The sequence below is a fragment of the Bartonella sp. AU18XJBT genome, assembly GCF_028618595.1.
Lineage (GTDB): Bacteria > Pseudomonadota > Alphaproteobacteria > Rhizobiales > Rhizobiaceae > Bartonella.
Genome location: NZ_JAQITE010000015.1, coordinates 1 through 47,970, shown reverse-complemented (window position 1 = coordinate 47,970; position 47,970 = coordinate 1). Strand labels below are relative to the sequence as shown.

The 47,970-nt window shown below is 38.0% G+C and carries 46 protein-coding genes, 1 tRNA gene and 3 pseudogenes; 24 read left to right on the top strand and 26 right to left on the bottom strand.

The genetic code is table 11. The features are described 5' to 3' along the window. Positions 1-305: 305 nt before the first annotated feature. Positions 306-929, bottom strand: coding sequence for a hypothetical protein (locus PVV60_RS05755; protein WP_273723758.1), 624 nt, complete (start codon positions 927-929; stop codon positions 306-308). Between the two features lie 298 nt (positions 930-1,227). Next, positions 1,228-1,785, bottom strand: coding sequence for a hypothetical protein (locus PVV60_RS05750; RefSeq protein WP_273723757.1), 558 nt, complete (start codon positions 1,783-1,785; stop codon positions 1,228-1,230). A 1,031-nt stretch (positions 1,786-2,816) separates the two neighbouring features. Here PVV60_RS05750 and PVV60_RS05745 point away from each other — a divergent pair. Together PVV60_RS05745 and PVV60_RS05740 are read left to right on the top strand one after the other, a co-directional pair. Continuing rightward, on the top strand, positions 2,817-3,380 hold the full coding sequence (locus PVV60_RS05745) for an NADPH-dependent FMN reductase (RefSeq protein WP_273723756.1): 564 nt from the start codon (positions 2,817-2,819) through the stop codon (positions 3,378-3,380). 18 nt (positions 3,381-3,398) lie between these two features. Continuing rightward, positions 3,399-3,914: a short-chain dehydrogenase gene (locus PVV60_RS05740; RefSeq protein WP_273723755.1), complete on the top strand. Its 516-nt coding sequence runs from the start codon at positions 3,399-3,401 to the stop codon at positions 3,912-3,914. A gap of 1,501 nt (positions 3,915-5,415) precedes the next feature. On the opposite strand, the gene PVV60_RS05735 is transcribed toward PVV60_RS05740, so the two are convergent. The 9 genes from PVV60_RS05735 to PVV60_RS05695 all read right to left on the bottom strand — a co-directional run bounded on the left by PVV60_RS05735 (position 5,416) and on the right by PVV60_RS05695 (position 11,256). After that, the gene (locus tag PVV60_RS05735; protein WP_273723754.1) at positions 5,416-5,967 is read right to left on the bottom strand and encodes a hypothetical protein; all 552 of its coding nucleotides are present in this window, start codon (positions 5,965-5,967) and stop codon (positions 5,416-5,418) included. Between the two features lie 10 nt (positions 5,968-5,977). Next, positions 5,978-6,340, bottom strand: coding sequence for a hypothetical protein (locus PVV60_RS05730; RefSeq protein WP_273723753.1), 363 nt, complete (start codon positions 6,338-6,340; stop codon positions 5,978-5,980). A gap of 89 nt (positions 6,341-6,429) precedes the next feature. After that, entirely contained in the window at positions 6,430-7,578 is a 1,149-nt protein-coding gene (locus PVV60_RS05725; RefSeq protein ID WP_273723752.1) for a DUF6990 domain-containing protein, read from the bottom strand. A 13-nt stretch (positions 7,579-7,591) separates the two neighbouring features. Further along, positions 7,592-7,948 (bottom strand): hypothetical protein, encoded by a 357-nt coding sequence (locus tag PVV60_RS05720; RefSeq protein WP_273723751.1) that lies wholly within the window; start codon positions 7,946-7,948, stop codon positions 7,592-7,594. Positions 7,949-9,020: 1,072 nt separating this feature from the next. Beyond that, complete coding sequence (locus PVV60_RS05715; RefSeq protein ID WP_273723750.1) at positions 9,021-9,353, bottom strand: hypothetical protein; 333 nt, start codon at positions 9,351-9,353, stop codon at positions 9,021-9,023. A gap of 11 nt (positions 9,354-9,364) precedes the next feature. Continuing rightward, positions 9,365-9,562 carry a hypothetical protein gene (locus tag PVV60_RS05710; protein ID WP_273723749.1) on the bottom strand — a complete coding sequence of 66 codons (198 nt, stop codon included), beginning with the start codon at positions 9,560-9,562 and terminating at the stop codon, positions 9,365-9,367. Continuing rightward, positions 9,552-10,139 carry a hypothetical protein gene (locus tag PVV60_RS05705; RefSeq protein ID WP_273723748.1) on the bottom strand — a complete coding sequence of 196 codons (588 nt, stop codon included), beginning with the start codon at positions 10,137-10,139 and terminating at the stop codon, positions 9,552-9,554. The genes PVV60_RS05710 and PVV60_RS05705 overlap by 11 nt, the downstream gene beginning before the upstream one ends. A 46-nt stretch (positions 10,140-10,185) precedes the next feature. Next, complete coding sequence (locus PVV60_RS05700; RefSeq protein ID WP_273723747.1) at positions 10,186-10,578, bottom strand: hypothetical protein; 393 nt, start codon at positions 10,576-10,578, stop codon at positions 10,186-10,188. A 174-nt stretch (positions 10,579-10,752) separates the two neighbouring features. Further along, positions 10,753-11,256 (bottom strand): hypothetical protein, encoded by a 504-nt coding sequence (locus PVV60_RS05695; RefSeq protein ID WP_273723746.1) that lies wholly within the window; start codon positions 11,254-11,256, stop codon positions 10,753-10,755. Between the two features lie 2,210 nt (positions 11,257-13,466). Here PVV60_RS05695 and PVV60_RS05690 point away from each other — a divergent pair. The 4 genes from PVV60_RS05690 to PVV60_RS05675 all read left to right on the top strand — a co-directional run bounded on the left by PVV60_RS05690 (position 13,467) and on the right by PVV60_RS05675 (position 19,071). Continuing rightward, positions 13,467-14,036: a hypothetical protein gene (locus PVV60_RS05690; protein WP_273723745.1), complete on the top strand. Its 570-nt coding sequence runs from the start codon at positions 13,467-13,469 to the stop codon at positions 14,034-14,036. A gap of 1,548 nt (positions 14,037-15,584) precedes the next feature. Then, complete coding sequence (locus PVV60_RS05685) at positions 15,585-16,529, top strand: YopJ/AvrA family T3SS effector serine/threonine acetyltransferase (RefSeq protein ID WP_273723744.1); 945 nt, start codon at positions 15,585-15,587, stop codon at positions 16,527-16,529. Positions 16,530-16,847: 318 nt separating this feature from the next. Beyond that, positions 16,848-17,768, top strand: coding sequence for a YopJ/AvrA family T3SS effector serine/threonine acetyltransferase (locus tag PVV60_RS05680; protein ID WP_273723743.1), 921 nt, complete (start codon positions 16,848-16,850; stop codon positions 17,766-17,768). Positions 17,769-18,141: 373 nt separating this feature from the next. Further along, the gene (locus PVV60_RS05675) at positions 18,142-19,071 is read left to right on the top strand and encodes a YopJ/AvrA family T3SS effector serine/threonine acetyltransferase (RefSeq protein ID WP_273723742.1); all 930 of its coding nucleotides are present in this window, start codon (positions 18,142-18,144) and stop codon (positions 19,069-19,071) included. A 177-nt stretch (positions 19,072-19,248) separates the two neighbouring features. Here PVV60_RS05675 and PVV60_RS05670 read toward each other — a convergent pair whose 3' ends face one another. Together PVV60_RS05670 and PVV60_RS05665 are read right to left on the bottom strand one after the other, a co-directional pair. Beyond that, positions 19,249-19,473 (bottom strand): hypothetical protein, encoded by a 225-nt coding sequence (locus PVV60_RS05670; RefSeq protein WP_273723741.1) that lies wholly within the window; start codon positions 19,471-19,473, stop codon positions 19,249-19,251. After that, positions 19,473-19,655, bottom strand: coding sequence for a hypothetical protein (locus PVV60_RS05665; protein ID WP_273723740.1), 183 nt, complete (start codon positions 19,653-19,655; stop codon positions 19,473-19,475). The genes PVV60_RS05670 and PVV60_RS05665 overlap by 1 nt, the downstream gene beginning before the upstream one ends. Positions 19,656-19,848: 193 nt before the next feature. On the opposite strand from PVV60_RS05665, the gene PVV60_RS05660 reads away from it, so the two are divergent. Genes PVV60_RS05660 through PVV60_RS05645 form a run of 4 tightly spaced genes read left to right on the top strand, consistent with a single transcriptional unit; the run spans position 19,849 to position 21,085 of the window. After that, complete coding sequence (locus tag PVV60_RS05660; RefSeq protein WP_273723739.1) at positions 19,849-20,511, top strand: lysozyme; 663 nt, start codon at positions 19,849-19,851, stop codon at positions 20,509-20,511. Next, complete coding sequence (locus tag PVV60_RS05655; RefSeq protein WP_273723738.1) at positions 20,508-20,744, top strand: hypothetical protein; 237 nt, start codon at positions 20,508-20,510, stop codon at positions 20,742-20,744. Before PVV60_RS05660 ends, PVV60_RS05655 begins: the two co-directional genes overlap by 4 nt. Then, positions 20,668-20,880, top strand: a complete 213-nt coding sequence (locus tag PVV60_RS05650; RefSeq protein ID WP_273723737.1) for a hypothetical protein — start codon at positions 20,668-20,670, stop codon at positions 20,878-20,880. The genes PVV60_RS05655 and PVV60_RS05650 overlap by 77 nt, the downstream gene beginning before the upstream one ends. After that, on the top strand, positions 20,873-21,085 hold the full coding sequence (locus PVV60_RS05645; RefSeq protein WP_273723736.1) for a hypothetical protein: 213 nt from the start codon (positions 20,873-20,875) through the stop codon (positions 21,083-21,085). The genes PVV60_RS05650 and PVV60_RS05645 overlap by 8 nt, the downstream gene beginning before the upstream one ends. 2,012 nt (positions 21,086-23,097) lie before the next feature. On the opposite strand, the pseudogene PVV60_RS05640 reads toward PVV60_RS05645, so the two are convergent. The 3 genes and pseudogenes from PVV60_RS05640 to groES all read right to left on the bottom strand — a co-directional run. After that, positions 23,098-23,342 (bottom strand): annotated as a pseudogene (locus PVV60_RS05640) (TCP-1/cpn60 chaperonin family protein); the annotation flags it as partial. A gap of 63 nt (positions 23,343-23,405) precedes the next feature. After that, positions 23,406-25,049: a chaperonin GroEL gene (gene groL / locus PVV60_RS05635; RefSeq protein ID WP_273723735.1), complete on the bottom strand. Its 1,644-nt coding sequence runs from the start codon at positions 25,047-25,049 to the stop codon at positions 23,406-23,408. Between the two features lie 58 nt (positions 25,050-25,107). Further along, positions 25,108-25,404: a co-chaperone GroES gene (gene groES / locus PVV60_RS05630; protein ID WP_273723734.1), complete on the bottom strand. Its 297-nt coding sequence runs from the start codon at positions 25,402-25,404 to the stop codon at positions 25,108-25,110. A 227-nt stretch (positions 25,405-25,631) separates the two neighbouring features. Between groES and fumC (PVV60_RS05625) the strand changes: the two genes are divergently transcribed. From fumC (PVV60_RS05625) to PVV60_RS05620, 3 genes and pseudogenes are all read left to right on the top strand, one after another. Beyond that, the gene (gene fumC, locus PVV60_RS05625) at positions 25,632-27,020 is read left to right on the top strand and encodes a class II fumarate hydratase (protein WP_273723733.1); all 1,389 of its coding nucleotides are present in this window, start codon (positions 25,632-25,634) and stop codon (positions 27,018-27,020) included. 896 nt (positions 27,021-27,916) lie between these two features. After that, positions 27,917-28,153: pseudogene (gene fumC, locus PVV60_RS10760) on the top strand (class II fumarate hydratase); the annotation flags it as partial. A 666-nt stretch (positions 28,154-28,819) separates the two neighbouring features. Next, on the top strand, positions 28,820-29,710 hold the full coding sequence (locus PVV60_RS05620) for an outer membrane protein (protein ID WP_273723732.1): 891 nt from the start codon (positions 28,820-28,822) through the stop codon (positions 29,708-29,710). A gap of 809 nt (positions 29,711-30,519) precedes the next feature. Here PVV60_RS05620 and PVV60_RS05615 read toward each other — a convergent pair. From PVV60_RS05615 to PVV60_RS05605, 3 genes and pseudogenes are all read right to left on the bottom strand, one after another. Continuing rightward, the gene (locus PVV60_RS05615; protein WP_273723731.1) at positions 30,520-31,716 is read right to left on the bottom strand and encodes an RNA-guided endonuclease TnpB family protein; all 1,197 of its coding nucleotides are present in this window, start codon (positions 31,714-31,716) and stop codon (positions 30,520-30,522) included. A gap of 32 nt (positions 31,717-31,748) precedes the next feature. Then, positions 31,749-32,296 (bottom strand): annotated as a pseudogene (locus tag PVV60_RS05610) (IS607 family transposase). 498 nt (positions 32,297-32,794) lie between these two features. Continuing rightward, positions 32,795-32,879: transfer RNA gene (locus tag PVV60_RS05605), tRNA-Leu, on the bottom strand. Positions 32,880-33,101: 222 nt separating this feature from the next. Between PVV60_RS05605 and PVV60_RS05600 the strand changes: the two genes are divergently transcribed. Next, positions 33,102-33,689: a YqaA family protein gene (locus tag PVV60_RS05600; RefSeq protein WP_273723730.1), complete on the top strand. Its 588-nt coding sequence runs from the start codon at positions 33,102-33,104 to the stop codon at positions 33,687-33,689. 30 nt (positions 33,690-33,719) lie between these two features. Continuing rightward, positions 33,720-34,292, top strand: coding sequence for a disulfide bond formation protein B (locus PVV60_RS05595; protein ID WP_273723729.1), 573 nt, complete (start codon positions 33,720-33,722; stop codon positions 34,290-34,292). Positions 34,293-35,675: 1,383 nt separating this feature from the next. Here the strand turns inward: PVV60_RS05595 and PVV60_RS05590 are convergent. From PVV60_RS05590 to PVV60_RS05580, 3 genes are all read right to left on the bottom strand, one after another. Further along, complete coding sequence (locus PVV60_RS05590) at positions 35,676-35,888, bottom strand: hypothetical protein (RefSeq protein ID WP_273723728.1); 213 nt, start codon at positions 35,886-35,888, stop codon at positions 35,676-35,678. Positions 35,889-36,182: 294 nt separating this feature from the next. Then, positions 36,183-36,365, bottom strand: coding sequence for a hypothetical protein (locus PVV60_RS05585; protein ID WP_273723727.1), 183 nt, complete (start codon positions 36,363-36,365; stop codon positions 36,183-36,185). Then, positions 36,362-36,823 (bottom strand): hypothetical protein, encoded by a 462-nt coding sequence (locus tag PVV60_RS05580; protein WP_273723726.1) that lies wholly within the window; start codon positions 36,821-36,823, stop codon positions 36,362-36,364. Before PVV60_RS05580 ends, PVV60_RS05585 begins: the two co-directional genes overlap by 4 nt. A gap of 1,323 nt (positions 36,824-38,146) precedes the next feature. Here PVV60_RS05580 and PVV60_RS05575 point away from each other — a divergent pair. The 4 genes from PVV60_RS05575 to PVV60_RS10840 all read left to right on the top strand — a co-directional run bounded on the left by PVV60_RS05575 (position 38,147) and on the right by PVV60_RS10840 (position 40,375). Further along, the gene (locus PVV60_RS05575) at positions 38,147-38,956 is read left to right on the top strand and encodes a VIT1/CCC1 transporter family protein (RefSeq protein ID WP_273723725.1); all 810 of its coding nucleotides are present in this window, start codon (positions 38,147-38,149) and stop codon (positions 38,954-38,956) included. A 247-nt stretch (positions 38,957-39,203) separates the two neighbouring features. Next, complete coding sequence (gene dut / locus PVV60_RS05570; protein ID WP_273723724.1) at positions 39,204-39,734, top strand: dUTP diphosphatase; 531 nt, start codon at positions 39,204-39,206, stop codon at positions 39,732-39,734. Between the two features lie 252 nt (positions 39,735-39,986). Further along, positions 39,987-40,187 (top strand): hypothetical protein, encoded by a 201-nt coding sequence (locus tag PVV60_RS10845; protein ID WP_404977298.1) that lies wholly within the window; start codon positions 39,987-39,989, stop codon positions 40,185-40,187. Beyond that, entirely contained in the window at positions 40,184-40,375 is a 192-nt protein-coding gene (locus tag PVV60_RS10840) for a hypothetical protein (RefSeq protein WP_404977297.1), read from the top strand. The genes PVV60_RS10845 and PVV60_RS10840 overlap by 4 nt, the downstream gene beginning before the upstream one ends. A gap of 856 nt (positions 40,376-41,231) precedes the next feature. On the opposite strand, the gene PVV60_RS05560 is transcribed toward PVV60_RS10840, so the two are convergent. After that, a complete protein-coding gene (locus tag PVV60_RS05560) occupies positions 41,232-41,825 on the bottom strand; it encodes a biopolymer transporter ExbD (protein ID WP_273723723.1) in 594 nt (197 codons plus the stop codon). After that, positions 41,822-42,724, bottom strand: a complete 903-nt coding sequence (locus PVV60_RS05555; protein ID WP_273723722.1) for a MotA/TolQ/ExbB proton channel family protein — start codon at positions 42,722-42,724, stop codon at positions 41,822-41,824. Before PVV60_RS05555 ends, PVV60_RS05560 begins: the two co-directional genes overlap by 4 nt. Positions 42,725-43,715: 991 nt before the next feature. Here PVV60_RS05555 and PVV60_RS05550 point away from each other — a divergent pair. Together PVV60_RS05550 and PVV60_RS05545 are read left to right on the top strand one after the other, a co-directional pair. Continuing rightward, entirely contained in the window at positions 43,716-44,042 is a 327-nt protein-coding gene (locus tag PVV60_RS05550; RefSeq protein WP_273723721.1) for a YqjD family protein, read from the top strand. A 3-nt stretch (positions 44,043-44,045) separates the two neighbouring features. Further along, positions 44,046-44,489, top strand: coding sequence for a hypothetical protein (locus PVV60_RS05545; RefSeq protein ID WP_273723720.1), 444 nt, complete (start codon positions 44,046-44,048; stop codon positions 44,487-44,489). A gap of 86 nt (positions 44,490-44,575) precedes the next feature. Here PVV60_RS05545 and PVV60_RS05540 read toward each other — a convergent pair whose 3' ends face one another. Then, positions 44,576-44,809: a hypothetical protein gene (locus tag PVV60_RS05540; protein WP_273723719.1), complete on the bottom strand. Its 234-nt coding sequence runs from the start codon at positions 44,807-44,809 to the stop codon at positions 44,576-44,578. A gap of 348 nt (positions 44,810-45,157) precedes the next feature. Here PVV60_RS05540 and PVV60_RS05535 point away from each other — a divergent pair, with 348 nt between their 5' ends. Next, positions 45,158-45,394: a hypothetical protein gene (locus tag PVV60_RS05535; RefSeq protein WP_273723718.1), complete on the top strand. Its 237-nt coding sequence runs from the start codon at positions 45,158-45,160 to the stop codon at positions 45,392-45,394. Positions 45,395-45,827: 433 nt separating this feature from the next. Next, positions 45,828-45,992, top strand: a complete 165-nt coding sequence (locus tag PVV60_RS05530) for a hypothetical protein (protein ID WP_273723717.1) — start codon at positions 45,828-45,830, stop codon at positions 45,990-45,992. Between the two features lie 704 nt (positions 45,993-46,696). Here PVV60_RS05530 and PVV60_RS05525 read toward each other — a convergent pair. Then, positions 46,697-47,440 (bottom strand): nuclease, encoded by a 744-nt coding sequence (locus tag PVV60_RS05525; RefSeq protein ID WP_273723716.1) that lies wholly within the window; start codon positions 47,438-47,440, stop codon positions 46,697-46,699. Between the two features lie 159 nt (positions 47,441-47,599). Between PVV60_RS05525 and PVV60_RS05520 the strand changes: the two genes are divergently transcribed. Then, a complete protein-coding gene (locus tag PVV60_RS05520) occupies positions 47,600-47,950 on the top strand; it encodes a TrbC/VirB2 family protein (protein ID WP_273723715.1) in 351 nt (116 codons plus the stop codon). Positions 47,951-47,970 lie beyond the last annotated feature (20 nt).

Below are 47,970 nucleotides of genomic sequence, written 5' to 3'. Positions count from 1 at the left end.
GTTCATTATAAAATGCTGAATTTTTCCCCTTCATTGCTCTTCCTTTTTTTTATGAAAAATGCATTTCTTTATCTCATGCTCGCTTTTTTAAGAACCACTAAAAGTGCGATGCATAGCGCTTCCCTTATTTTCAACAAAAAACCCAAACTTTCTAAAAGCGCGGTTGCTCTTCCAAATGATTAAGAGCAGCCTCCTCATTACAAACGAAAATAGGCTATCCCCTTTGCCTGATGATTTTCCAACCATTCAGCCCCTCTTCTCTATGTCACGAGCTTCCAAACATTGCCTCTTCCCCCTCACGATAGCTACAAAAGTGCCTGGTCACTCTCTTTTCTTACGCGTTTTAATACCCGTCTCACTTTACGATACGTTCTCACCTGCTTAAAGACACCATAATAAAGTTCTAAAATCATCATGGGAATAAAAGCAACCACCAATGTCACGCACATAAGCACGAAAACAAATATCATGACAAGAATATCGTCCATTTTCCAGTTCACACTTTCTTTATATCGATCCTTTTGATCGGTTATTTTACCCCGTTGCTGGTTTATTCCTTTCAATTTCCGAATATTTTTTACCAACAAAAACCACAATATGATGCCGAGTATCAATATAACTGGGAACAAGACCAAAACACACACTATAATAACTTTCCAAAACGCATACAGAGAGAGAAAAAGAGGTGTATCCCACCACCCTGTCCGTTCTCCATTGCTACCCAAGGATAGGAGAAAGAAAATCTTGTTCCACAACTCAAGAGAGAAAATGTTGTACTCTTTGCTATCCAAGGATGAGAGAGAGAATCCTGTTCCACAGCTCAAGAAAGAAAATCCTGTTCCATAGCTCAATAATGAGTGAGAGAAAACAAATGACAACACGCTCTCGCATAGAAAAAACACTTTTTTCGAAAAAATGGCGTAGTTCATTATAAAATGCTGAATTTTTCCCCTTCATTGCTCTTCCTTTTTTTTATGAAAAATGCATTTCTTTATCTCATGCTCGCTTTTTTAAGAACCACTAAAAGTGCGATGCATAGCGCTTCCCTTATTTTCAACAAAAAACCCAAACTTTCTAAAAGCGCGGTTGCTCTTCCAAATGATTAAGAGCAGCCTCCTCATTACAAACGAAAATAGGCTCTCCTCTTTGCCTGATGATTTTCCAACCATTCAGCCCCTCTTCTCTATGTCACGAGCTTCCAAACATTGCCTCTTCCCCTCACGATAGCTACAAAAGCGCCTTGTCACTCTCTTTTCTTACCCGTTTTAATACCCGTCTCACTTTACGATACGTTCTCACCTGCTTGAAAACAAAATAGTAAAATTCTAAAATGAGCATGACAACACCCGCAGGAAAAAAGACGTCTAGCAGAAATATCAACCAAAAGTATACGATAAAAAAACGGCTTATTTTTTCTCTATCTTTTTTTGACGGATTATTTTGTTGATCGGTTGTGTGACCCCGTTGCTGGATAACCTCTTTTAACTGCTGAATCTTTTTTTTCAACAAATACGTTAAGATGAGATAAAGCACCAATAAAACAAGCATCAAGGCAACAACACATACCATGATGACTTCACGCAGCACAAAGAGCGCTAAAAGAGTGCTATCCTGCGATACACTCAACGACCACTTGGATTCTAATGGGATCAAAAGAGCTTTATGACCTATCCCAATAAGGATAGAAATAAGAAAAATAATAATATGATCTTTATAAGAACGAGATGATTTTCCAAAAACAACAGAGCACAGTTTGTTATAAAATGTGGAATTTTCCCCCTTCATTTGCTCTTCCTTTTTATACAACTGTTTATCCCTAACTTTATAAGGACACGAACAATCTCTCAAGTAAAATTCCGTCCATTATCGTCAAACAGAATACCGAAGAGAACACTTGTATTGCATATTTATGTTGCCAATAACTTCAATTTTGCCAATTCACGTGCTTGTTTTAAAGAAACGTCTCTCAACACTTCTAAACCAACGCGCCTCCACCCCATTTCATGAACAGCCCCCATGAAGGGGATAATAATAGCGCCCTCATGAATATATCCCCCTTACTATAAACTCTATCACCACCATTGTTTCAATAAAAAGTATAACCCAGCACCATGCCCATACGCCGCCCACTACCCCTTACAACAACCTTATCCACTGCCTCCTACAACAGCCATACTCCCGCTCTGCCCCTACAACAACCTTACCCCCTGCGCCCTACAACAGCCATACCCGCGCCCCCTACAAACAGCCATACCGCACGCGCGCCCTACAACAGCCCTTATCCCTTGAAAAGATAGAAACATTTTTATTCTTTTCTCAATTTTTTTCCGCCCCCTTGTTTTCCGCCCCCCCACTTTAAACATGAAAAAAGTCACTTCCATTGATGTGCAAATGATCACGCAATAAGAGCATTTGAAATGAGAAAATCTTACAACTCTCTTATTCTAATTAAAAAGGATCAATGATCATTCAAAATATATAAATCAAAATATGACGATATCTTCCATTTTTCATTGGGGATCTTGCAAGCCAATCGCTCAGAATATACTCATAAAAGCGCTTCTAACACAGCGAGACAGACACTATTTTAAAGATCACGCGTTTTAATATTAATGAAAGCACTGACATTCGCTTGCAAGTTTGAGGTGTGGTTTTGAGGTGTTGTTTTGTCAACAATCTTGTTAGCATGTATTGATTCTATGACCATGCAGTATCATCACAATTGCTCTTTATGAACAGTATAGCGATATGCGTCATTTTACTTACAATTCTTTATAAGCCTTGCGTAAGACTTATCGTGAAAAAGGAAAAACCTGTTGAATATAGCAATTATTTTGGGGTCTGTGCGTCAACCTTCATTAACACGAACTTTAGCCAGTTATTTAGCAGATTGCCTCATGAAGCGGGGTGCATCACTCCATTGGGTTGATTTGCGTGAACAGCCCTTACCGATGACAGATCCAGATTATCATCAGCAGGTTGAGGCTAATCCAAGTGCTGCAGTTCGCCAGTTTGTAAAAACCATTGCAACGGCTGATGGCGTTATTCTAGCAAGCCCCGTCTATCAAGGGTCTTATTCGGGTGTTTTAAAAAATGCTCTTGATAATTTGAGCTATAATGCCTTTTTAAATAAACCTGTTGGGCTTATCTCTCATGGGAGTACTGCCAAAAAATGCGCACAACCGTGTGAGCATTTATTGCCGGTGGTGCGCACGCTTTATGGTTATGCACTCCAATGTCAAATCGCCTCCTCCACTGAAGATTTTTCCTCCGATGATGAAGGTCGTACTTGGAAAGTTATAAGTAAAGAGGTACAAACACGTTGTGAAAGGCTTGCTGATGAAATGTACACATTTTTAAAGCAACGCGGTGTGATTTAAAGCAATAAGGGAGGGGGCATGAAAAAAAAGAATGCGCACTATCGTTATTTAGTGGTAGGGGGCACAGGGATGCTTTCCCCTTTGTGTCAATCATTAGAGCCACAAGAAGTGATTATTGCTGCACGCTTTCTTTCCCATAAAGTCCAGCTTGAGGCATTGCAAAAACAGCATATGTGTGTACCATTGGATTATGATTGTGCAGCATCAAAGGCACAATTTTTAGAAGCTGTGAAGCAATGGCATGATCTAAAATATTGCATATTATGGATTCATTCACCCGCCCATGCATTTTCTTGCGCATTAATTGAACGATTGGCTCTTTTGCCTAAACCACCATGTATTCTTCATATTTTTGGTTCCAACACGCATGATCAAATGATTATCGATTGCGCACACAAAAACAAGGTTGATTTTATCCCCATTCAATTAGGACAAAAAACAACCCCAAAAGGTTCACGATGGCTAACCCACCAGGAGATAAGCCAACAAGTCCTAGATGCCATAAAAAACCATATGAATAAACAAAACTTATGATCAATACCTATGCTTTGCCAAGAAGCCGTGCCCCCTCCAATCTCTACCTATACTCGAAACACCCTCTTGAATAGCCCATACTCTCTAAAATCATGGGCTTTGAGAACAAACAATCCCCCCTCCTTTACGCCTCTAAACAGCATGCCTATTCAACAGCTCCAGAACCAAACGGTTTCTAACCCTTCTCACACGGGCTTATCCCCCTCTCACAGTTTATGATCTTCACATGTCTTATCCCCCTCTCACACAACTTATAAAGCATAATCTTGTGGGGCGTTATCTTATGGAGCGTTATGGTATAAAACTTAAAACAGCAAATTGTGTTTAGAATTTTTGTCTATTTTAAAACTGATCTTTCTCCTCACACCTCAAAGAACGACAGTTTCTACGGAACAATGGTTTCTACGCAACGTAAGGTTCCCACGAAAATCCTCTCTTGCAACAGTCCAAATTTTAGCGGGTTTGAGTTGACTTCCCGCCCATAGTCTTCCCTTAATACTTATACCAGACAAGCTTTTTTAAAAGAAATTTCAACGCCCTCCTTAAAAAAAACACTTCAACATACTTCGCCCCCCTTCACCCCAACCGCGCCCAAAACCCTCACGGCTTTTCACCAACCACAAATCCTCACCTTTACAGTTCCGCGTTTTTACGATTTTGCAAATTCACAGAAAACAAGCAAACTTCCAATAAACAGCCCCATTGAAACCTATCACTGATCTATCACCGCCCTATCACCAGCCTATTATTTGCCACCAGCCCTTTTCACCAAACGCCCCTATTCCAGCGCATTTCACAATCCAGCCCCTCCATTGGTGCCCTCTTCACCTCAACCGCGCCCAAAACCATCACGGCTTTTCACCAACCACAAATCCCAGCCATTGCAGTTCCACGTTTTTACGATTTTGCAAATTCACAGAAAACAAGCAAACTTCCAATAAACAGCCCCATTGAAACCTATTACAAATCTATCACCAGCCTATTACTTTCCACCAACCCTTTTCACCAAACGCCCCTATTCCAGCGCATTTCACAATCCAGCCCCTCCATTGGCGCCCTCTTCACCCCAACCACGCCCAAAACCCTCACGGCTCTTCACCAACCACACATCTCAGCAATTACAGTTCCACGTTTTTACGATTTTGCAAATTCACAGAAAATCAGCAAACTTCCGATAAACAGCCCCATTGAAGCCTATTACAAATCTATCACTGACCTATTAATGGACAGAAGCAATGGCATGATCTAAAACTCATACCTCCCCCATGACATGAAGGCTACACACGCTTTTTCAGCGCTGCATTTAATTGTTTCGTAACCTTGTAATACGATATCAAACGTTTGATAAAAGAAATATACAGTGCCACAATGGGTATTGTTAAGAACAAATCAAAAACACCCCCCAGCAGAATGATCAAAATCACCGTCCAAGCTACCGCCATTTCGTAATGCATTTTATTCCCCTTCTCTTTATAAATTGATTTGTTTAGTATAAATTGATTTATTGGATTGCTTCAGTCACTTCTTCCAATTGCTGAATTTTCTTTTTCAATCGATGAGTTAAAATTTCACGAAGGATCACACCAACAGGGATCGTTGCAAAAATACATACCGATAAAAAAAACCAGAAAAGCAAGAGAATGGCAAAATATTCAAATCTGCTCTCATCTATCCCTTTAAAGAAAATCACATAGACATAAGCTTTGAAAAACATAATGATGAAAGAGAGGCATGCGTGGAGGATATAATCTTTGCGTGAAAAAGCGAGCCATTTTTTTAACGAATAGAAACTTATCTGTGTTTCTAGTGCTAAGTTTTGCGGCACTCTCTCTTTTTCTTTTCCACTTTTTTCAAAGAAACAAAAATGCTGCGGCTGTTCTTTCATCAAACGTCTTTGTTTCTTCACTCTGTAATAGAGCCTCAAATGCTTGATTAAAGAATAATAAGGCGCCACAATAATCATATTCACAAAAATGGCAAAAACTGTAACTGCATTTAGAAGAAAACATCCAACCGGCAGAAACAAAATAAAAACCGCGGACTCACTCCTCATGCGTATAACCTCATTGATTAATCTCCTGCTGCTTTGTTTCTTCTTTTATTTTTTCCAATTTGCGCTCTTTAACGGAGCGCAGCCCCCACAAAATAGGAAGAGGAGTGAGAAGACAAAACCAAATCAACACTGGTAAGAGAAAAATAAGAGAACCAATCCCTTCCCATTTTATCCATTGCAACGGCTGTACCAGAGATTTTGCACCTGCAGGAACTTCTAAAGCCATCATGATAAGGCATGTGCAAAACATGATGAAAAAGGAACGCCCTATTATTTTACAACTTTCCACCCCTTTACGGCTTTCCACTGAAGACATCGTCAATTTTTTGAATGAAAAGAAAGACTCTCCAAATGTCGCATTTTTCTCCTGCATTGATCCCCTCTGTTTTTACACTTCGCGCTTTTTACGCTCTATTTTTAGGTTTAAGCTCTTTTTAATGTATCTAAACGCTTTATTTTTTCTCAATAATTTTTTTCCTCGACCCTAATTTCTACATCCATATATTCTAACTCCCCATCCTTTATGTAAAGAATATGAGGACGATAATTTTTTCCATCAACTTCACAAATCGCGTCCTTTTCGTAAACGAAATATCCCTGTTGCCTTAATTCTTGTCTTTTTTCCTCGATCAAATTTTCGTAAGAATGTCTTCTTCTATTGCACAAATTGGGATCTGTAGCTCTAAAATATTCATAGCTCTCCACCTCCATGGAAAAATTCTTTGCCGCCTGTTGAAGCAAATCATAACTGGGTTGCTTTGTTTTTTCTACCGCTTGTGCGATTATCATCGCGCGTTCCAGATGCTCCTCTTCGATACTTGTCTCAAAGCCCAGCCTCGTCCCTTCCATAAAGCTTGTGTGATAAGCGTGTAAGGTTTCAACATCACCCAACAATGCCAGAGCTGCAAGATAGCGCAGCGAATAAGAAGTCAACTGAGGGACCACAACTTTGTTTTCCCAAGGCAGGATTCTATATTGAGAGCGAAGCATATTGCCAAGATCAACCTCTGTCATTGCCTTTTCTAAAGCTTTCTCGAGTGCACGGCGTAAACGGCGGGCACTTACCTTTTCTTCAAAAATTTCCAACCCCTTCACATTAAAACTCAATTCGAGAGCAATCAAGCCTCCAGAATTATAAGGGTCTATCGTTTGGCAAGCCGCCGCATGGATACCAGAGCCCACCACAATTGCACAATCAAATTGCGGATACCCCTTCTCAGCATTATAAAGAAACTGCACTTCGCGATCTGGTAAATAATAGGTGGCCAAATGATCCCCTTTTCCTTCAATTTCCACCTTCCACCCCAAACTTTTTAACAGCACCGTTGCACTTTCCATCGTTAAGATTTCCTCATCAGAAAGAGAAAAAGCTTTTTCATCAGATAACGGCTTAATCATCGGCATTTCCCCAAGCTGCTCAAAATAAACAGATTGTTCAAGCACGCGGCTTAATTCTTTTGTCACTTGGCAATACAGTCTCACCCGCTTAAAAGTAGAGTAATACAATGCCCAAATAAACATCGTGACCACAGCAGAAAGCAGTGTGAAAAGCGTCAAGCCCGCACCCCACGAGAATATAACAATAATATCTATCATTTTAATATCTATCATTTTCCCCACCCCTTCACGCGCTGTTTTGTTGAGAAGCGGTTTTGCTCCGCTTCCAGATTTCTTGCTCCAACTTATCGATCTTTTTTTTCAACAAACGCGTAAAAATGATACGGACCACAAAGGCAACAGGAATAAACACAAAAAGAAGCACTGATATAAAAACCAATATTAATGTTAAAATGAACAAGATATAATTCCACCACTCTGTCAAATCCCACTTAAAAAACATAAAAAATGCCACTTTAAAAGCTGCCACAATGAAAGCAATGCAAAAGATGACTTTATAATTTTTGCTTGTCAGAAACGCTTCTTCAAGCGAAAACGACCGTGGTTCTTCGTCCAATGGTGCATTTTTTCCATTGCCCCTCATTTTTTATCCCTCATTTGTTTCAATTTTTAAGCCATTTTCATGAACTGAAGCTTTCGTCCTCACAATGAATGAGGGTTCATCAATATTAAGCGCTTGTATCCCTCATCTTTTATTAAGACAATATCAAGGCTACATTTTTTTCCATTACCTTCAAACATCATGTTTTCATCACGCACAGTGTATCCTCTGCTGTCTTAAGGCTTCTCTTTTCTCGTCGATTAAACTTTCATAAGAATATCTTCTTCTATTGCACAAATTTGGGGCTCTGGCTTTAAAATTCTAAGTGCTTTTTTATTTCCAAGAGATAAGCTTCTTTCCAAAGAAGAAGCCAACTGGTGCTAGAAAATCGTAACGAAGTTGCTTTTTCGCTACCACCACTTGAACCATCTAGCAAAGCCGGCCCCAATAGATTTTTTTGATATTTTTTTCAAAGCCCAGCCTCTTCCCTTCCATAAAGCTTTTGTGAGAAAGCTATCAAGTGTTAACATCAGCTCTCAATACACAAGCCCCAAGGGTGCGCAGCAAAGAAGAAATCAACTGAAGGGGGCTACAATTTCCTTTTTCCAAGGGAGTGCCCCATATTGAAAGGCCCAAGCACGCTGCCAAGATCAACCGCATTCCCAGATCAACCACGTTCATTACCCTTATCTAAAGCGTCCTCAAGTACATGGCATAAACGCTGAGCGCTTACCTTTCCCTCAAAAAGTTTCACCCCCTTTGCCTGAAAATGCACCCCTTTGCTTCAAAACCCCGTTGACAATCTGGCAAAATCCCAAAATGATAAGGATTAATATTTGGCAAGCCGCAGCATGTATACCAGCGCCTCCCACAATGCCAGAATCATATTGCACAAAACCTTTTTATCCAGAGATCTAAGAAACTGCCCTTCCTCACTCTTCCCCCGCACCCGCTCAAGCAAAAATCCCATTCAAGCAAGAGCCCTACTCAAACAAGAACCTCAATGCTTTTCAAAAACACAGCACAAATATAAAGAAGCATAAAACGTGAAATGCACCCCGCGCTCCTTAATGAACATGTCAAAGGCAAGGCTCATAGCAATAAAAGCCTCTCTTCACTTTTTTCCCTCGCTCACTTTTCCCTCATTCACATCATATAATATGACTGGAGCTTTTTTCTGCTCAACCTCTTCTTCCAATTGCCCTATCATTTTCTTCAACTGACGAGTCACGATAAAACGCATAATAAAAACTATTGGTAAGAATAAAAAAGCACAGGCAAGCATCCATGTCAGTGGCTCGAATACGATAAAAGAAACAAAGTCCCTTCCTCTCCATATCTGAACGACAACCGTTATAACTATTGGAGCCGTCACTATAACCGTAGAAATATAGAATATTTTCTTATAGTCTTGCCAAACAAGAGAAAGCTGTTTTGTATCAAACATTCTGCTGCTTTTTATTTTTGAGAAATCTGTTTTAAGGCAATATCGCGTTCATTCAACACGCATTTTAGTTCTTTTTTCACGCGACAATAAAGCCGTGCACGCTTGATAAACAGATAATAAATGACAACGATTGGCACCCATATTAAAATATTTAAAAGCGTAAAAAACAGGAAATAATAGGCTATTAATGTTATAATGCTACTCGTCATTTTGTCCCCCTTCCACATTCTGCATACGCATTGCCTGATCGCGTTGTTGTATCGCTTCTTCCAATTGTTGAAGTGTTTTGTTCAATTTTCTCGTTAATTTTATGCACATCATCCCAATGATCGGAGAAAAGAGAAGAAATCCAAAACATAAAAGACCATAAATAATGCGACCTATTGAAAACCGCGGTATCATAAAGCTGGCCATATCACTCTTCCACCATACCAAATGTACGATAAAGAAAGCAAATTGCAAAATGGTAAAGAGGATAAAAATAAAAAGAATTATTTTACATTCTTTTGAATAAAGAGGCAGAGATTCTTTAAAGTTAAGAAAGCGTATTTTCGCATCAAGGGTATCACACACAAGATTGCGTCTTTTCATTTCTCCCAGATCATTGCGCAACTGTTGTATGGCTTGCTTTTGTTGCGTCGTACTCTTTTTCACGTCTTGAGCGAGTTTAAAAGACTGCTTCATATGCTTGATCAACAGGTAAGGAATCCTGATCATAACCATAACCATTAAAATGGCAATGATAATGAACCCTAAAAAAGCCCAATATTCTATGATGATGCCCACTTTTTCCCCCTATCGCATTGATGTGAAATTATCATTTTTATTCTCTTCAAACAAATGTTTCTAATCTCTTTGCTGTTTTTTTCACGCCATAACAAAGGAAACTATGGAGAATTAAAATAACAGGCAAAGTGATAGCACTACAGACCAAAATAAACAAAAACGGCAACGCAACAATCAATAACAAAGAAAACAACGGATCATTGTGTGAAACAGTCGCATATCGTATAATAAGAGACGAAAAAAGCGTAGCACATATAAAAAGCGCAACTGCAATGAAGGCTATCCAAGAGATTATTTTATAATCTTTTTTTGAGAGAAGCAAAGATTCTTGAAAAGAAAAAACACTGAACTGTGTTGCAAGAACTGTATTCTGTCCTCTGCCCTCTGCCTGATTATGCCTCAAATTCTGTGCTGCACCCTTTTTTAATTTTCTTCGCATCTTACATAACAATACTGCCCGTTTTATCAAAGAATAATAAATGGCCAAGATGATCTTCACGGTAGAAAAGAGTATCATGCTCCACGCAGAATAAATAACGATAACTACCCCTAAGGAGATCAATAATGTAGTTATTAAAAGAGGCATTATAGAAGTGGTCACTTTTCCCCCCTATCATATTTTATTGAGAGATTGGTTGTCTAGCTGTTGCTGCTCTGGCAATGTTTCCCGCAGCTTCATCATTTCCTTCGCATCCCGTTTAAATATGGCGTTAAAAATAGAAAAGAGCGGAAACAACACGAAAAGAAAACCAAAAATTATTTGCGGTAAGAGACATAAAAAAGCCCAAACACCATTCCACCCGAAGTTACGAAGAAATTCGATCGCAGGAACCTTTATAAAACTCTGACTCATTTCTTGAAAATCTTCTTGTTTCATTTGTCCCAGTGCTTTGAACTGTTCTTTGGACATAATGTGAAAAAAATCCAGAGGATTCATATAGGCAGACGCGACAAAAAGCACCAACAAAAGGATAGCCAAACAACAAATGATGATATAATCGCTTGTTGAAAGCATCATCCATTTTTTGAAAGTTGCCGATCGATCCAACACTGGCTGTGATACAAAAGCCTTATCTCCCTTATAGGCAGATTGCTGTTGTGATTTATCTTCAATCATACGGATACTCCCCCACTTTTAAAATTCCCACTTTTCAATATTTGATAGCAAGCCACCAGCGCGGCAAATTCGCTTAGCACTCTTCTCAGAGTAAAGCAAGCACTATATAATCTCCCTTCTAAATATTTTATTCACTTGGCCCTATGCGCATTTATATGTGAGGCGCTTACAAGCCCAAATACCCCTTTCCCTCTCTTTATCGATCACATCCCCCTAAAAGACACCGTTTTAAAAAAAATGCAACAAATATCTAATCTAAAAAACATCCCATGTGAAAAACTGACATACCCACCATAAACGACAGTGTTTTCACCGCTTAAATGAAGCCGAGTATATATGAAGCAAAGGAGGATGATATTCCTTGCTCATCTCAAAGAATGAAGATTTTAAAACCCACCTCGGTTTGTAAACAATCCCCTTGCTCTTAAGTGCACTCTACCTGCTGAGCACTTTATGGGCTCCACTTGCATAAAGCGCTCTACGGATAACTCCTTCCTTAACAAAAGTCCTTCCTTAACATTGGCACCTAATTTTTAACACTTAATGTGTCAAGCATTGTAATACCTCATAAACCTTCCCATCCCCGCCTCAAATGACAGTATTTTATGGCATAACAAGATAAAAAACATTTTCACAAGCGCTTCATGTCTTGATAATCAACACATCCTAAATGCTGTAAGATTCTCTCATTTCAAATCTACTCCCTGTTGAATCAATCAAATTTATTTACTTGTACGTAAAAAGTGGGGGAGCCATGCGGAGTGAAATTGTACAATGAAAATGCCTCTTATAAACCGTCTCAAATGCCAAGAGCTTGTAATACATATTGGGATTGGCAAAGTATGCGATGATACCAGCTTACGCTTTTATAAAGTCTAAAAATGATGATACTCAATAGACTTATATTATCATGGGATTTTATAGTATCATGAAAGCTTTACCATGATACCCTTCTTGAGCCACCATCGTAAAATGGGCTCAAGTACATGTGAGAGATATCTCTTGAAAACAAGCGCGTGAATATGTAACAATAAGTATATTCCGTTTGGAGTATTGTGTATGACATGAGAGGTGTGCTCCCAGAATGTGATAAATAAAAACGCGATAAACAAAAACGTGAAGCAATAGGCACGCCCCATAGACCAAACCAAACAACCGATTATCTAAAATGCGCCTACAGCAACTTTGAAATTTTTCAATTCTCATTTTAAAATTTCTTGATTAAAAAGTCCCTATTTTAAAATTAAAAAAAGAAATGTCTCACACCTCATAGCCCCCACCTTTATAAAAGCATCTCTTAATAAACGCCTCTTTTATCAAGCTACCTGCCGCTTATAAAGCTTCTTTGAATATTGCAGCCCGTCATTTAACCATTTTAAGTGACCACCTCCCTTTTTTATGATGAAATCCATTAAAACAACAAAAACAAAAAATATCCTCCATAAACGATAACTCTAAATTGCTTGACCCTCCACAGTTTATTTTGTTATTTTGAACTGATGAATCATATTTTACTTGAAAAGATAAGGATCTTATGCTATTATAAATGCATTGAAAAGTTTATTTTTTTAAGCTCTGTGTCGCTCAAAAAAAGATAAAATCCTCTATAAAGGATAAAGCTATGTTTAGCAGTCTGATCTACATCAGACATCTTTGGAGAGTGCCCAATAAGAAAACTCCAATATGCCTCCCAATAACAAAGCCTCACGAATGATAAAAAACCACTAAAAACAATGACTTTTCAAAGGTAAAACTGAAAAGTTTCCGTAAAGTGCTCATGAGAAAAAAGGCAAATAATCCTATTAGAAAAGGCTTCCTATTAGAAAGACGACGACATACCCATAAAACATCATTCTTGTTTTTTTATTCACATGTGACAAAAGTTTCTTTCCAACTGTTCCAGAGAAGTTGAGAAATCTTTAAAAAGCAAATAAGCCGCTATCCATGAAAAAATAAGCATGATAGAGGCGAGAAATAAGACTGATAGGGATAAAATAAAAATGGTCAGAAACACCTTAAAGATGATTTTTTCGCCCCACACCATTGCTGCTCTTTGTGCTTAAAGACGCCTTTAGCATCCGTTTCTCCTTTGATCTGCAACGGCTTATATTCTCTTAGTATTTGCTCCCCCCAGTATTTGCTTAAAGTGCTTTTTACATCACTGTCCCCCATCAACAGACAGTTTATTTTTCATTTAAATGGTTAAGTTCATGAAAATACGTAAAAAACGCGATAGACTGAGAAAAAAAGGCAAACTCAGAAAGCCCAATGGCCGTATTTCACGCGCCCAAAGCCCCAGTGAATCTGCGCTTCAATCTGCGATTGAAATGCGTGCAAAACACTTTGGTTTAAGCCTCGAAGAAGCGAAAAATCCGCTTGTCGGAACCTATATTGGGCGTCTTTGTTTGCTTGGCTATAAAGAGGATTCATCAGGCATCAGTAAAGAACAATACGACACAGCACAACGATACTTGCAAATCAGAAACGACTATTTATGTGCAAAAGGCTTACCAAACGGCTATTATGACGGTTTCACGCACAGCACATCAGATGAGAAAGCAAAAAAGCAATGGGTTCAAAGAGCAACGAATTGCTATAAAGATATGCAAGAAGCGATTAAAAAAGCGCAATATTTGCATCGTCAACACAACTTTCATGCGGCATTACAATATCTTGTTATAGAAGATCAACCGCTACCTACTCTTGTTGGTTCGTTGCGTATTATTCTTGATGCCCTTTATAAACATTTTGACTGTTCTAGCAAAAAGAGCATTGGCTAAAGACACCCATCGTTTCCTTATCCTTCACAGGATAAAGATTCTAAACCCCTCCTTTGTAACATGCCTCTTGGTAACATGCCTCTTTGTAACCAGCTCCTTTGTAAGAGACAATCCTTCTTGGCAAGTGACACTTAAGATCCACTGGACTTTCCCTTTCATAGAATTTCATGGAATTGACAAGCTGCACGCAACAAACAAGCTTTAAAATATCCACCACACCCTAAAAAACACTTCAATCTATCAAAGCAACTTACCTTATACCTACTCATGCCTCAACTATATATCTACCTACGCCTCAAAGGACAATAATTCATGGCATATTTCACAGCATGTGCAAGATAAATATTGCCCCCTCTTCAAATAGCAACATTCTCCCATTACCCTCCTCCCCATTACCCCCCATTGCAACAAACCACCCTCATCATACACTTTTCATACACTTTCCCCCGATATCGCGACATCCTTAGCTCTTCAGACAATTCATTATCGTCATTGTGCGCCTTTTCTTGTACAATCCTATACAGCTCTTCTGATCTTATGACAAACAAACGACATGGCTTTGATTGCAGCATAATCTGAGTTTCTCATTCAAGACAAATAAAGACTAAAATATCATTATAAATCAATATATTATCATTAAATTACCCCGTTTATTTTTTTACAAAATTAAAAGCATCATCCCTTAAACGAAAAAAAGCCCCTACCAACTATCTCCTCCCTCATCAACAACATGGCACCAGTAACAATCCAGCCATCACGCCACCATTAATACGACAGCCAGTACAGCCTCTATTGTCCACACAATCGCCAACACCTAAGCTTTACCCCAGCAGCATCTTCCAACCAACGCTTTCTCAATTCATCAATAAAATACCACGGAGTTCAAAACCACAATTCTCCCCTCTCCCTTCACCTTGCCCCCCCACCTTATTTCCCCCCTTCCTTGTTCAAAGGAGAAAATGTTTTTTTACCGCTTCAAAAAACTTTCCCATTAAAACAACATATTTTGTTGCATAGCTAACGAATGCGCTTTTTTCTGTAGTTCTCCCCCGCAATAAAGGAGGGAAAATAATCGTTTTGCGGTTGACAGAATATGAAAAATCGTATTTAATAACAGATGCGGTAAGGGGTTTTTTGCGCCTATATTTTATCATCAAATGTTTGCATTATTATAGGTTGTTATCAAACAGTGTATTTCGCGACAATTCTTAAAAGTCTTCTGTTTGAAGATATCTTTCGTCTTTTTCTGACTGTTTTCTTTTGCATCATCCAATTTTCATCACCAACAGCCCTATAATTTTGAGATTTTCAAAACAAGCAGTATTCAATAAGGGCTCCCAATAGAACGCTCTAATAAAATATCCCAATAAAAATGCCTAATGTCATACATCACAGAAATGATGAGCAATATACGAAGAGAAAATATGAAAACGATATGTTTTCATCGCCTCATCTTTCAAGATGCAAAGGCTCTTTTTCAAAACATTGTTTAGCCAGAATTGAAGAAAATAATATCGTCCATTGATTATCAATATGGAGGTTCATATTATGAAGCCACAAGATGCTGCCCCCCCTCATTCCTCCCAAACACAAGAAGGAGAAAGTGTACCAGAAGGAGCGCATGCAAATGCATCATTAGACACTCTTGCGACACATTTAGAACGGCTCAACATCGAAAAAATAAAAAACACTCCTTTCAACCGTGCGGAATTAAAAGATATTGTTGCTGGTTTAGAACAGCATAATGCCGATGGAAGTTGGATAAAAAATTATTATGATATTTTAGATCTTTACATGATGCCAGCCTTAGTAGATCAAGCAAATCGTAAATATCCAGAAATGAATCTTAAACTTGCGACGCCCCCTGACGGCTTTGCCCTTGCGCTTAAAGAAACGCTCGAAAACGGCATAAAATCTTCTAGGCTGATTGTTAATGCGCATGATAGGGGCATCCATTTTGCTGTCATTGATCATCAAACTATAGAGGACAAAACGTCTTTGATCTTTTTAGAACCTACTTCGCTGCGTGACACGCTCCCCGCCTTACTTGCATTAAGAACGCGACAATCCATTGAAGAACACCAATTGCCGAATATTCATTTTGCCATGGCAGAAATGGATATTCAACGCAGTTCCTCTGAATGTGGAATGTTCAGCCTAAGCCTTGCCAAAAAGCTTTATTCCGAAGCTGATAAATTAAAAAGACTGCACAAAGATAATATTAAAGGCATGTTATGTGAACCAGATACGCCTTTACCTGCTGAAAAGTTAGATCCATATCTTCCAGCTCGTTTATACAAACACGTGCAAGGAAGAAGACGTCTTAGGGAATATCTAAAAGCCAATCCAGAAGCGGAACATGAAACAGTAAACAAAAAAGGTGAAACTCTGAGAGAGAGATTTGAGAGAAGCTTAAGTGTAACAGAGACAAAAACTGTTTCTGTTTCACAACACAGAAAAAGAGTGACGGAATACAAATCTCTGATGATGTAATGGAGACTTTTTTCATATCCATAAAGAACGAAGTTATGCGGCTTGACAGTAAGGTATAAATTGCTGTTAGCCAATCTTCTTTTCCCTTTGAAAGAGGTAACGATGCAAAAAGTGAGCAATGCATCTCTTAAAGACAAAAGATACCTTGCTTTTGGCTCAGAAGAGAGTTGGATTTTGTCTTTCTTGACAAAAAATTGTTAAAAAAGGTGGTTTCATCTCTTTGTTTTTTTTAGCTAAAAATCTTTCCTACAAACATTGTTTAGCCAAAGTTGAAGAAAATAATGTCGTCCATTGATTATTAATATGGAGGCTAATATCATGAAGCCACAAGATTCTTCATCCCCTCATTTCTCACAAACACTAGGAATAGCAAATGCATCATTAGACAATCTTGCTGCACATTCAGAACAACAAAGCAGCGAAAAAGAAAAAAATATCCCATTCAGTCATGAGGAATTAAAAAATATCATTGCCCGTTTAGAAGAAGACATCTCAACAGGTCGTTGGTTCACAGCTGATTATGCCAGTACAGATCTCAAACTGATGCCAGCCTTGGTAGAACAAGCAAACCGTAAATATCCAGAAATGCGTCTTCAATTGGTAGCGTCATCTCACGACTTTGCCCTTGCACTAAAAGAAGCCATCGAAAACGGCGTTCAATCTTCTAGATTTATCATTCATACAAAGGATAGAGGAATTCATTTTTCAGTGATTGACCATCAAACCATCGATGACAAAACGTCCGTGATATTTTTTGAACCTACAACACTTAACAATATGAGATCAGCGGTGCTAGCATTAAGGACACAACTGGCCATTAAAGCGCATGAATTGTCTAACTGTTCTTTTGCCATGACAGAAATGGATATTCAGCGAAGCTCTTCTGAATGTGGAATGTTCAGCCTAAGCCTTGCCAAAAAGCTTTATTCCGAAGCTGATAAATTAAAAAGACTGCACAAGGATAATATTAAGGGTGTGTTATGTGAACCAGATACGCCTCTATCTGCTGAAAAGTTAGATACATATCTTCCAACCACTTTTTATAAACACACACAAGGGAGAAGACGTCTTGGGGAATATCTAAAAGCCAATCCGGATGCTGAACATGAAACAGTAAACAAAAAAGGTGAAACTCTGAGAGAGAGATTTGAAAGAAGCTTAAATTCAGCAGAAGGAAAAACTGTGTCTGTTTCACAACATAGAAAAAGAGCGACGGAATACAAATCTCTGATGATGTAATGGAGACTTTTTTCATATCCATAAAGAACGAAGCTCTGCGGCTTGACAGTAAGGTATAAATTGCTGTTAGCCAATCTTCTTTTCCCTTTGAAAGAGGTAACGATGCAAAAAGTGAGCAATTACCTCTTCAAACAAAAGGAAAACAATAGTATTCTATTAAAAGTAGCCCATTTTAAAGCCCGTATTTTAAGACTTTGAAAAAACATAAAACACGCAAGTTTTGAAAAGACCTGCCCACACTTTCTTATAAAGCAGCAGAAAAATGATTTTTTCCTTAATCTTCAAGAGATAAAGGTTCTTTTTCAAAACATTATTTGGTCAAAATATAAGAAAATAATATTGCTTCCCGATTATAACCACGGAGGTTCATATTATGAAGCCACAAGATTCAAAAGATACTGCCGCTCATGCCTCACAAATGGCAGAAAGTAACATCGAAAATGAATCCTTAGAAAGCCTTATTGCCCGTTTAGAACAACTCAACACTCCCCAAAAAGAAGAGAGCACCTTGAGTCAGGAAAAGTTAAAAGCTATTATTACAGACTTAGAGGATGATCTCGTCACCGGCCGTTGGATTAACTCTTATTATGAAAACATAGATATTAAATTGATGCCGGCTCTCGTAGAAAAAGCAAACAGCAAATATCCAGGAATGAACCTCAAATTGGCTCTTACAGCAGAAGAATTTTCGCACGCACTAAAAGAAGTCGTTGAGAGCGATGCAAAATCTGCCAGATTTATAGTAAATTCGGGAAGCAAAATCCACTTTGCGGTCCTTGATTATCAAAAAGTTGATGACAAAATCTCTTTAATTATGCTTGAACCTACAACATTTCAGAATATCACTGCTTGCAAACTAGGGATAAAAATAAATCAAACCCTTCAATGTCTTCAACTGCCTCCTTATTCTTTTACCACGGCAGAAATGGATATTCAGCGAAGCTCCTCTGAATGTGGGATGTTCAGCTTAAGCCTCGCCAAAAAGCTTCATCTTGAATCTGATAAATTAGAACGACTGCACAAAGATAATGTTAAGGGTGTATTATGTGAACAAAATTCATCTTTATCTGCTGAAAAGTTAGATTCCTATCTTCCCATCAGTTTATACAAACATGCGCAAGGAAGAAAGCGTCTAGAACAATATTTAAAAGCCAATCCGGATGCTGAACATGAAACAGTAAACAAAAAAGGTGAAACTCTGAGAGAGAGATTTGAGAGAAACTTAAGAACAACAGAGGAAAAAACTGTTTCCGTTTCCTCCCACCAAAAAAGGCTCACTGAATACAAATCTTTAACGATGTAATTGAGGTTTTTTCCATACCCATAAAGAACGAGACTCTGCTGCTTGACGGTGAGGTGCAAATTGCTGTTAGCAAATCTTCTTTTCCCTTTGTAAGCAGGTAAAGATGCAAACAACAAGCAACGTGACCTCTTAAAGACAAAAAGCAAAACAGGGCTGTTCGAACAAAATCAGCTGATTTTAAAATTGTATCAAAATTCCAAAGCTCTTCTTAACAATGATCCATATTGGAATAGATAGAAGGCTGAATACATAAAATATTTTATGGTTTTGGATGTTAAGTAACAGCACACGCCTCTTTCTGTAGATTTTTTCTAAGAGTGTCCGTTTTATCTCCAGCGCCTCCACATCAGAACCACCGCCAAAACAACCGCAACCACCAATACCAATGCCAACACAAATCATTATGCACCCCTCCAACCCCTGCCGCGCCAACAGTGCCTTCTAAGCATTCCATTCACCAACATATATGTCACCCTTCCAACCTCACCTCTCATGCCACCGCTAACACAACCGTAATGCCGCCGTAATACCCCCGTAATGCCATTGCCAACATCACCAGCACAAAGTCTCAAAACCAACAACATCTCTTAACGGAAAACACCACCCCAATCATTGTCCCACTTGGCCAACCATGACCTCATTCCCTAAATGCCACAACTAACCTTTTGATTTCATTAAATTTTCACGTCTCTTCTGTTTTTGCAGAGTGAAAAATTTCATTTTTAATATGTCGACCAGCCTCACGTTAACGTGAGGCTTTATTTTATGGAGAAGCAAATGAGAAAAATATCAGCAGCAGGGCTTGCACTCATTAAACAATGGGAAGGATTGCGTTTACATGCCTATAAAGATGCCATTGGGGTGTGGACAATCGGCTATGGACATACCAGCGCTGCCGGCAAACCGTTCGTTCACAAAGGCATGATCATTACTGAAAAACAAGCAGAAGAAGTTCTTTTTCAAGATTTAAGACAATTTGAAAACACCGTTGAAAAAAATGTGACGGTTTCCTTAACGGATGAACAATTCGCCGCGCTCGTATCGTTTTGCTATAATATAGGAACATCAGCTTTTTGTAATTCGACCCTGCTCAAAAAACTCAATAACGGCGAATATGAAGCCGTCCCTTCTGAATTACAAAAGTGGACCAAAGCAGGAGGAAAGCGTCTTCACGGTTTAGTGCACCGTCGTGCAGCCGAAGCAGGACTATGGGCAAAAGGTGCTTATGTTTCTCCCAACTACCAAACCGTAGAAACGCAAGCACCAATGGGATTTTTCAAAGCAGAAGCGCTAACACCGATTATTGGTTCTTTTTCTGGACTTGGCGGCTTATTGGCAGGCAATGGCCCCATCCAATGGGCATTGGCAACTATTATGGTTTTAGCCGCCTGTGCAGGCATCTTCTTTGTGGCAAAACGGTTTCAAGAGCAGCGCTTATGATGTGGTGGTTGAAAAAAAATCTGATGATAACAGGAGCGGCTCTGACTGCTTTTTTTATTGCTTTAGCAAAAACTTTCACTCTTGGAAAAAAGATTGAACAACAAAAGCAAATAGAAAAAACGCTAAAGTCATCAACAACAAGGCTAGAGGTGGAAAATGAAATTAATCAAAAAAGTGATGCTGATGTACGCGCTGCTCTTACTCACTGGTTGCGCAATCAAAACAATAAATGAGCCTTTTTCTTGCGTTGGTTGGCTGCCCATTTATTTAGACAAAAAAGATCTCAATATCATCAGTTCAAATCTCGCAAGAGATATTTTAAAGCATAACAAACAAGGGGAAGGCTTGTGTGGGTGGAAACATGGTTAGAAAAAAAACAGAAAAACAAACAGAGCTTACAGAAAAGGAAAAAGAAATCCTACAAGAAATCATCGCAACTTATAAAAGTGTAAAAATAATGTCACGCTATACGAAGTGGATTATATTCATCATTTTCTTATTAGCGCTTGATTTTTCACGTATTGTGGATGCGTTAGCAAGTATTTTTACACAAAAATCGAATATTCAGCTCTAAAATAAATAAAAAACATGAGACGTGTTCAATCTTTTTTTAAAATATATAAAAGCCATTCGTTATTTTTTGAAAACACGAAGCTTTTATTGATGATTTTTCACGTCTCATGGGAAATTTTTACACACTCTTCACAAACGCTTTCATGAAATGAATTAAGGGGCATGAAGAGAGATTTCTAACAAACACGTAAATCAACAACTTTGCTAACATAAGAAAATGATTATACCAACGCACTCTTTTTAAATAACCTATTGATACTCAAAAGACTTTATACCCTTCACAAATCCCATTGGAAAGATGCCATCGCGAAAAAATTGAAAATATTTAAAGATATTTTTTTAATAAGCGCATAAGTAAATAACGTAAAGAGTATTAACTTGCCTAAAGCCCCCTTTCTTTACGCTAAAAAAAGAGCAATCGGACACCACCCTACACATAAATCCCCAATATTTATACCCGCCTCTATTTATAAAAACTCTGTTTATACCCCCCATGTACAAAAAAACTATTTATAAAAAAACTGACTATTTGAGAATATTCATGAGAGGCATTTTTATTTTCTTTAAGTATGTTACCCTAGCTCCCTCCACTTGTGGGATATAAGAAAATAATTGAGATTGTTTCACCATAAGAGAGAATTTAAATGAAAAAATCCCCCGCAATAAAAATCTCTTATTCAACATACAAAACAATGAATGATTATTATAAATAAAAGCGTTACGCCGTTAAAAGTTTCGCCATTAAAACCCATTAAAAAATATGAAACAACACGACGATTGTCATTATTTGTAAGATTTGTAAGAATGTAATGCTCTTGAAAACCGTAAAACCACATCTCATTGATTTATAACTATCATTAAGCACTCTTCAACTTGAATTAAAACTCTGCATATCGTAGGATTTTCTCATTTCCCAACCTATTTCCTTTTGAAATAATCCAAACCATATCGCTTGTACATTACAGTGTAGTGGTCAAAACTCTATAAGCAAGGCATGCCTTACCGTCTCACGGACCAACAGCTTGTCATAACATTGAGAGCTGGAAAAATGTATGATAACGTTAGTGTATTCTTTTATTAAGCGTAAAGGTGATCGTGCCCTATGGTTATGCACTTCATGGGAACTTTACCCTTATACCATTCATGAATCCATTACGAAATCGTCCATTGTAAAATCGGTGTGACAAGCAAGATACCTCTTAAAAAACACGTCAATAGGCAAAAATGTATATTTGGAGACAAATATATTTGTATATTTGCGGCTTTTCTATTTTACGTGAGAGATTTCACAAAAAAAGATACGCAAGCAACAAAAGAAAGCATCATCTTCATTATTTAATAAAATATTACTATAAATACCTTTAAAAGTCATAAAGCAAAAAGATGTTGGCAAGACGAGTAATTATATGCCTTTACGTTCTTCCTCAGTAAAGCTGTCTCCCCATTTCAAAATTACCCAAACAGAGATATGCTTGTCCCAGTATACAAAAGCCCTTTAAAAAAGCAAACCCTGAATTTTGTTTCATACAAAACACCAGCATCTTATTCATAAAAAACAAACAAGAGCCAACATGCTCTGTTCAACTTTCTCTCTTCAACTTTCAATGAGTACGAACTCTTGCGTTGGTTCATAAAAACCATTCGCCCTTCTAAAGCACAAACACGAAAATACAAACACAGGATTTTTTTAATGGTGCATGCATAAACTTGAAATGAAAGAATAGAACTGTACAAGAAAGAAATGACTATAAATCAAAACGTGGTATTTTTATCAATACAATATTTTCAAAGAAAACCACGATCCCCGCACAATAAAAACATCTCATAAATGCAAGAGAAAAAACCATGAATAAAGAGAGAGAGATCTATTCACAATGGCAATACATCAACCCATGAAAAATGAAAAAATACTATAAGATCACTGTCGTAAAAGGGATAACTGTACGAAACGTGAAAAGCATAAAAAACGGGCACAGAAGGCCCGTTTCTTTATTACCTCTATGGAATAAGAGCTTAGAAATCCATTCCGCCCATTCCACCCATTCCGCCACCTAGCATTGGAGGCATTGGTGTATCTTTCTTTGGAACTTCAGCAACCATTGCTTCTGTGGTAATCAGAAGGCTCGCAATCGAAGCCGCATTCTGGAGAGCAGAACGCAAAAACTTTCACTGGATCAACAATTCTTAAAAGCAATCAAATCACCAAATTCACCCGTGGCGGTATTGTAACCATAAGTGTCAGCATTATTTTCCAGCACAAAGCATGAAAAAAAAACGGGCACAGAAGGCCCGTTTCTTTATTACCTCTATGGAACAAGAGCTTAGAAATCCATTCCGCCCATTCCACCCATTCCGCCACCTGGCATTGGAGGCATTGGTGTATCTTTCTTTGGAACTTCAGCAACCATTGCTTCTGTGGTAATCAGAAGGCTCGCAATCGAAGCCGCATTCTGGAGAGCAGAACGCACAACTTTCACTGGATCAACAATTCCCAAAGCAATCAAATCACCAAATTCACCCGTGGCGGTATTGTAACCATAAGTGTCAGCATTATTTTCCAGCACTCTGCCCACAATAATAGCAGCTTCTTCGCCGGCATTGGTTGCAATTTGACGTGCTGGCGCTTGGAGAGCACGACGAACAATATGAATACCAGCTTCTTGGTCAGGATTGTTTCCTTTAACGGTCAACGCATTTGCTGCACGCAACAATGCGGTACCACCACCAGCAACAATACCTTCTTCAACAGCAGCACGTGTTGCATTCAAAGCATCATCAACACGGTCTTTCTTTTCTTTCACTTCAACTTCTGTAGCACCACCAACACGGATAACAGCAACACCACCAGCGAGTTTAGCTAGTCTTTCTTGCAATTTTTCACGGTCATAGTCAGAAGTTGTTTCTTCGATCTGAGCCTTGATTTGATTGACGCGAGCAGTAATTTCAGACTTTTGTCCAGCACCATCAATAATGGTGGTGTTTTCTTTAGAAATATTCACTTTCTTTGCACGTCCAAGCATATCCAAAGTGACATTTTCAAGTTTAATGCCCACATCTTCAGAAATAACCTGTCCGGATGTCAAGATTGCGATATCCTCTAACATTGCTTTACGGCGATCACCAAATCCAGGTGCTTTTACAGCAGCAATTTTCAAACCACCACGCAACTTGTTGACCACGAGCGTAGCCAAAGCTTCACCTTCCACATCTTCAGCGATAATGAGAAGTGGTTTTCCAGACTGAACAACAGCTTCAAGCACAGGAAGAAGAGATTGCAAATTAGACAATTTCTTTTCATGAATGAGAATGTAAGGATCATCAAGATCAGCGACCATTTTCTCAGCATTTGTGACAAAATAAGGGGAAAGATACCCACGGTCAAATTGCATTCCTTCAACGACTTCTAATTCCGTTTCAGCGGTTTTCGCTTCTTCAACGGTAATGACGCCTTCATTGCCCACTTTTTCCATAGCATCAGCGATCATTTTACCGATTTCAGCAGCGCCATTAGCGGAAATGGTTCCCACCTGTGCAATTTCTGCTGAAGTTTGGATTTTTTTTGCTTTTTTGAAGAGGTTTGCCACCACTTCATCCACAGCAGCATCAATCCCGCGTTTAAGATCCATTGGGTTCATGCCCGCAGCAACAGCTTTAACACCTTCTTGCACAATAGCTTGTCCTAAAACAGTTGCTGTTGTTGTTCCATCACCAGCGATATCATTGGTTTTAGAAGCAACTTCGCGCAACATTTGTGCACCCATGTTTTCGAACTTATCTTCAAGTTCTATTTCCTTTGCAACGGATACACCATCTTTTGTGATGCGAGGTGCACCGAATGATTTATCAATCACCACATTGCGACCTTTAGGGCCGAGTGTCACCTTAACAGCATTAGCAAGGATGTCGACACCGCGCAACAAACGCTCACGCGCTTCACGGCCAAATTTGACTTCTTTAGCAGCCATTTAATTTCTCCTTGGAGTTTTCTCAAAATAGTACACAATGAAAAACTAAGTGCTTCAATTAGCCCATAATTCCCATAATGTCAGATTCTTTCATGATGAGGAGATCTTCCCCATTAATCTTGACTTCAGTCCCAGACCATTTTCCAAAGAGGATACGGTCTCCTGTTTTGACTTCTAAAGGCACACGCCTGCCGTTATCATCGAGAGCGCCATTGCCAACAGCAATTACTTCGCCTTCTTGGGGTTTTTCTTTTGCTGTATCAGGGATGATAATCCCACCAGCCGTTTTATTTTCAGATTCAACCCGACGGACAACGACACGGTCGTGAAGTGGGCGGAATTGTATATTAGCCATGTTTTAAATCCTTAAAACTGAACATAATTGCATTAATCTTTAAAGTTCCTGCTAGCACTCTCAAACTATGAGTGCCAACATGACCTAAATATAAAATCGGCATCTCTCAATGTCAAGAATAGCCATAAAAATAATTTCTCTAAATGAAGCTTCAAAGTCTTGCCTCTTATTGCACTTTCGCGTTATCTATCTTTTTTAAGAACCCGTGAACAAAAAAGGATCTTATCATGGTTGAAACACGTCAGGAAACGGATAGCTTTGGAACGATTTCGGTACGTCAAGATCGTTATTGGGGCGCACAAACTGAACGTTCTCTGCATAATTTTAATATTGGCAGTGAAAAGCAGCCTCTTGCCATCATCTATGCCTTAGTCCTTGTCAAAAAAGCAGCAGCTGTTGTCAATATGGACAAAGGAAAACTACCAGAAAATATTGGAAAAGCAATTATTGCCGCCGCCGATGAAGTGCTTGCCGGCGATTTTGATACGCATTTTCCACTCTCCGTCTGGCAAACAGGTTCTGGCACACAAAGCAATATGAATGTCAATGAAGTCATTGCTAATCGTGCGAGTAAAATTTTGGGAGGAAAACTTGGAAGCAAAAAACCAGTTCATCCCAATGACCATGTCAACATGAGCCAATCATCAAACGATTCCTTTCCCACAGCGCTTCACATTGCCACCACGTTGCAAACACGCCAACACTTACTGCCAATCCTTGAAGCTCTTATTGCTACATTAAAACAAAAAGAGCAAGAATTTGCAGACATCATTAAAATCGGCCGCACCCATACACAAGATGCAACGCCTTTAACCTTAGGGCAAGAATTTTCAGGCTATCGTGCCGCATTAGAAGCTAATCTTCAACGCATTGAAAATGCTCTAACCGATGTTCACATGCTTGCTCAAGGCGGCACGGCTGTTGGCACAGGGCTGAATGCACCCAAAGGTTTTGACGTTGCTTTTGCGCAAACAGTGAGCACTCTCACAGGAATAACGTTCCAAACTGCCAGCAATAAATTTGAAGCACTCGCCCATCATGGCGCCCTTGCGCATTTCCACGGAAGCTTGAATGCTCTTGCTGCTGATCTGTTTAAAATTGCCAACGACATTCGGTTTTTAGGCTCCGGACCACGTTCCGGTTTAGGGGAACTCAGTCTTCCCGAAAATGAACCCGGATCTTCTATTATGCCCGGCAAAGTCAACCCCACGCAATGTGAAGCCTTAACCATGGTCGCATGCCAAGTTTTTGGCAATCACACCAGCATAACCTTTGCCGCAAGCCAAGGACATTTTGAACTTAACGTTTATAAACCTGTTATTGGCTATAACGTTTTACAATCAATTACCCTTCTTGGTGATTGCATGCGTTCCTTTGATATGCATTGCATTCAAGGATTACGAGCTAATCGCGTTCATATTCACTCGCTCATGGAGCGCTCACTTATGTTAGTCACAGCTCTTGCACCGGAAATTGGCTATGAAAAAGCTGCTGAAATTGCCAAAGCAGCACATAAAAATGATACAACTTTGCGCACCGAAGCATTAAAAGCAGGCGTTTTTGTAGAGGATTATGACCGATTAGTTGATCCCAAAAAGATGATTGCTCCCCAATAAAACCAATAAACAATCGAGTAAAAAAGATGCAAATATCTTAAAACCAATCTTTCTGTCAAAAAAACGGGGTGCAAACACCCCGATGATGACCCATTAACAATTACCCACAGCGTTCATTTTAGGCTCTGGTCCGCATTTATGCTATAGATGATTTTGTTGCTTATGATTCACTTAAAAGGCACACCGGTTTTGTAAAGGAATGGGGCTTTGTAAAGAAATGTCCGGTTTTGTAAAGGAATGAATAGTCATGGCTCAACACCCAATGGCTATACTGGCAGAAAGTGATTTAAATAGATATGATCTTAAAGTGTTTTTTCATTCTAGCTTCGCATCTTGATTTTGAAAATCTATTAGCTATTAACCAAACAGAATGAGCTCAAAAAATCGGTATTAATAGGCATAATTTCAATCGAAGTATAAAAGATTAATGAATTCATAGTCGTTACGCTTTACAATGTTATCATTATTGATACATTCGATAGATAACTTTTATCTCAATGAGATGATGTATTGATTGATAATAATCATCTAGCGTTATCCATATTGAATGAGAATTCTGAATACCGTAAAATTTTCTCATTTTAAATCTGTCCCATGCTGAATCAATCAAAATCACTGACTTGCACATTATAAGCGGAATGAATGTGTGGATAGAAATTGTATAAGATAAGGACTAAAAACGCTTCTAATGAATAGCTTCAAGTGCCAAGAACTGTCACAGTACCCACGAGCAAGAAAAAATAATGGTACCGGCTTGCTCCTTTATAAAGCATAAAGATAAGGGTGCTTAATGGATTTATCATGATACCATTCATGCGCCACCATCGTGAAATGGATTTAGGAAACATTGAAAGATGTCTCTTTTATGAAATGTGAAGGTAGGGGTGCTCAATAGAGGAACAGCTGTTGGAACAAAGTTCAATGCGCCGAAAGGTTTTGGTCTTTGCCGAAACAAGCAGCTCTCTGACGGAGTTATCCTTGACAGCTCGCAAGAAATTTGAGGCATTTGTCCATTATGGCACCCTCACACATATGGCGCCCTCACACATTTCCACAAACACCTGAGTGTACGCACTAATCTCTTTAAAATTGCCAACGACATTCATTTTTTAGGCTCTTATCCACGTTCCGGCTTTAAGCGAACGGAAAGGAGAGTTTATCGTTTTACATGGTATATGAGAAAGCCCATGAAACATTAGATTCTCGCATTTTGTTCTTTCTTATTCTTCGTATTTCATTCAATCAATCAAAACTATTCACTTGAATTATCATACGAAAAAGAGGCATATAGATACAAAAGTATATACAAAAGAAATAAAGTCGCTCATCCTCTCAAGTGCTCAAAAGGCTATCGTAATACAAAGCTACGCAATATTGGAAACGAGCAAAGAATACGATAAAGAATATGATGGTGTCAATATGCATTTTTACCACCAATTGAATATTACGTACAACAGTATCCATCGTAACGGATAATATCTTTAATACTAAATAACAAAGAGTGATTTTAATATAAAAAATAATAGTTCTTTAAATAAATCAAAGGCTTATTCACCATACTTTTTTTTCAAAAACCATAGAGAACACACAGGGCACATTGAAAGAGTCTACAAAAAAACCTTAAAAATTAATATCAATGCGGGACAATAACACGAAAACGGGTTAAAAAAATGCTTTTAATATAGGTAATTGTAGATTTTTTGAGCATTTTAATTTTCATAATGATATTAAATATAGATTTCTTTAACCAATTTATATATAATACACTTTGTATTCGAAATAAATTGGGGACGTTTTTTATGAAAACAAAATGTTTAATTGCACTATCTATTTTCACCTTCGTTACCGCTTCAACAGCGCAAGCGGCAGATACGGTAATCTTTGAGCAATCAAAACCGAAGGTTTTATTGCAAAATGATTCATCGTCACGTATCTCACCGGTTACTATTTCTGCGCCTTTTTCTTGGTCTGGTTTTTATTTTGGGGGGCAAATTGGATATTTTTCCAGTAAAAATACTCTAAATTACGCACAAGACGCTAGGGATGGAAAATGGGCTTGGGTTGATAGAACTTTATCACCGAAACCGTCAGGATTGAGAGCAGGTTTATATGCAGGTTCTAATATTGATCTAGGAGATGACCTTGTTTTTGGTTTTGATACGGACATAGTCTGGTCTGGAAAGAAAAGCACCCAAACAGACAATGGAAAAAAAATTCTACATGAATTAGACTCTATTAACATTGCCTTTAAAGAAGCTGGGATTCCTATCAAAAAACCTGCAGCTCAAGATGAAACAATACCCAACTATGGTGACATTGTTGTCAGCAGTGTAACATTGAAAGAAACATGGACTGGCGCTGCGCGCGCACGTATTGGTTTTGCTTCCCACCGTCTTATGCCTTATATTGCAGGGGGTATAACCTATACACAGATGCAATATATCATGTCACTTTTAACAAAATCACAAGAAGATTCGGCAATTTTCGCTTCTGGCAATGTGTTAGATGAGACAAAAATACTGTTTGGCTACACTGTTGGTGGTGGTTTTGATCTTGCAATGACAAATAATATCATTATGCGTACAGAATATCGTTATTCAGATTTTTTTAAAAAGAAATTTGCAAACGATAACCTTAAAATTTCTTCTCAAACGCATGATGTTCGCTTTGGTATCGCTTATAAATTCTAAGTTTTGTAGAAAAATCAAACTCTTAAAAAACCCTGTAAAAACGGGGTTTTTTAATGCCCCTTTACCCTTAAAAAGACTTCCCTTAAAAAGACGCAGTTTCTAAAAACCAGTACTAAACTAAATAGTCACAAAACAATCCTGCCTCTCTCTCTTTTAAAGCAAGCGCCTATCCTCTCACCCTTTTATGTAGTACATTTGGAATATAAAAGCTTTAGCACCACACCACTGGGCACCATCGTAAGATAAAAGAGAGCCGTTATTAAGAGATATTTCTTTAAAAGAAATATGGATATTGTGCATCAATTACAGTTTTATAGGATAATGTTGACTTGTCCTTCCCACTCTTGAAGGATAAAGTTTCTAAAAACCCCTTTCTAAAATCATGTCCGTTTGTAAAAACACAACGACTCTTAAGGACTCTTTTGGGGATCTTGGACGGGCGCCTCCTCATGGAATGCTCTTAAACCTAAAGAAAGACAAACACACTTAAAGAATATCCAACCCACACTGAAAAAAAACACTGTAACGTTTCAAGGAAGTATGCCCTATATGACCACACTTCAAATGATGACGTTTTACGACATAAAAAGAATAACGCAACAACAGCATAAAATAGCAGATTATTTCATATGTTAATTTTTAATCTCCCTCTCAAGAGAAAAAATATCTCCTTCCATTAATCCATAAACAATTCAGTTTTTTCTAAACAGTAACGCCCCTAGTCACTTCTCGCGTTTTACTTCATAAGATAACGAATCCACTCTTCGATATTTTATCCAATCCGTTCTATCAAACTTATGTAAATATAATCATTTCTGATTAAATATACTGTTGATTTCCTGCTTCTTCGAGGCGGTTTTCACCAAAGTCATAGGACATTGGACAGAGCCCTCCTCTCCACAGGCTGACACGGTGGAACTCACCGCCAAGTTTTTTAAATTAATCGCGGCATTAATGTCTCGATCATGGTGTGTACCACAATGAGAACATCTCCACTCACGTATGTTAAGAGGCAATTGTTCAATCTTACATCCGCAATGATGACAAATCTTACTGCTCGCATACCAACGATCTGCAATAACAATCTGTCGACCATAGCGTGCCGCCTTATATTCCAATTGACGGCAAAATTCGAAAAAACTTTGATCTGCAAGGGCACGCGATAAATGCCGATTTTTCAGCAAGCCTTTTACATAAAGATCTTCGAGACAAAATGTACCAAAACGCTGAATTAAATCTGTTGTAACCCTATGCAAATGATCTGTTCTGATATTGCTTATCCGTGCATGAAGCTTAGCGAGTTTTTGTTTCTCCTTATAACGATTGCTCGAGCCTTTTTGCTTACGGCTTAGCCTTCGTGATAAGCGCCGTAAACGATTGAGCAAAGCCTTATAAGGTTTAACGCCTCCTATGGTTTCTCCTGTCGAAAGCGTTGCAAGTGCATTGATGCCCAAATCAAGACCAACAATAGCTTGGTTCTCGCTTCGTGGATCTTGATTATTGGTTTCAACGCTAAGACTTACAAACCACCGATCCGCTTTACAGCTAATGGTTACTGACAAGATCTTTCCTTGAAATCGCAATTGTTCTCGCAGACCAACCCAACCAAGTTTGGGAATTCTTATCTTGGAACCTTGCAACTGTATTTGATCATTGGTCAAAGTAAAACGATCGTGCACTCCTTTCTTTCTAAAAGTGGGATATCGGCTTCTTCCTGAAAAGAAATTCTTAAAAGTCATACCCAATTGAATAATTGCCATTTGTGGAGCATTTTTAGTGACTTCCATTATCCATGGAAATTGTTCTCGTTTTAGAGAATTGAATTGTCTACGGAGCGCATAGTCATTAGGCTTTGGTAAATTATTATCTTTCTTCCATGCTTCATATTGCTGCTGCCATTCCTTCAGTGCAAAATTATAAGCAAAACGCGCGCAACCACTGGCTCGAGCCATGTAGATTCGTTGTTTATTGTTTAAGTCTAGAGCTATTTTGTAAGCAACAATCATTGCGATGCCTCTACAGCTTGACGAACATTCTCTCATAACCTTTGATTTTTTCTCGAATGACTTCCATAAAGACGAGCACTGAAGACAGTAATAATTTCTAAAATATCTTTGGCTAAATCCTCTTCAAAACTGCTTTCTTCCGCCTGATTGAGAATGACAACCTCAACTTGTTTGGCTTCACAAATGGCGAAGACCAATTCCGTACCAAAGCGCAATAAACGATCTTTATGCGCAATCACCAAACGACCTATTTCATTTTCAATGAGAGCATCCAATAAACGTTTAAGACCCCTTTTTACGATAATTCATCCCCGCTCCTAAATCAGAGATGAGTTCACAAGTCCAACCCTGGCTTGCGCAATAAAGCTCAAGAACCTATTTTTGTCGCTCTAAATTGTCTTTTTGATCATGGCTTGATACACGCACATAAGCAATGGTTTTTCTTTGTGACAGTTCTCTCGAATAAAAAATCAGATCTAAGCCTAGATAGGTCATAACGGCGATGACCTCCTGCCGTATGCTCAGCAATAATTTTACCTTCACCTTCCCAACGGCGCAAAGTGCTAATCGAAACACCCAAAACTTAAGCGGCCTTACCTATCCCAACAAATCTATCCATAATGCATATGATTACAAAGATATAAATAGATTACAAGTAAGATGTTATAACCCATTTTGCGACAGCGCCCACAAGAATATAAAATCTATAGAGCACCATTTTTACACTTCATAAAAGTGCAAGATAAAAGTGCAAGCTGGCACCATCCATCATACACTTACCCCAATGATGCCCTTGAAACAGTTCGTAAGAAGCATTTTTATTCATTTTCTGTAAAATTTCATGCCACAATAGCGCATCTAGCTTGTAACGTACAAGCGACATGATTTTGGTTAATTTACTATAAACAGGCTTAAAATAAGCAGACTTAAAATGAGAGAATCCTACGGTATTCGAGTTTTTTTATTTAACATGCAAAACATTAAACACTGTTTATTAAATCCCCCATGTTTTATAAATCCTATGTTTTTTTAAACAACGTGAGACACAATAAAAAGATAAAGGAAAACATTTATGAAGTGGTGCGGGTGGTCGGACTCGAACCGACACTCCTCTCGGAACCAGATTTTGAGTCTGGCGCGTCTACCAGTTCCACCACACCCGCACAGTACTATAAAAGACAAGGCTATAAAAGATAGACTTGTCGAGTATTCTTTTGCACTATATGAAGAAGCACAGATTCGTCAACAGAAGACTTCTCATTTTTTAAGAATTCATATCATTTTCTTATCTATTTTATGGAATATTTTCTTTATTGGATTTCTCTACCGGATTTATAGCCATCTCATTTGTAAAGTCTTTACCTCTTAAATTTATAAAAAGCCTCATGATATTAAACAAATTAAAGCTTTGGACGATTTCTTTAGCAAATCGGCGTACAGCACCACATTGGCTTGGTTTCATTGCCTTTATTGAAAGTTCTGTTTTTCCAATTCCCATAGATGTTTTATATATTCCGATGCTGCTTATCCATCAAAAGCGGGTTTATCGCTATGCTTTGATTGCGACGATCTGTTCTGTATTAGGAGGCATTGCCGGTTGGTTTATCGGACATTTTGCCTACGATACCCTTGCCAAACCCATTTTAGAACTTTACGGTAAAGTCGAAAGTTTTGAATCTCTGAAAAACAGTGCAACCCTGCAATTTCTAATCATTTTACTGATAACATCAGGTTTTTTTCATCTTCCTCCCATCAAAATTGTCACAATTTTAGCTGGTGTAATGAGCGTACGTCTTGAACTTTTCATTCTTATTTGTATTTTTTCTAGAGGCGCTCGTTTTTATCTTCTCGCGTGGCTGATTAAACATTTTGGACAAAAAGCAATGAATTTTCTAATACAGCATTTCAAATGGATTGTTCTCATTGGTTGTGTTAGTCTCCTTTTAATTTATGGGATTTTCATAGCTTTTTAAAACAAAAAGCTTTTATAAGGAACAGACTTAATGGCATGCGTTTTGTCTTCTCACCCACTTTTACACAAGCACCTTCATCTTGAACCCAGCAGAAAAGAACAAAGTTTATGGGCTTTTTTTCTCGCTTTTTGCTTGTCCGCTACAATAGGTCTTGCCCTTGGTTTTGAATATTTTGGAGGATATCTTCCTTGTGATTTATGTCTCATAGAGCGCTTTCCCTATTATGGTGCCATACCCTTTTTGCTTTTAGCAGGTTTTGGGGCATGTTTTTTTCGCATGACTGCTTGGATACAACTTTTATTTTTGTGTGTTTTTGTCTTAATGTGCATCAGCCTTGTTTTAGCTGTTTATCATGTGGGTGTTGAATATGGCTTTTGGGCTGCTCCCCTCAGCTGTGGTTTAAGCGCAGTGAGAAAAACCTCAAACATTAACCAGCTTCTCAACCAATTAAACAACATTTATCCCCCTTCTTGTTCTGAAGCATCAGCACGCTTTCTTTTTCTTTCATTTGCCGGTTGGAATGTTGTTGCTAGCCTATTTTATATGCTTATCAGTTTTTATATTACTTCAAAAGGCATTCTTTCAGTCCATAAAAAACCATAACTTAAAAACACCTATACTCTTTCAAAAAAAGACATACCTATTCTTCTTACGCCCCAGCGTAAATACGAAAGCAAAATTCTCTCTCCCCAAGCCATAAAGCCATGCTACAAGGGGGGGCGACAGAGCATACACTTTAAGAAGCTATAAAAAGCAACACTTTTGAAACAACGCAGTGCACATTTACACCCATCGGTTTTCATCTTTTAAAACGTCTCCCTAAACAAACAACATCCCAAAACAATGAAAGAAAACTCTCCTTTTCTCCTATTTCTTCTCAACCTTCCAAAATCCATGACTTTATCAATTCAACATTTTACACTTGGAACAACACACGTGTTGTAAGAGCTCTCATCTTTCTCCCCTTATTTAAAGTGTAAATCGCTCTCCCCTCTCATATCACCTTAAAACGCACAAATTATATGCTTCCCCAGAATTATTCCATGTGATGACAACCAAGACTCCAAAATTCTTCTTAAGCAATGATAAAATTGACTTCCTCCCCGCTCTTTTAAAAACGAAGATTCCCAACCAATGCCAATCTATCAAGAGTCTGAACTTTAGTAGCTTTCCCCACTGATGTGGAATCACTAATACATAATTTACTTAAATCGAAGGCTCAACAAACTTAAGAATATTCACCACACACTGAAAAAACACTTAAGCATTTCAAAAAAGCTTCGCTTTATATGACCACAGCTCAAACAATCGTATTTTACGAGATAACAAGGAAAATTCTCTAATAAACCAGAAATCAACACCTAACCGATTTCTATCTCTTCACCAATAACAATTGTTTATTACCCTAACCACATTATTTCACCAGTCACACGACCTAACATAGCTTTTGCAGATAGACTTTTCTTCCTCTTCTCCGAAAAACGATCTATGCTATTTGGGGATTTACTGCTGAATTTCTTATGCTTGCACTTTGAATGCCTTTTTTCTTACCATATAAAAGGTAGATAAAAAAATAATTCCGTTTATCAGCTTTATTTTAAAACACACCTATTTTTTAAAGGATACGTTCTCCCCTCTATCACCCCTATCGCATTCAATACACTTGTCGTTTCTAAACATGAACAACCAAACATCACAATGGAGCAATAGACATCCATCACTTTCATTGGCACTTGCATTGACAAGAGATAAACAAGAGTATTGATCATCACACACGAAGCAAAAATCTATAGCGACTACGCCATAGATTTTCGCCACGCACGGGTTATTCTTAGAGCATATTTATGATGAGATAATCATTTATGACATCCTTTTTGTTGCGCCACAAAACGGGTTTTGCTAACTAGTTTTACTATTGTGCAAATTTCTTAAGAAAAACCCTCACCCGCTCATAAATGACAAGATTTCTTTATAGAGAGAGCGTATTTATAGAGAGAACCTATGGCGTTCAGTTTTGACCTTTTCCATAACAACAATAAGTTCAAACTTTAACCAACACGACAATACGCCTATTCTAAACGATTTACGCACCACCTCATCAGCAACAGGCTGCTCCAATATCGGTGTATTTATCGGTGCACTTACTTGAGGATTTTTTGCACTTCCACGCACCGTAAAAAAAGAAAATATTTTTCTCATGTTGTATTCCATTTAAGTTGATCTGGATTTTAAAAATGCCCAAAAAAATCAAACAAAAATAGAGAGGTAAGTTACGAAAACTACAGGGTAAATTTTACTGCCCAACAACGTCTATTTTCCCCCGTCTGAACAGTCAGAGGAACACTATAAAAATTATTTTCATTGAAAAACAATTGCTTATAATCTAGGGAAGAAAAGTAAAAATCTCCCCCAGAAAAAGAGATTATCTTCGATAATTAACAAAAAAAGCAGCACAATTTTACTGATCTTTTTATTTTTTTTCTTTTGATAAAATTAATTGGCAGGTGTCTTAGGAGCCCCTCCGGTAGGTTCCCAATTAGCAACAGCCGCTAATTCCTCAATGAGCTTTTTTCTTGGTAAATTATCATCATCAACCAACTTGTACTGAACGGCATGTTCCCTAAGCCACTTTATAAGCGTTCCTTTAACAGTTTTACCACCCTCAACCTCACTCACCGCTTCCCATGCCACAACAATAGCTGCAAGCTTTGGAGCATAACGTGGATGCGTTGGATCTTGAAACGCATATTTTTGATCCTTAGTCTCAGCAGAATTATCCTCAGGGAAAAAAAGGAAGGGCACAGGCCACGCAATAAAAGCCATTCTTTTAAATCTTCAACGAGAACATATGAGGAATCTGCATCTATAAAATCCAAAAAATTATAGTACGACCATTCTATCTTTAATCGATTGCTTTTTCCTGCTTGAACGATAGCATGATAGGCTGCACGGAAATTAGCAGTTTTCTCTGATGATACGCGACGGTTACTTTCGTAAATATCACCTTTTTCTGGTTCTAATTTGTTGACAAACAAATATTTTCCTGGATTTAATCCAACTACTAAAAGCGCTGCCTGCAGTATTGTGAGTTTTTCAGAAAGTTGCCATAATTTCAAACCATCACTATTTTCCATAGAGTTCCTCTTTTTTCTGCACAACTTAATTCTTTTTTAAAAACATCAAAAACGTTTGTTAACGCGTAGAGATTATGCACTTCTCACATTTCAACTCATCCCAAACTTTAAATAAAAACACAGCACCCACACCACTGCTTGTGATACACAAGAAAATGATTTGAATTGATTTAAGATAAGAAATTTTGAAATGAGAGAATCCTACTGAATTTTGGGCTTTCATGCAAGATATCAGGCAAGTTACAAGACGATAAATGCCCCTTCATAAAGTATAAATTTTCATGCGTGATCTCAAACAATTTGATATGATAATATCTCTTCTCATTTATGCACCCCTACCCTTAAACCTGCCCCTGCAATCCCAGCACAAAAGATAATTCGTTACACGCTAAAAAATCCACCTAAATGCAAAAGCTGTAACAACGCTCAATGCGCATAAATATCATAAGAATACTGCCTTACACTTCCACACGTGGAATCGAGTAAAACTGTACAATAAAATGCCATGCCTATAATGAACCGTGCTAAAGACTGTCGTAACACTGGAAGCTAAGGTATATGATGATGCCGGCTTGCTCTTTTATGAAGTAACAAGCCGGCATCATCATTATATTTGCTAGCTCCCAATGTTGCGATAGCCCTTGGCACTTAAGACGATTCATAAGGACCATTTTTACGCCTTTCTTATACAGTTTTTACCCACATGCCAGCCCCGCTTGTGATGGCAAGCAAGTGATTTTAATTGATTCAACACGGGAGAGATTTGAAATGAAAGAATCCTACGTTATGCGGGGGGCTAATTCAATATGAATAACGCTAGATTATCATTATAAATCAATATCTTGTATGATCGTAAAGATTAAGAAGACGCAATGGAGTTTATATTATTTCATGGAAATTTTGCCGCTCTACTCTTCTATACTCTTCACGGAGTTCCCTCGCGAAATGGGCTTTTGTCTCTTGAAAAAGGACCTTTTAAAGAATCATTTCAAATTCCAAGAGCTGTTATAGTCTTTTGAACGCATAAAATGAACGATGACGCCGGCCTATTTCTTTTCCTACATTCTCAAAACATCAACACATTGAACTACTTCATTCAAACGCCCCTGTAGCAAAATAAAGCATATTTCTCTTAGTTTTTTACGCAATCATTTCTTTCATGTAACCATTCTTCTTGTTAAATCTCCTTTGCTTTCTTGACTTCCCAGCACCTTTTTTCTCAGTGCAACCTTTTTGTAATTTATCAGTTTTTAACTTTTAGATTGACTTTCAGTTTATTTTTCTTATGTTTTAGAATTATTCTAAAGTGCAAAGGAACAGAAAATGTTGAAATTGTTTTTTTCATTTGTACAACGTAAAGCTCTGTCCTTTCGTTCAGCTCAAACAATGATACTTCAAGCGCTCAAAGTAAAAGAGCAACATGCGGCGCTCTATTTAAAATATGCAAAAGCTCTAGAACCTTATTCCTCTAAAGAAGCCGCGGTTTTTACCGCCATAGGGCTTCAAGAGCTTGAAAATTATAAGCAACTTTTGTGCCTCACTTGCCATAATCGTGCAAACACTATCGGTTCATTATGTGACAAAACTTCTCTTGTGAAAAACAAGAGCCGTCATCCATCCCAAAAAACAACAGCGACAAATAACACCATAAAAAAACCTTCGAAAGCGCAAAGACAAACACTTTTGACTTGGATTCAGCCAGGTCTTGCAGGATTAATGGACGGCTCTGTCTCTACCCTTGCCCCCATTTTTGCGGCAGCTTTTGCCACAGGAGACACGCATCAAACTTTTTTGATAGGGCTCTCAGCTTCAATTGGTGCCGGACTTTCAATGGGTTTCACAGAAGCAGCCCATGATGATGGCAAATTATCAGGGCGTGGTTCGCCATTAAAAAGAGGTCTTGCCAGCGGCATTATGACAACATTGGGGGGATTAGGTCATACTCTTCCCTATTTGATCAACTCTTTTTATGTCGCAACAGTTATTGCTTTTATCATTGTTTTTTTCGAACTAGGCGCCATCGTCTGGATCCAAAACAAATTCATGTCAACTCCCTTTTGGCGCGCTTCTTTACAGGTCATCATTGGTGGTGCTCTGGTTTTTGCCACGGGTATTCTTATCGGTAGTATCTAAAAAATCTTATCTGTAACCATAATTTAGATCTCAAATAAGCGTATGTCCCTAGGTATAAGCCATCATTGCTGATACCATATTGAAAAATGCCATTGATAGTGCTTTTATGGGGTGTTGTGGAATATTCTAGATTAGCAAGCTCTGGGGACAACCTATATCCACACACCTTTATCGACTTGGTTTTATGGATATCTTTTGTTAAAGTATCATTTTCTTCTAGACCTCATATTTTGGAAATGCCTTGATCATGTCGCACACTGAAACAAACAGCCCTCTAAACAATCATCCAATCTCTTCGCAATCTCCACATGTCCAGACTTTATTTGTTCAGCGTCTTGCACACGGAGAAGGTTTAGAACTTCCTTGCTACGCGACAGCTGGTTCTGCGGGACTTGATCTACGGGCAGCAATTGGAGAAGAAGAAACGCTTGTTCTTGCCCCTGGGCAGCGGGCACTTATTCCAACAGGTCTCATTTTTCATTTATCTCTTGGGTTTGAAGCACAAATACGTCCACGCTCTGGCTTAGCCTTAAAACACGGCATCACATGCCTCAACACTCCAGGAACGATTGATAGTGACTACCGTGGTGAAGTCAAAGTCCTTCTTATCAATTTGGGTCAAGAAGACTTTTCCATCCAACGGGGAATGCGCATTGCCCAAACAGTCATCGCCCCTGTATCTCAAGTCAACGTTTGCGCCATTGAACCAGAGCAAAATACCCAAAGTCATAACGAAAGCCGTGGAACAGGAGGTTTTGGTTCAACGGGGCACACTTAAGAAGCTCTGAAAAATCGCTACTCTCAAAATATAACACACACACTTATTCCAATCATTCTTTCACTTGAAGCCCCTTGGGCTTTTAAATTGCAGAAGGAATGCGCATTTGCTTTCAAAGTTCTTTCACTAAACGCCCCTCTAAACAATCATCCCGTCTCTTCGCAATCTTCACATGCCAAACTTTATCCGTTTAGCATCGCACGCTTGCAACAAGAAAGCTTCCTCACTACGCGATAGAAGGTTCTACGGGTCTTGGACTTACAAGCAACAATTGGCAAAGAAACGCTTGTTCTTGCCCCTGGGCAGCGGGCACTTATTCCAACAGGTCTCATTTTTCATTTATCTCTTGGGTTTGAAGCACGCCATCCATCCACGCTCTGGCTTAGCCTTAAAACACGGGCATCACATGCCTCAACACTCCAGGAACGATTGAGTGTGACTATCCGGAAGTGAAGTCAAAGTCCTTCTTATCAATTTGGGTCAAGAAGACTTTTCCATTTAAACGAGGAATGCGCATTGCCCAAACAGTCATCGCCCCTGTATCCCAAATCAACGTTTGCGCCATTGAACCAGAGCAAAATACCCAAAGCCATAACGAGAGCCGTGGAACAGGAGGTTTTGGTTCAACGGGGAACACTTAAGAAGCTCTGAAAAATCGCTACCCTTAAAATATAACACACACACTTATTCCAATCACTCTTTCACTTAAAACCCCTTGGGCTTTTAAAGTGCAGGAGAAATGCGCATTTGCTTTCAAAGTTCTTTCACTAAACGCCCCTCTAAACAATCATCCCTCAATTACGTTTTTTGCACTATACAAAACTGCGTTATCACCCGACACCCCTCTCCCATAACAAAAACATTGGCATTAACCATTGAAAGCTCACACACCGCTTGTAATGTCGACAATCTGTATATCATATTGATGTATAATAATAATTAATTGTCTTGCACCTTAAATGAGAAATATCAATATTGTAAGATTGTTTCATTGCAAATCTATTTATATTAAATCAATCAAAAGCATATCTCTCACGTTCAAAATGTGGCTAGCATGTAGATAAAAACTGGAAAAATGCCTATAATGAATAGCACTGTCACAACATTGGGAAAAAGTATAAATACGATAATGGTGCTCGCTTGCTCTTTTGTTAAGCGTAAAGATAGTGAAGTTCAATAGATTTTTTATTATTTTACGAGGGCTTTACTGTCATACCATTTATGGAGAGTGTGTACTCTTCTGAACACCGTCGCAAAAAGAGCTTTAAGATACCCTAAGACACACAACAATCACCCTTGCTGTTTTTCTTGATCGCACCTCTTGAGGCAAGATTAGTAGAGCTTAATCCGACAAAACCGATTTAATAGACCAATCCCCCGCGTAATATCAAACCCATGCGTATTTGGTTTAATCAACCCACGAGAAAACCCCTCATCAATTTCACTCTACGACTTTAAGTAATGTGCTTTGCTTCCCGCAACAAAGGCTGTTTTTTATCACTGGTCAGAGGCATCGGCTGGAATATTAGCGTTTACCGCAGTACCCGTTGTTACGGCGTCCACATGCCCCACAACGTTACCAGCCGCGCTACCAGCCACTCCATTGACAGCAGCGTCCGCTACCCCTGTTGTTTTATTATTGAGCTCACCTCTTGAGACAAGATTGGTAGCGTTTTGCAATCCTACAAGACCGATTTTATTATATCCAGCCATGCGTATTTGATTTAATAAATCGATGACAGTACCATAATCAATTTCGCTATCCGCTTTGATTAAAATTTTTGTCTCTAAATTTTGCGTAGTTTCTCGTAACAAAGCGTCTTTTAAAGCAGCTTGTTCTACAAGATGATCACCAATGTAAAGAGAACGATCTTTTTGCAACGTAACATAAAGAGGTTCATCAGACTGAACCGCTGAAGGTACTTGAGTTATCGAAGGAAGCTGAACGGGAATGACAGATGTTGCTAAAGGTGCAGCAACCATAAAAACAATAAGCAACACCAATACAACATCAATAAAAGGGGTCACATTGATTTCACTTTGCAACCCACTCTCATCTGTATCCCAATCATTATTAAGGCTTGCGTTCATTTTTTACGACTTTTCTGTTGTCTTTGTCTATCAAGTTCACGGCTCAAGAGTCTTTCAAGAGCCGCAGCGATATCGCCTAAATCATTACGATAACCACTCAAAGCACGCATAAGGCTATTATACATAACAACGGCAGGAATAGCTACAAAAAGCCCCATAGCCGTTGCGAATAAGGCTTCAGCAATCCCAGGCGCCACCACATCAAGTCGCGTTGTCTGAGACTGAGCAATCCCAATAAAAGAGTTCATAATTCCCCAAACAGTTGCAAAAAGACCAACAAAAGGAGCAATTGCACCAATGGTTGCAAGAACAGCGCTTCCACATGCAACACGGCGTGTAGCAGCCAACAAGCAGCGTGACAAAAGCGAATGAACCCTTTCTTTTAAACCTTCATGAACATCGCGAGCCTTAGCATCGCGAACATCGCGGGAAACATCTTCATATTGATTGCTCTCCTCATAAAAGAGAATATCTTCAATCGTTTGTGCACTTTCCCCTGCACTGTTTTTTTCACCAGAGCTTTCGTTTATCCCTTCAGGAGCAGAAAAATGAACCTGTTGTGTAGAAAGATACACCTCTTTAAGGACTTCTTTGAGAAAAAACACACCAGCCCCTTTACTTTCTTTCAAGCTAGCTGCCAAACGCGTAAGGGTCTGAGCATTAAGAACCAATTGAAGTTCATGACGTACTCTTCGTTTTGCTAAAGTGATCTCAATAATTTTTACAAAAGCAATTGTCCAAGACATAAGAGAGGCAAGTAACAAAATAATGATAACAGCTTTTACCACCCAATCAGCAGCCATAAACATAGAAAAAGGAGAAAAATCATGCGCTGTCACTACAGCAGACATATTATCTAAAGGGACTGTTTTATCTAAAGGGACTGTTTCAGATTCCATTTTTATCTCACATTCTTCTAGTCTTATCTTTTGTATGAGCTGGATCGTCACCCCGCATAGCATCACTGTTCCACAATGCCACTACCCTTTTAACGTCACTTTCGCATTTCTCTTAAGAAAGAAAACTTGATAAATCAAGTATAGTTTTATTCCACAAGCTCTCTCTTATTCTAAAGAAATCACTCAAGAAATTTTCTCTAACAATTCAACAAGTTTCTCTTACCTAATCAATTTATTGCATAAATTAGGCAAAATGATAAACTTACAAGAAATATCGCATATAATATTTTCATTTATAAGAATAATTTATCATCGTTCCTGTTGAATAAATCCCTCATATCGCCAAGCTTCTCTCATTTCAGCAGCTCTTTTAAATCCGACAAAATATTTGCTTACATGGAATAAGCAGTAAAAATATCATAAAATTCTTGGAGAAAAGGATATGCACATCTCTAATAACCCATGCACTAAAATACCTTCTATCCGAAAATAAAAATATACTTTACATTTTCAGCATCTTAAACTGACCAAAAGTATAAAGTATAATGGGAGAGCACGTGTTGCCCCCAAATACACAAAGAGCAAAGAACAGCAATATCATTTTCTTTTTCTTCTGCAAAAGCATAAAAATGACATTACTTCTGCCGCAAAATCACAATAACCATGTTTTTTATCTGTCACAAGCCTAAAAAATAAGCCTCAACACGCTTAAAAAAAACTTTTATAAAAAAACTGCGCCATGAGAAACTGAAGAATGGTGCTAAATTCCTGCAAAAGCATAAGACAATTTTCAACCGATGTGATTCTTTACGAACAGAGCATATTGTATAGGCGAGATTTATTTTATCAAAAACAATTTTAAATTCGACAAAATGAAAGGAACCAAAAAAAACTTTTGGCGTTACTCAAGCAGTGAAAATTTTCACTCCAATGCAAATGATCACTATGAACACACCAATACAAATATAATGAATCAAGAGGGAAAAATATCATGGCCCATAATAAAACAACACAGCACGATAAAACAGCCGTAGAAAAAGACCTACAAGGACAATTAGAAAAGTTACGCACTGAAGTTTCAGGGATTACCTCAACTCTAACAGACCTTGGTGCAAACAAATTTAACGCCGCCAAAGACAAAGCGGAAAAACTATATCACTCAGCGAAAGAAAGTGGTGAAGACATGATGTCTCAAGCAAAAGAAAAAATCAGTGATCTTGAAAAAACCATGAATCAATGCGTTCGCAAAAATCCTGGCAAAAGCGTTTTGTTTGCCGCAGGGGTTGGTTTTATTCTTTCTCAATTACTGCGTCGTTAAGCAATGCATAAATTTATCGCTCCTCTTTTAAACCATCTTGTCGGTGGAGGGCTTAAAAGCACAGTCAAGCAAGTACGCCTTCAAGCAATTTGCTATGGGTTTATTGGCATTTCATTCTTCATGTCTTTGCTTTTTTTATGTATCATCGGTTTTATTGCGTTATGTTCTGTTATGAAGCCTCTTACCGCTGCTAGTATCATGTTTTTAATTTGTCTTTCTCTTGCGGGATTAGGTCTTATTATCAGTCGGGTTTTCAAGGCTTATCAACGCTATGACCAACAAAAAAAGACAGAAGAACAACGCCATAAACTAATGACAGATGCGACCGTTTCCAGCCTTGCTGCTCTCAGTCAACATCTCCCTTTTGCCAAATTGGGTGTTCCCATTCTCGGACTTGCAACTTATTTTCTGTGGAAAAAAGATAAAAAAGACCGCTTTTCAGAGTAAAATATGTAAAGCTGTCACTCTAAATCCCCCTCTCAATGTGCTTTCTTTTATAGCGAAAGAAAGCACATTTTTTCCTCATAGTCTCTTTAGCTTCTCCAAGTTTCTGCCCCCCCCTTCATTTTGGTTAAAAATTCCATAGAACCAATTAAATCTCTATCAGATTTCGCCCCATGTTTCATAAACATAGCAACATGAGGCAATGCTTGCATTAAAAATTCTGGTTTGATTTGAAGCCATTTATTGTTTTTTGAAGATAAGGATAGTTCGTTTTTACCTTTCTCTATATTTTCATAAGCAATTTTTTCATGACCAAAGGTCACATCATCGATTTGAATTTATAAAGCAAAAATATTCCCCGTATGAAAATTCTTTTTCAAAAAAAACTGAAATTTTTACCGATAAGAAAGTTGTAAAAACGTCCATTATACAACAAAAGTTTATCAACTCTGATACGAATAGAACAGAGGACATACCTACAATTTACGTCACAGAAAAAATAACGAAAGAAAATTTTATAGAAATATTTGCTGATGGCATTCAAGCAATTTTTAATTTATCTCGTACAGGCCATCGTGCTTTGATAATAGTTTTAGAAGAATATCAATCTAATAAATCAACAAACGAAGACCACAGTAGCGTTACCCTAATTTGGTTTGATGGGGGTATAAATGGAAAAAAAGCGCGATATGGTCGACAGAACTTTTCACCACGGTTTAAGAGAACTTATACAAAAAGGAATTTTGAAACCAAAATTGCCTAATCAATACTGGGTGAATCCTATTCTGTTCTTCAAAGAAGAAAAAGTTGCTTTTATGAAAGAATATCAAATAGAATCATCTTCTACCAAACCAGATATTTCATCCGTTGAACATCAAACAGATCTTGAAAATTTTATAACAAAATAACCTGTATCATTTATCGTACTGTGTATATTTTAGAGCATCTTGATTTAAGCGCGTGAGGGAAAAATAATGTCAAAATCACAAATAAGCAAAGAGGCGCTCGTCCTTTTGCTTTTATGGCTTCGTGGTCCTTTAAGATTGATACTAAGCCTTATAGTGATTATGGGTTTTTTAGGATTATTTACAGTACCTATTATGATATTATCAATAGATTGGTCAAAAGCACTAATCAACATTACAATTTGTTCGTTTATATTAGGTTTTGGCTCTTTCCTTATCATTTTTTATTATGATAGACTTATAAGATATTTACAATAAACTGTTCACGTATTTTTCCATTAATAATACTAATAAAAAACAAAAGATCACGATCATTAAATCTGTATTCCGATATAATTGATGAGATTAATACATATAATTTTTAAAGAGGGAAAAAATGAAAAAATTTATTTTAATATGCTTGGCTCTATTGACTATAGGATTGAGTATTACAGGTTGTGGTAAAAGTGAAGAGGAAAAACGTAGGGCCCAACAAGAAGAACAAGCTAAAAAGTTTTTTGAAACAAAATCGCCAGATACAGATCATGGACATGTATATTAAAAAATGTGAGTTATCAATCTCTACCTAAAAGAGTATTTTGTGTAACCACACCCGACAACGTCATTATACACTTTAACACGTATAAAAGACAGTCAGTTTTAAAAACTTTGGAAAGGCTGTTTCATAACCTATCCGCTTAACGCTAAGTATTTATATAAAAAAATACCCATTATTATCTTTTCTTGTCTTTTTTATAATATTTTCAAATATATAGCACTTAAAATACCTTATTATTTTCATCACTTTCTTTTGACTTATCCCCTATAAGCTTTCTCTTTAATCATGATCTCAAAGCCGCGTGAGAAAAGAACAAGACAAGCCTTTTTGGTTATTGATCAAAGGGCACACGTGCGCCTAACGATCGCTTTTACAGGATTTTCCAGCCTTTAAAACTTAAGGCTTTGAGCCTTCTCATTTAAACGCAGGTTTGATGTCATGATTTTGGGGGGCGATTATTAAGAGTTTGAGAAGCGAAGAGCTTTTCATTTAAAAAGCAAAGCGAAATGACATATAGGAAACGAAATGCGCTCTCCTATTGCACTGACCAACAGCAAACTTTAAACACAACAATTTTCCATGAAGAGAGTTGTCCACCAAGCCCTATGTGGCTTGTGGTTAACTTTTCCCTGATAAAGCCCGCAGTAGAATATTATCTTGATTTTTAAATAGCGCTTAAGAGGACGCTTTATCAATAATGGTCAATATTAATTATGGTCAATGGGATTATAGCTCCCGTGATCTCTTCGCCAATCTTCTGGTTGTTGAAATTTGCTCGACCACAAGCCATTTTGTGCTTTTTGAGCAGCCGATTGTAGGGTTTTATAGTCTGCTGGTGAGGGAAAGTGATGCTGATCTTTTGTCAACACCATCAACCCTTCTGCAAGCCCCAAACGTGCCAGATCAACCCCATCCACAAAACATTGTGCATAATGAACCTGTTGAATGACACGTGCTTGCCGACAAGTAACCTTTTTATCGATTGTTTTTGAAACAAGCCAAGCAGTAACAAAAGCCCCGCACGGCCACTTAACGCCATTGCGTGAAGCAAATTGCCTCATTTCGCAGCTTTCCACACCATATAAGCGGATATCACGGACAATCTTTTTTCTCCATCCATCATCCACGGGTGTGATCATTTTAAAGGTCACACCACTTGTGACCTGAATAGCACCGGAATAAACCGGCACATTTTCTTCATAAAATTGTGATGCGATTGGTTCTGAATGTAATACCACATTTTGTTGGTTTGCATCTTGTTGATTTGCATAATCTATCAATTGTGACTTTGGATTTTGAATGGGATTTTCTACTGTCTTTTCTGATCCTTTTAAAGGAGAAGTTTGAGTAAGTTGTTCATTATTTTTACTTAAATAAAAGTATCCAAAAATAATAATACAAATTAAGACAATATATTTAGGCGCTGCTCTAAGATGTTTTAAAAGTATCATTTTGAATATTACTATATTTTTTGTTCATTAAATAATAAAATATTAAATAGTGTTAATTTATCGATAGAAAAATTTATTTTTTTCATTTATATGATTCCTGATTAATATTTCGAATATTAATTTTACGATCAACTTAAAACATAAAGCGGGGAAATTTTCATGAAAAACATGAATAATTTGTTCAGTTGTAAACATACATTACAAAAAACTACTCTATCCAACACACAAAAGAAATGGCTAACAGCAGCATTGATGCTGTTTATTGCCTTCATGGCACTCAGTGAACCAGCATTTGCAGATGGCGGCTTCGGAAAAGTTGAAACTGCTCTTCAAAAAATAATCACGGCTTTAACAGGACCAATTGCAAAATCAATTGCAACCATTGCCGTTGCGGGTATTGGGCTTGCATGGATTGCTGGTTATGTTGAAATGCGTAAAGCTTTCTTTGTTTGTATTGGCATCGGCATTATCTTTGGTGCACCACAAATCGCATCAATGTTTTACAGTTAAACGTTGTCTTTCAAAGCCAT

Excerpts from the sequence above, each read along its gene's own strand:
- PVV60_RS05555 (WP_273723722.1), bottom strand. The coding sequence starts at position 42,724 with ATGGAATCTGAAACAGTCCCTTTAGATAAAACAGTCCCTTTAGATAAT.
- PVV60_RS05680 (WP_273723743.1), top strand. The coding sequence starts at position 16,848 with ATGAAGCCACAAGATTCTTCATCCCCTCATTTCTCACAAACACTAGGA.
- PVV60_RS05655 (WP_273723738.1), top strand. The coding sequence starts at position 20,508 with ATGATGTGGTGGTTGAAAAAAAATCTGATGATAACAGGAGCGGCTCTG.
- PVV60_RS05700 (WP_273723747.1), bottom strand. The coding sequence starts at position 10,578 with ATGCGAAGAAAATTAAAAAAGGGTGCAGCACAGAATTTGAGGCATAAT.
- PVV60_RS05670 (WP_273723741.1), bottom strand. The coding sequence starts at position 19,473 with ATGATTTGTGTTGGCATTGGTATTGGTGGTTGCGGTTGTTTTGGCGGT.
- PVV60_RS05730 (WP_273723753.1), bottom strand. The coding sequence starts at position 6,340 with ATGCAGGAGAAAAATGCGACATTTGGAGAGTCTTTCTTTTCATTCAAA.
- PVV60_RS05685 (WP_273723744.1), top strand. The coding sequence starts at position 15,585 with ATGAAGCCACAAGATGCTGCCCCCCCTCATTCCTCCCAAACACAAGAA.
- PVV60_RS05755 (WP_273723758.1), bottom strand. The coding sequence starts at position 929 with ATGAACTACGCCATTTTTTCGAAAAAAGTGTTTTTTCTATGCGAGAGC.
- PVV60_RS05520 (WP_273723715.1), top strand. The coding sequence starts at position 47,600 with ATGAAAAACATGAATAATTTGTTCAGTTGTAAACATACATTACAAAAA.
- PVV60_RS05595 (WP_273723729.1), top strand. The coding sequence starts at position 33,720 with ATGGCATGCGTTTTGTCTTCTCACCCACTTTTACACAAGCACCTTCAT.
- PVV60_RS05645 (WP_273723736.1), top strand. The coding sequence starts at position 20,873 with ATGGTTAGAAAAAAAACAGAAAAACAAACAGAGCTTACAGAAAAGGAA.
- PVV60_RS05535 (WP_273723718.1), top strand. The coding sequence starts at position 45,158 with ATGGAAAAAAAGCGCGATATGGTCGACAGAACTTTTCACCACGGTTTA.
- fumC (WP_273723733.1), top strand. The coding sequence starts at position 25,632 with ATGGTTGAAACACGTCAGGAAACGGATAGCTTTGGAACGATTTCGGTA.
- PVV60_RS05740 (WP_273723755.1), top strand. The coding sequence starts at position 3,399 with ATGAAAAAAAAGAATGCGCACTATCGTTATTTAGTGGTAGGGGGCACA.
- PVV60_RS05690 (WP_273723745.1), top strand. The coding sequence starts at position 13,467 with ATGAAAATACGTAAAAAACGCGATAGACTGAGAAAAAAAGGCAAACTC.
- PVV60_RS05675 (WP_273723742.1), top strand. The coding sequence starts at position 18,142 with ATGAAGCCACAAGATTCAAAAGATACTGCCGCTCATGCCTCACAAATG.
- PVV60_RS05660 (WP_273723739.1), top strand. The coding sequence starts at position 19,849 with ATGAGAAAAATATCAGCAGCAGGGCTTGCACTCATTAAACAATGGGAA.
- PVV60_RS05560 (WP_273723723.1), bottom strand. The coding sequence starts at position 41,825 with ATGAACGCAAGCCTTAATAATGATTGGGATACAGATGAGAGTGGGTTG.
- PVV60_RS05710 (WP_273723749.1), bottom strand. The coding sequence starts at position 9,562 with ATGACGAGTAGCATTATAACATTAATAGCCTATTATTTCCTGTTTTTT.
- PVV60_RS05545 (WP_273723720.1), top strand. The coding sequence starts at position 44,046 with ATGCATAAATTTATCGCTCCTCTTTTAAACCATCTTGTCGGTGGAGGG.
- PVV60_RS05650 (WP_273723737.1), top strand. The coding sequence starts at position 20,668 with ATGAAATTAATCAAAAAAGTGATGCTGATGTACGCGCTGCTCTTACTC.
- PVV60_RS05575 (WP_273723725.1), top strand. The coding sequence starts at position 38,147 with ATGTTGAAATTGTTTTTTTCATTTGTACAACGTAAAGCTCTGTCCTTT.
- PVV60_RS05550 (WP_273723721.1), top strand. The coding sequence starts at position 43,716 with ATGGCCCATAATAAAACAACACAGCACGATAAAACAGCCGTAGAAAAA.
- groL (WP_273723735.1), bottom strand. The coding sequence starts at position 25,049 with ATGGCTGCTAAAGAAGTCAAATTTGGCCGTGAAGCGCGTGAGCGTTTG.
- PVV60_RS05580 (WP_273723726.1), bottom strand. The coding sequence starts at position 36,823 with ATGGAAAATAGTGATGGTTTGAAATTATGGCAACTTTCTGAAAAACTC.
- PVV60_RS05720 (WP_273723751.1), bottom strand. The coding sequence starts at position 7,948 with ATGAGGGGCAATGGAAAAAATGCACCATTGGACGAAGAACCACGGTCG.
- PVV60_RS05600 (WP_273723730.1), top strand. The coding sequence starts at position 33,102 with ATGATATTAAACAAATTAAAGCTTTGGACGATTTCTTTAGCAAATCGG.
- PVV60_RS05530 (WP_273723717.1), top strand. The coding sequence starts at position 45,828 with ATGAAAAAATTTATTTTAATATGCTTGGCTCTATTGACTATAGGATTG.
- PVV60_RS05750 (WP_273723757.1), bottom strand. The coding sequence starts at position 1,785 with ATGAAGGGGGAAAATTCCACATTTTATAACAAACTGTGCTCTGTTGTT.
- PVV60_RS05725 (WP_273723752.1), bottom strand. The coding sequence starts at position 7,578 with ATGATAGATATTAAAATGATAGATATTATTGTTATATTCTCGTGGGGT.
- PVV60_RS05735 (WP_273723754.1), bottom strand. The coding sequence starts at position 5,967 with ATGAGGAGTGAGTCCGCGGTTTTTATTTTGTTTCTGCCGGTTGGATGT.
- PVV60_RS05665 (WP_273723740.1), bottom strand. The coding sequence starts at position 19,655 with ATGTTGTTGGTTTTGAGACTTTGTGCTGGTGATGTTGGCAATGGCATT.
- dut (WP_273723724.1), top strand. The coding sequence starts at position 39,204 with ATGTCGCACACTGAAACAAACAGCCCTCTAAACAATCATCCAATCTCT.
- PVV60_RS05715 (WP_273723750.1), bottom strand. The coding sequence starts at position 9,353 with ATGTTTGATACAAAACAGCTTTCTCTTGTTTGGCAAGACTATAAGAAA.
- PVV60_RS05525 (WP_273723716.1), bottom strand. The coding sequence starts at position 47,440 with ATGATACTTTTAAAACATCTTAGAGCAGCGCCTAAATATATTGTCTTA.
- PVV60_RS05695 (WP_273723746.1), bottom strand. The coding sequence starts at position 11,256 with ATGATTGAAGATAAATCACAACAGCAATCTGCCTATAAGGGAGATAAG.
- PVV60_RS05615 (WP_273723731.1), bottom strand. The coding sequence starts at position 31,716 with ATGATTGTTGCTTACAAAATAGCTCTAGACTTAAACAATAAACAACGA.
- PVV60_RS05590 (WP_273723728.1), bottom strand. The coding sequence starts at position 35,888 with ATGAGAAAAATATTTTCTTTTTTTACGGTGCGTGGAAGTGCAAAAAAT.
- groES (WP_273723734.1), bottom strand. The coding sequence starts at position 25,404 with ATGGCTAATATACAATTCCGCCCACTTCACGACCGTGTCGTTGTCCGT.
- PVV60_RS05620 (WP_273723732.1), top strand. The coding sequence starts at position 28,820 with ATGAAAACAAAATGTTTAATTGCACTATCTATTTTCACCTTCGTTACC.